53 protein-coding genes and 1 pseudogene (1 of these 54 running past the window's edge) are annotated in these 57671 nt (G+C 61.0%); 15 read left to right on the top strand and 39 right to left on the bottom strand.

Going from position 1 to position 57671, the window contains the following annotated elements; genetic code table 11:
* On the bottom strand, positions 1-121 hold the beginning of the coding sequence (locus tag C5J24_RS21075; protein ID WP_105420690.1) for a diguanylate cyclase domain-containing protein. The gene continues 1445 nt to the left of window position 1, outside the view; 121 of the gene's 1566 nt are visible here — the first part of the coding sequence; it begins with the start codon at positions 119-121; its stop codon lies off the left edge, out of view.
* 458 nt (positions 122-579) lie between these two features.
* Here C5J24_RS21075 and C5J24_RS21070 point away from each other — a divergent pair, with 458 nt between their 5' ends.
* Positions 580-1392 carry a hypothetical protein gene (locus C5J24_RS21070; RefSeq protein WP_172724087.1) on the top strand — a complete coding sequence of 271 codons (813 nt, stop codon included), beginning with the start codon at positions 580-582 and terminating at the stop codon, positions 1390-1392.
* An 86-nt stretch (positions 1393-1478) separates the two neighbouring features.
* On the opposite strand, the gene C5J24_RS21065 is transcribed toward C5J24_RS21070, so the two are convergent.
* The 12 genes from C5J24_RS21065 to C5J24_RS21010 form a co-directional block, all read right to left on the bottom strand.
* Positions 1479-1886, bottom strand: coding sequence for a PH domain-containing protein (locus C5J24_RS21065; protein WP_172724086.1), 408 nt, complete (start codon positions 1884-1886; stop codon positions 1479-1481).
* A 137-nt stretch (positions 1887-2023) separates the two neighbouring features.
* Positions 2024-2431, bottom strand: a complete 408-nt coding sequence (locus tag C5J24_RS21060; RefSeq protein ID WP_105420684.1) for a hypothetical protein — start codon at positions 2429-2431, stop codon at positions 2024-2026.
* 134 nt (positions 2432-2565) lie between these two features.
* Positions 2566-3576 (bottom strand): amidohydrolase family protein, encoded by a 1011-nt coding sequence (locus tag C5J24_RS21055; protein WP_105420682.1) that lies wholly within the window; start codon positions 3574-3576, stop codon positions 2566-2568.
* A 22-nt stretch (positions 3577-3598) separates the two neighbouring features.
* Positions 3599-4378 (bottom strand): ABC transporter permease, encoded by a 780-nt coding sequence (locus tag C5J24_RS21050; protein ID WP_105420680.1) that lies wholly within the window; start codon positions 4376-4378, stop codon positions 3599-3601.
* Positions 4375-5190 (bottom strand): ABC transporter permease, encoded by an 816-nt coding sequence (locus C5J24_RS21045; RefSeq protein WP_105420678.1) that lies wholly within the window; start codon positions 5188-5190, stop codon positions 4375-4377. The genes C5J24_RS21050 and C5J24_RS21045 overlap by 4 nt, the downstream gene beginning before the upstream one ends.
* A complete protein-coding gene (locus tag C5J24_RS21040; protein ID WP_105420676.1) occupies positions 5187-5981 on the bottom strand; it encodes an ABC transporter ATP-binding protein in 795 nt (264 codons plus the stop codon). Before C5J24_RS21040 ends, C5J24_RS21045 begins: the two co-directional genes overlap by 4 nt.
* A 63-nt stretch (positions 5982-6044) precedes the next feature.
* Positions 6045-7028, bottom strand: a complete 984-nt coding sequence (locus C5J24_RS21035; RefSeq protein ID WP_105404000.1) for an ABC transporter substrate-binding protein — start codon at positions 7026-7028, stop codon at positions 6045-6047.
* Positions 7029-7091: 63 nt separating this feature from the next.
* Complete coding sequence (locus C5J24_RS21030; RefSeq protein ID WP_105420674.1) at positions 7092-8378, bottom strand: MmgE/PrpD family protein; 1287 nt, start codon at positions 8376-8378, stop codon at positions 7092-7094.
* The gene (locus C5J24_RS21025; RefSeq protein ID WP_105420672.1) at positions 8378-9433 is read right to left on the bottom strand and encodes an aminopeptidase P family N-terminal domain-containing protein; all 1056 of its coding nucleotides are present in this window, start codon (positions 9431-9433) and stop codon (positions 8378-8380) included. The genes C5J24_RS21030 and C5J24_RS21025 overlap by 1 nt, the downstream gene beginning before the upstream one ends.
* On the bottom strand, positions 9430-10542 hold the full coding sequence (locus C5J24_RS21020) for a Xaa-Pro peptidase family protein (protein ID WP_172724085.1): 1113 nt from the start codon (positions 10540-10542) through the stop codon (positions 9430-9432). Before C5J24_RS21020 ends, C5J24_RS21025 begins: the two co-directional genes overlap by 4 nt.
* A gap of 10 nt (positions 10543-10552) precedes the next feature.
* The gene (locus tag C5J24_RS21015) at positions 10553-12262 is read right to left on the bottom strand and encodes a hydantoinase B/oxoprolinase family protein (protein WP_105420668.1); all 1710 of its coding nucleotides are present in this window, start codon (positions 12260-12262) and stop codon (positions 10553-10555) included.
* Between the two features lie 4 nt (positions 12263-12266).
* Positions 12267-14330 (bottom strand): hydantoinase/oxoprolinase family protein, encoded by a 2064-nt coding sequence (locus C5J24_RS21010; protein WP_172724084.1) that lies wholly within the window; start codon positions 14328-14330, stop codon positions 12267-12269.
* A gap of 234 nt (positions 14331-14564) precedes the next feature.
* Here C5J24_RS21010 and C5J24_RS21005 point away from each other — a divergent pair, with 234 nt between their 5' ends.
* The gene (locus tag C5J24_RS21005; protein WP_105420663.1) at positions 14565-15473 is read left to right on the top strand and encodes a LysR family transcriptional regulator; all 909 of its coding nucleotides are present in this window, start codon (positions 14565-14567) and stop codon (positions 15471-15473) included.
* 492 nt (positions 15474-15965) lie between these two features.
* On the opposite strand, the gene C5J24_RS21000 is transcribed toward C5J24_RS21005, so the two are convergent.
* Positions 15966-16883, bottom strand: a complete 918-nt coding sequence (locus tag C5J24_RS21000; protein ID WP_105420661.1) for a hydrogen peroxide-inducible genes activator — start codon at positions 16881-16883, stop codon at positions 15966-15968.
* Between the two features lie 209 nt (positions 16884-17092).
* Between C5J24_RS21000 and katG the strand changes: the two genes are divergently transcribed.
* Entirely contained in the window at positions 17093-19276 is a 2184-nt protein-coding gene (katG, locus tag C5J24_RS20995; RefSeq protein ID WP_172724083.1) for a catalase/peroxidase HPI, read from the top strand.
* A gap of 65 nt (positions 19277-19341) precedes the next feature.
* On the opposite strand, the gene C5J24_RS20990 is transcribed toward katG, so the two are convergent.
* The 6 genes from C5J24_RS20990 to cyoA form a co-directional block, all read right to left on the bottom strand.
* On the bottom strand, positions 19342-19797 hold the full coding sequence (locus C5J24_RS20990) for a hypothetical protein (RefSeq protein ID WP_105420659.1): 456 nt from the start codon (positions 19795-19797) through the stop codon (positions 19342-19344).
* Between the two features lie 125 nt (positions 19798-19922).
* A complete protein-coding gene (locus tag C5J24_RS20985; protein ID WP_105404009.1) occupies positions 19923-20672 on the bottom strand; it encodes an SURF1 family protein in 750 nt (249 codons plus the stop codon).
* A gap of 33 nt (positions 20673-20705) precedes the next feature.
* Entirely contained in the window at positions 20706-21122 is a 417-nt protein-coding gene (cyoD, locus tag C5J24_RS20980; RefSeq protein ID WP_105420657.1) for a cytochrome o ubiquinol oxidase subunit IV, read from the bottom strand.
* The gene (cyoC, locus tag C5J24_RS20975; protein WP_105420655.1) at positions 21119-21751 is read right to left on the bottom strand and encodes a cytochrome o ubiquinol oxidase subunit III; all 633 of its coding nucleotides are present in this window, start codon (positions 21749-21751) and stop codon (positions 21119-21121) included. The genes cyoD and cyoC overlap by 4 nt, the downstream gene beginning before the upstream one ends.
* A 4-nt stretch (positions 21752-21755) precedes the next feature.
* Positions 21756-23759, bottom strand: a complete 2004-nt coding sequence (gene cyoB, locus C5J24_RS20970) for a cytochrome o ubiquinol oxidase subunit I (protein ID WP_105420653.1) — start codon at positions 23757-23759, stop codon at positions 21756-21758.
* A 20-nt stretch (positions 23760-23779) separates the two neighbouring features.
* Positions 23780-25009: a ubiquinol oxidase subunit II gene (gene cyoA, locus C5J24_RS20965; protein WP_105420652.1), complete on the bottom strand. Its 1230-nt coding sequence runs from the start codon at positions 25007-25009 to the stop codon at positions 23780-23782.
* 330 nt (positions 25010-25339) lie between these two features.
* On the opposite strand from cyoA, the gene C5J24_RS20960 reads away from it, so the two are divergent.
* Positions 25340-26698 carry an MFS transporter gene (locus C5J24_RS20960; protein ID WP_046666046.1) on the top strand — a complete coding sequence of 453 codons (1359 nt, stop codon included), beginning with the start codon at positions 25340-25342 and terminating at the stop codon, positions 26696-26698.
* Positions 26699-26770: 72 nt separating this feature from the next.
* Here C5J24_RS20960 and C5J24_RS20955 read toward each other — a convergent pair whose 3' ends face one another.
* The 7 genes from C5J24_RS20955 to C5J24_RS20925 form a co-directional block, all read right to left on the bottom strand.
* Positions 26771-27682 carry a dihydrodipicolinate synthase family protein gene (locus tag C5J24_RS20955; RefSeq protein ID WP_105420650.1) on the bottom strand — a complete coding sequence of 304 codons (912 nt, stop codon included), beginning with the start codon at positions 27680-27682 and terminating at the stop codon, positions 26771-26773.
* Between the two features lie 55 nt (positions 27683-27737).
* Complete coding sequence (locus tag C5J24_RS20950; RefSeq protein WP_105420648.1) at positions 27738-28880, bottom strand: Xaa-Pro peptidase family protein; 1143 nt, start codon at positions 28878-28880, stop codon at positions 27738-27740.
* A gap of 103 nt (positions 28881-28983) precedes the next feature.
* Positions 28984-30234, bottom strand: a complete 1251-nt coding sequence (locus tag C5J24_RS20945) for an FAD-binding oxidoreductase (protein ID WP_105420646.1) — start codon at positions 30232-30234, stop codon at positions 28984-28986.
* A gap of 36 nt (positions 30235-30270) precedes the next feature.
* Positions 30271-30987, bottom strand: coding sequence for a GntR family transcriptional regulator (locus C5J24_RS20940; RefSeq protein ID WP_105420644.1), 717 nt, complete (start codon positions 30985-30987; stop codon positions 30271-30273).
* 91 nt (positions 30988-31078) lie between these two features.
* The gene (locus C5J24_RS20935) at positions 31079-31984 is read right to left on the bottom strand and encodes a DMT family transporter (RefSeq protein WP_105420642.1); all 906 of its coding nucleotides are present in this window, start codon (positions 31982-31984) and stop codon (positions 31079-31081) included.
* A gap of 78 nt (positions 31985-32062) precedes the next feature.
* Positions 32063-33337, bottom strand: coding sequence for an FAD-dependent oxidoreductase (locus C5J24_RS20930; RefSeq protein ID WP_105420640.1), 1275 nt, complete (start codon positions 33335-33337; stop codon positions 32063-32065).
* Between the two features lie 269 nt (positions 33338-33606).
* Positions 33607-33819 carry a hypothetical protein gene (locus C5J24_RS20925; RefSeq protein ID WP_105420638.1) on the bottom strand — a complete coding sequence of 71 codons (213 nt, stop codon included), beginning with the start codon at positions 33817-33819 and terminating at the stop codon, positions 33607-33609.
* Positions 33820-34214: 395 nt separating this feature from the next.
* Here C5J24_RS20925 and paoA point away from each other — a divergent pair, with 395 nt between their 5' ends.
* Genes paoA through paoC form a run of 3 tightly spaced genes read left to right on the top strand, consistent with a single transcriptional unit; the run spans position 34215 to position 38002 of the window.
* The gene (gene paoA, locus C5J24_RS20920) at positions 34215-34853 is read left to right on the top strand and encodes an aldehyde dehydrogenase iron-sulfur subunit PaoA (protein ID WP_371674738.1); all 639 of its coding nucleotides are present in this window, start codon (positions 34215-34217) and stop codon (positions 34851-34853) included.
* Positions 34850-35800 (top strand): xanthine dehydrogenase family protein subunit M, encoded by a 951-nt coding sequence (locus tag C5J24_RS20915; RefSeq protein ID WP_105420636.1) that lies wholly within the window; start codon positions 34850-34852, stop codon positions 35798-35800. Before paoA ends, C5J24_RS20915 begins: the two co-directional genes overlap by 4 nt.
* 3 nt (positions 35801-35803) lie before the next feature.
* Positions 35804-38002 carry an aldehyde oxidoreductase molybdenum-binding subunit PaoC gene (gene paoC / locus C5J24_RS20910; protein WP_105420634.1) on the top strand — a complete coding sequence of 733 codons (2199 nt, stop codon included), beginning with the start codon at positions 35804-35806 and terminating at the stop codon, positions 38000-38002.
* A 296-nt stretch (positions 38003-38298) separates the two neighbouring features.
* Here the strand turns inward: paoC and C5J24_RS20905 are convergent, their stop codons facing one another.
* From C5J24_RS20905 to C5J24_RS20885, 5 genes are all read right to left on the bottom strand, one after another.
* Positions 38299-38718: a cyclophilin-like fold protein gene (locus C5J24_RS20905; protein ID WP_245437477.1), complete on the bottom strand. Its 420-nt coding sequence runs from the start codon at positions 38716-38718 to the stop codon at positions 38299-38301.
* Entirely contained in the window at positions 38715-39401 is a 687-nt protein-coding gene (locus C5J24_RS20900; protein ID WP_172724082.1) for a hypothetical protein, read from the bottom strand. The genes C5J24_RS20905 and C5J24_RS20900 overlap by 4 nt, the downstream gene beginning before the upstream one ends.
* Before the next feature lie 30 nt (positions 39402-39431).
* Positions 39432-39905, bottom strand: a complete 474-nt coding sequence (locus C5J24_RS20895; RefSeq protein WP_245437476.1) for a hypothetical protein — start codon at positions 39903-39905, stop codon at positions 39432-39434.
* Between the two features lie 216 nt (positions 39906-40121).
* On the bottom strand, positions 40122-41231 hold the full coding sequence (locus C5J24_RS20890) for an alpha/beta hydrolase (protein ID WP_105420630.1): 1110 nt from the start codon (positions 41229-41231) through the stop codon (positions 40122-40124).
* A gap of 61 nt (positions 41232-41292) precedes the next feature.
* Entirely contained in the window at positions 41293-42525 is a 1233-nt protein-coding gene (locus tag C5J24_RS20885) for an MFS transporter (protein ID WP_245437475.1), read from the bottom strand.
* Between the two features lie 97 nt (positions 42526-42622).
* Here C5J24_RS20885 and C5J24_RS20880 point away from each other — a divergent pair, with 97 nt between their 5' ends.
* From C5J24_RS20880 to C5J24_RS20865, 4 genes are all read left to right on the top strand, one after another.
* A complete protein-coding gene (locus C5J24_RS20880) occupies positions 42623-43510 on the top strand; it encodes a LysR family transcriptional regulator (protein ID WP_105420626.1) in 888 nt (295 codons plus the stop codon).
* 360 nt (positions 43511-43870) lie between these two features.
* Entirely contained in the window at positions 43871-44593 is a 723-nt protein-coding gene (locus tag C5J24_RS20875) for an AraC family transcriptional regulator (RefSeq protein WP_172724081.1), read from the top strand.
* A 137-nt stretch (positions 44594-44730) separates the two neighbouring features.
* On the top strand, positions 44731-45360 hold the full coding sequence (locus C5J24_RS20870) for a hypothetical protein (protein WP_105420622.1): 630 nt from the start codon (positions 44731-44733) through the stop codon (positions 45358-45360).
* Positions 45361-45398: 38 nt separating this feature from the next.
* Positions 45399-46175, top strand: coding sequence for an L-iditol 2-dehydrogenase (locus C5J24_RS20865; protein WP_105420620.1), 777 nt, complete (start codon positions 45399-45401; stop codon positions 46173-46175).
* A 424-nt stretch (positions 46176-46599) separates the two neighbouring features.
* Here C5J24_RS20865 and C5J24_RS20860 read toward each other — a convergent pair whose 3' ends face one another.
* Complete coding sequence (locus C5J24_RS20860) at positions 46600-47505, bottom strand: LysR family transcriptional regulator (protein WP_105420618.1); 906 nt, start codon at positions 47503-47505, stop codon at positions 46600-46602.
* 340 nt (positions 47506-47845) lie between these two features.
* Between C5J24_RS20860 and C5J24_RS20855 the strand changes: the two genes are divergently transcribed.
* Positions 47846-48841 carry a zinc-binding alcohol dehydrogenase family protein gene (locus C5J24_RS20855; protein ID WP_105420616.1) on the top strand — a complete coding sequence of 332 codons (996 nt, stop codon included), beginning with the start codon at positions 47846-47848 and terminating at the stop codon, positions 48839-48841.
* A 53-nt stretch (positions 48842-48894) separates the two neighbouring features.
* Positions 48895-49332, top strand: a complete 438-nt coding sequence (locus C5J24_RS20850) for an ester cyclase (RefSeq protein ID WP_105420614.1) — start codon at positions 48895-48897, stop codon at positions 49330-49332.
* Positions 49333-49519: 187 nt separating this feature from the next.
* Here C5J24_RS20850 and C5J24_RS20845 read toward each other — a convergent pair whose 3' ends face one another.
* The 5 genes from C5J24_RS20845 to C5J24_RS20825 form a co-directional block, all read right to left on the bottom strand.
* Entirely contained in the window at positions 49520-51157 is a 1638-nt protein-coding gene (locus tag C5J24_RS20845) for an FGGY-family carbohydrate kinase (RefSeq protein WP_105420612.1), read from the bottom strand.
* Positions 51158-51209: 52 nt separating this feature from the next.
* Positions 51210-51938, bottom strand: a complete 729-nt coding sequence (locus C5J24_RS20840) for an SDR family oxidoreductase (RefSeq protein WP_105420610.1) — start codon at positions 51936-51938, stop codon at positions 51210-51212.
* A gap of 21 nt (positions 51939-51959) precedes the next feature.
* Positions 51960-53210, bottom strand: a complete 1251-nt coding sequence (locus tag C5J24_RS20835) for a sugar ABC transporter permease (protein ID WP_172724080.1) — start codon at positions 53208-53210, stop codon at positions 51960-51962.
* A complete protein-coding gene (locus C5J24_RS20830) occupies positions 53207-54025 on the bottom strand; it encodes an ATP-binding cassette domain-containing protein (protein WP_105405460.1) in 819 nt (272 codons plus the stop codon). The genes C5J24_RS20835 and C5J24_RS20830 overlap by 4 nt, the downstream gene beginning before the upstream one ends.
* Positions 54026-54098: 73 nt before the next feature.
* Positions 54099-55145, bottom strand: a complete 1047-nt coding sequence (locus tag C5J24_RS20825) for a sugar ABC transporter substrate-binding protein (protein ID WP_105420608.1) — start codon at positions 55143-55145, stop codon at positions 54099-54101.
* A 282-nt stretch (positions 55146-55427) separates the two neighbouring features.
* On the opposite strand from C5J24_RS20825, the gene C5J24_RS20820 reads away from it, so the two are divergent.
* The gene (locus C5J24_RS20820) at positions 55428-56474 is read left to right on the top strand and encodes a LacI family DNA-binding transcriptional regulator (protein ID WP_105405459.1); all 1047 of its coding nucleotides are present in this window, start codon (positions 55428-55430) and stop codon (positions 56472-56474) included.
* A gap of 175 nt (positions 56475-56649) precedes the next feature.
* Positions 56650-56871: pseudogene (locus C5J24_RS20815) on the top strand (tyrosine-type recombinase/integrase); the annotation flags it as partial.
* Positions 56872-57069: 198 nt separating this feature from the next.
* Here C5J24_RS20815 and C5J24_RS20810 read toward each other — a convergent pair.
* A partial coding sequence (locus C5J24_RS20810) for an aldo/keto reductase (RefSeq protein ID WP_172724079.1) occupies positions 57070-57671 on the bottom strand: 602 nt, incomplete at its 5' end.

Raw genomic sequence — 57671 nt, 5'->3', positions numbered from 1 at the left:
CTCTGGCATGGTCGAGGATGGTGAACAGTGCAAAGCCCGAAAAGAGCGCGACAACAATCGCCAGGATAACAAGCGTCGGATTATGATCGGTGCTGATGCAATCGAGTATGCGAATGAACATTTGGAGCTCCGCTACCGGCTAAAATCGACTTGCTGAGCGGGAGCCATGTCTCACTCGAGATAAAAGGCTCACGATCAGGGATTATGGCTGTGCAGCGCAAACACTGTCGATCCAACGATCGGCGCGGCCCTTAATATTGCTTTAAACTTATAGAGAGGTTTCTATCCATCTGGGCGTAAGAGGCTGAAAAAATGGAAGCACTCCTGCTCCAAGCGGACAAGTATATTCTGTGGAGAAAGCCGGCCGCCTGCTGGTGTTGAGGTCCGTGTCGCGTGGCTCCTTTTCCGTTTGCGGCAATCCAGTTTCACCGGCGTCCGGGGCGCTCCCACAGCCTGATTGATCGGCACTGGGCGTTGTTGTTCTGCCGCGGGGGCAGGGGTCGTCGGACTGTGCATAGACAGGGCCGGAAAGCTGGAGTATGCGGGCGCAGGAGCCTTGTGAGCCGAGAGAAAAAGACCGTGACAGACCTCAATCAAGTCTTGCCTGACCGGAAAATACGGATTCGCAAGACGGGGGTATGGCCGGGTGTGTTTTCCTATCTCGGGGGGGTGATCATCCTGGCGGTGGCGGGGTTCATCGGGGTGTGGCAGGCGCCGGGCGTGGTCAATGACTGGCTGGTGGCGAGCGATCCTGTGGCGGTGCCCGACGCGACGATCACCGATGGGGAATGCCGTGCGCGGCGAGTGGTGTTCGTCGAGTGCTCAGCCCATATTACCTATGAAATCAAGGGCGAGACCCTGGAACACGATATCGAATTGATGTTCGTGGATTTCAACATCGGCGACTACGAAGTCGACGTGGTGCGTTCGGCATCGCAGCCCAACCGAGCGGCGCTGTCGCTGGGGCTGGACATGCTGTGGAACCGCACGCTCGTGGACAGTGCACTCGTGCTGGGGATCGCGGCAGGAGGGATCGCCCTCCTCGCCGGGGGCGTCAAAAGCGATCGCAGTCGCCGTTTAGCGCGGCGGGAATCGAAGCTGGATCTTCGGGAAGTTAAAGTGGCCCAAATCAGCCCTGTCTTGGGCGGCAAGTATGTTCAGTTCCAATATGGCATCGACCGCAAGGGCAAACCGCTGCTGGCGCTGTCGCGCTTTGGTGTGAAGGAAGAACCCTATTGGATCGACGGGCAGCGCGGGATGGCGCTGGCGGCTCTACCGGAAGGGGCGAGCGTGCCCGTACTGCTCGACGCGGAGCTCAAGCGGCTCGACGCCTCGCCGCCGGAGATTGAGACGATTGCGGTACGGTTGAAGCGAATGATGGCGGGGGCTTGAGGAGGCAGTTTTCTCCGTGCGCATCACGTCCGGTTCGAGATGTCGAGCCGATGCCCAAAGGTTACCCTCGGCCAGATCCGCTGGCACTACGGGTGAGATGCATCCTGATTCGCGACGCTCCTGCCCATCGAGACCGATGCGCGAAGAAGCTCGATGAATTCTTCCGCTTTGACACTCATAATTTTCGTCTTCCCATCCGTGTGATGAATCTCGATAATTTCCGACGCAATGCCCTTCTTTGAGTCGATGCTGTGGATCCGAGCAAAGGGTATGCTCCACTCCGCCGGTTTGCCGGTTTTGATCAGGCCTTTCCTCGCGAAATGAACGTCGCTTGATCGGATGGAGAATTCGCCGCCGACCCATTCACCACCATTCCGATGCAGCATCCACGCAGAAGCCGGCAGCAGGATCCACCTCCAGAATGGGATTTTGTAGTCGGCCGGCAATGGGGTCAACCATGCCGCAGGGATCGTATATGTCTTTGGTCCGGTCAACGCATCGTCCTCATCCAGGCACTGAGGTTGGCGAATAGCCAATTTAGCCAGGGCGGCCAAGTGAAAAGCGAGGGGATCCGGAGGCTCCCGCTCTGGGCGCGAGTGCCCGCCAACCGGGAATGTCTTGGTGCCAGTGGTTACTCGGTGGCTGAGACAAGGCCCAGCGCCAAGGCATATAGCGGAACAATCCAGAGCAAGGTGGCAAAAAAACCGGAGAACCAGAACCGCCTTGGTATATCATCGTCCGCCAGTCGCCGCATCCGCCGTGGTGGCGTGCGGGCCTCCGACCTCCTCCACAACAGGCCGGTGAAAAACAACCAGCTTGCAATCCCGCCAATCAATGTCACGGCGCAGAACAACACTATACCTACACCGATCGCCAATGATGCGAGGAGCCCGCTGAATTCGTAGTTCAGGAAAGCGATGACGGCGACGGCGACCGCCAGGCCGATTGCCAAAAAGGCCCAGTGGCCCCGAACGTTGACAATGGCTTCTCTGGCTTCAGATGGCACGGCGCGTATCGCAGCCGAAATGTTGGCGTTCAACTCATCCTCCCGATGGCGTCACCGTCCGCCGTTTGCGCGGATCGCAACATTCCAATCTGGATGAGTGGCAAAAGGTTCCGGATGAAGGCCAGGTCTCCGTCGTGGGTCGTCTCAACGTCCCCTGTCAAGCGCATCTACGCAGCCGCAGCCTTGGAGGTTTTGAGGCCGAGAATCCGCACCGCGTTATCATGGAAGATCTTCTGCTGGGTGGCGGCGCTCATCTCGATCTCATCGAGAAGTTTTAGGCAGACGGCCGGATCCCAGCAGGGATAGTCGGTGCCGTACATGACGTTGTCGGCGCCGAAATATTCGATCGCGAACTTCTGGCCGGCGGAATGCGGCGAAACCGTATCAGTGAACATCTGATGCAGATAATGGCTGACCGGCTTGGTCAGGCCCGCGGTCTTTGAATTCTTGTCCATGCGACCGGATTGGTATGGCAGTGCCCCGCCGGTATGCGACATGACGATCTTGAGGCCCGGATGACGCTCCATCGTGCCGGAAAGGATGAGCCGCGACGCGGCTGCGCTCACTTCCACCACGCGGCCGAGGCTCAGGTGCAGGGCATCATTATAGCCCTGCATGACATCGGCGAAAACCGCATCGGTCGGATGCAGGAACATCGGCAGGCCAAGCTCCGCAACTCGCTCGTAGAAAGGCTCCAGCCGGACATCGTCGATCATGCCTTCTTTGCCGACGCTGCCGGGCAGATTGACCCCCATCAGGCCGAGCCGGTTGACCGCATCGTCGAGCACTTCGATCGCAACCCGCGTATCGACCATGGGAATTGCGGCCGAGGCCCAGACACGGCCGGGATAACGCCGCTGCGCCCAGGCCATTTCCTCGTTCCAGGCGAGCGCCGCGTCGCGGCCTTCCTCGACCGACAGCTCCGAGAAGTAGATCGACAGCGGACCGATGGAGCAGACCACCGAAATGTCATGGCCGAGACTGTCCATATAGGCGAGCTGCTCGTCGAGATCGAACCACTCCTTCCAGCTCGCCACCGTGCCGCGGCGTCCATCGGCGCCGTGATAGGTATAGCCACCACGCGCGTTCACGACAGCCTTCGGGAAGCCTTCACGCTTCAGAAGCGGTTCGAAAATCGACCGCGGCCACCAGTGGAAATGGGAATCGATGATCTTCATGAGCCTTGTCCTTGGATGTTCTTCAGCGGTTGCTATCGACGCGCCAGGAATCGGTCTTGCTTTCCAGGAATGACAGGATCTGGGTGAGCAGCACGCCGAGCACCACGACGATGACGATCGACACCATCATCTTGGTGGTCTGCATCAACTGGCCGTAATAGGTAATCGCGTAACCGAGACCGGCATTGGCGCCGAAGAGTTCGGCAACCACGACACCCGTCAGCGCTCGGCCGACGCCGAGGCGAAGGCCGGCCATCATCACCGGTACGGATCCCGGCAGAGCGACGCGCAGGAAGATATCGAGCGGCCTAGCCCCGAAGGAGCGCGCAGCGCGGGCCAGATCACGATCGGTATTCTTGATGCCCGACAGCGTGTTGGCATAAATCGGCGTCAGGGCGAAAAGGAAGGCGATCGCAATGATGGTCGGCGTGCCATAGCCGAGCCCGGCGACGAACAGCGGATAGAAGGCGACAGTCGGCGCCGAATACTTGAACCAGATAAACGGTTCCAGCGCCGATTCCACATCCGCAAACCAGCCGGCCAGCATGCCGAGGATAATACCGACCACGGCAGCAAGGCCAAGCGACCAGACGAAACAATAAAGCGTCGCCGCCACATTGGTGGCGACCGAACCGTCTTCGAACTGAACCATGAACTCCGCGGCGACCTGGCTCGGCGTCGAGATGAAGAACGGATTGATGAAGCCCGTGTCGACGGCGTTCTGCCAGAAAACCACGATGCCGATCATCGACAGGGTGCCGAGCACGAGCGCCTGGCGGCGATAGAAAAGTTCGGCGATCATTTCGACCTCCAGTCGCGGACCTTGTTCTCAACCGATCGGACGATGACGGTCAACGTGTAGCCGAAAGCGCTGACGATCAGAGCGTAAACAAGCAGGCGGTCGATACGCATGGCGGAGCCATAAAGATTGAGCTGGTAGCCAATGCCTGCCTGTGAGACGAAGAGCTCGCCGACGATGACGCCGAGCACGGCGCGGCCGACGGCGAGCCTCAGGCCCGTGAGCAGCGCCGGCAGTGACCCGGGTACGAGGACGCGAGCAAAGATATCGAACCTGGTCGCACCGAACGAACGCGCCATGCGGAGAAACTTCGGGTCCGCCTCGCTCATGCCGGCCATGGTGTTGAGGACGATCGGGAAGACAGCGCCCAGAAAAACGACGGCGATCTTCGGGGCCATGTCGATGCCGAGCCAGATCACCATGATCGGCAGCAGCACCAGCGTCGGGGCGATATAAAGCGCCATCAGCGGCGGGTCGATCAGGTAGCGGGCGATCTTCGACGTGCCGAGCAGCACGCCGAGCGGAATGGAAACCACGATCGCCAGTGCGAAACCGGCCACGAATTCGGTCAGGCTGATGCGGGCGTGATAGAGGAAATTGTCATTCCCGAAGATATCGATTGCTGCGAGGAAAACCTCAGTCGGACGGCTGGTGAAACGGCCATTCACCCAGCCGATGCCGGGAGCGATCTGCCACAGGACCAGAAATGCAAGGACGGCAAGCGTCCCGATCACCGCCGAGCGGGACGGACGCAGGAAGGAAAGGGACAGCTGTCGGGTCTCCGCCGGTTCTGCGGTCATCTCTGCCGATCTCATGCGACCTCCTGCACCAGCTGCATGCTGGACATGTCTTCCGCCAGATGGGCGCGCAGCCGCTTGCGCAATTCGTGAAAAGCGTCGCTGTCGAGGATTGCCTCATTGCGCGGGCGCGGCAGATCGACCGTGATCACTTCCTTGATATGACCCGGATTGCGGCCCATGACGACGATCTTGTCGGCAAGGAATATCGCTTCGTCGATATCGTGCGTAACGAACAAAGCCGTCTTCTTGGAGCGCTCCCAGATGCGCAACAGTTCGGTACCCATGATCTCGCGGGTCTGAGCGTCGAGCGCCCCGAACGGCTCATCCATGAGCAGGACTTCGGGATCCACGGCAAGCGCGCGGGCGATATTGACGCGCTGGCGCATGCCGCCGGAAAGCTGGTGGGGATGATAGTCGGAGAAGCGGCCGAGGCCGACGAGGCGGATCATCTGCATGGCCCGCTCGTTGAGGTCGCCGCCGCTCCAACGCTGCATTTCGAGCCCGAACTTGACGTTGCCACGCACCGAACGCCAGGGAAGCAGAGAGGCTTCCTGAAACACCACCGCGCGGTCGGGCCCGGGTCCGTCAACCCGCTTGCCATCGATCTCAATCGACCCACGCGTCAGGTCGACAAGCCCTGCGACCGCCATCAGCAGCGTGCTCTTGCCGCAACCGCTGGAGCCGACGATGGTGACGAACTCGCCCTTTTCGACCGACAGGTCGACACTGTCGACGGCAGAGAACACCTCGTTGCTCTTCGGTTTGCGATAGTCGATTCCGAGATCGCGGATTTCAATCTGCGCCACTGCTTTCTCCTCCTGGAGCGGGCCTCCGCCCGCTCTCGTTATATTGTCATGCAGATGGAAGGCTCACTTCGGCTTCCACTCGTTGTAGGTATCGTGGAACGTGCCGATCCAATACTTGTCGACCGGCATAGGCTGCTTATAGGTGCCGTTCATGATGCCGACGTCCCAGAAGGCCTTCATGCCCGCATCGCTCGCCAGACGGCCGTCTTCGAAGATCTCGTCGATGAAGTCATCATAACCGCGGTTGAGATAGGTCTCCTCGAGGCCGAGCTTGGCGGCCAGAAGCTTGACCGATTCTTCCTTGTGGGCCTTGGACCACCGGACAGCCTTGGCAAAGCCGCGCAGCACGGCCTTGATGGCATTCGGATCGTTCTTGATGAAATCCTCACGCGCATAGAAGCAGTGGAACGGGAAATCTGGCGCAATCGACTTCTGTTGCAGGATCAGGTTGAAGCCACGATCGGCCGCCATGAACTTTTCCGGCGTCGCGAAGATGTTGACTTCGAGCTGGCCGGCTTCCATCGCTGCGAGACGCGGCACGGAGCCGCCGCCCTGGACGATCTGCACTTCGCTCTTCGGATCGATGCCCTTGGTCTTCAGCGCATAACGCGTCAGGAAGTCGGTCGACGAACCGAAGGTCGAGACACCGAAACGCTTGCCCTTGGCTTCTTCGAGCGTCTTGATCGACGGTACCGAATACCAGTCGAAGACGGCCATGTTGAAGCCGCCGTAGAAGATCTTCACGCCCTGGCCGGTTTCGACCCCGACAAGCGCTTCCGAGAACGCGCCAACGCCGATATCCACGGCGCCGGCGACCATGCCGCGCACCAGATCCGTGCCGCCCTTGAAGGCGACGATCTTCACGTTGATACCTTCCTCCTTGAAGAAGCCCTGTGCATCGGCAACATAGATCGGCAACAGGGTCGAGGTATTGAGCGGCAGGCCGATCGTGATGTCCTTCTTCTCGATCGACTGCGCACTCGCCGCCTGCCAGGACAGCGCGGCAAAAGCCGCCGCTGTCGCCATGGTTTTCAGAAATTTCAACATTCTCTCCTCCTTGTGATGCCGACACTCCCTGCGGCATCTGCTTTCGTGAATTCCAGTGTCCCTTCAGGCCGCCTCGCTCCTCCCGAAAGAGGCATCCGTAAACGTCAGCAGGAGGCTGCTGGCCTCCTGAACCGAAGCCGTGCCGGCATCGGCAAGCGCGGCTTGCAGCCGCTGCAATCGCTGCGCTGCCGTAGCGGGAAGGCTTCCGATCTTGCGGTCGAGCATTACCTGCGCGTCCTCACCGGAAGTCTGCGGCCAAACGGCCTCGCGTGTCTGTCCCTTTGCCGATACGACAACCCGCGCTGGCCAACCTTCGCCGGCGAGCGTGTCATCGGCCGTGATCGTTACTCTCTTGGCAAAGGCCATGACATCCGCGCTGAAGGGACGGGTGCGGTCGGCATCCATCAGCCGCGCCGGTTCGAAGGCGGCGATGCCGAGCTGAAGGCCGAGATGGGCGATGGTCGATAAACGTTCTTCGGCAACAAGCGGCCGGCTGACGACGGGGGCCGCGACCGGTGGCAGAAAAACTTCGATGCTGTCGATGGCATTGGGATCGATACCCTTCTCCAGCAGATGACGGAAAGCCTGGATCGCATTGATGCCCTGGCGGGCGGAGACGAAGGGCTTCATCCCGAGCCCTGTGATCGCCAGCGGATCGACATGGCTAGGCTCCAGGGCAACCGCCGCCGCCGCTTGTCCTTTCATCCAGCTTGGAGACAACAGTTCGAGATCGCCCTTGATGCCGGCCTTCGCGGCAAGCGCTGCACGAATGCCCTTCAGTGTGGCTTCGCCGATCACCAGCCAGCGGGCCGACGGCATGCCGGAAGGGCGACCGTTGCGTCCCGAACTGCCGGCCATGGACAGCACCAGCGCCTGGGCAATCTGCTCATCGGAAAGGCCAAGCGCGATCGCCGCGCTGACCGCCGCCACGGCAGGCGCCGCAAACAGACCCGGCCAGGTTTCCGGCAAGGCCGAAACGCCGCCGACAGCTTCCGACAGCGCCAAACCGATGGCATGACCAGCGGCGACCGCCCTGACATAGGCCTGATAGTCCTGCGCAAAAATCAGTGCCGCCGGCACGGCCATCGCACCGGGCGTCGCGCAGGAAGGCACGTGGATCGCGTCCCATTCGGTAAAACGAATAACCGCCGACGCGCCGGCAGCAGAGGAAATAGCGTTGCCCGCGCCGGTCTCGCGATAGAAGGCGAGGAGTGAAGAACCTTCGGTCGCACCGGCACCGGCCGCCAGACATGCCAGCGCGTCGACGGTATGGAGGTTGACGAGATCGCGGAGTTTCCGTTCTCCGTCATCGATCATCTTGAGAATGGAAACGAGATCGCGTGCGTTCATTACTCAGCCGCCTCCCGCATTGAACCGCCACCAAGCCCCACCGGACGCGACGCGACGATCGTCTCGCCATCGAGGGTGAAGGCCGTCGTCAGGATGCCGTAGGGGACCGGCGCGGCAAGCAGCGTTTGCGCATCGGCCACGACCTTCAGCGGCCGGGTGCCGTGGGGCGCTTCGAGATGCCAACCGATCAGCTTGGCGCCATCCGGCAGATAGAAAGCCGAAATCGAGCCGTCGGCGGCAAGGGCGGGAGAAGCCCTGTCCAGGTCCGCGCTCACGGAGGAGAGGCGCGCGGCGATTTCGGAAACGGCTGAGAAGGTTTCGATCCGGCGAACCCAGACGCCGTTATAGGCGATCGACAGGCGCACCGCGAAGGTGCGGCCAAGCTCTTGCTTGCCGGTGCGGATGAAACGGCGATCCTTGGAAAGATCCGGCGCCACCGCGACGTAGCATTCCTCGGCGCTCGCAAGCCGGACCGCCCGCTCGACGGGACCAGTGAAATCGCCCACATATTTGCCGTTGATATCGCCCGCCTTGAACGCCTCGCGGGCAATCTTGTCGGTGTGGCGCACGAGATCGAGCTCGGCGCGATCCGCCTGGCCGCGAACCGTGGTGAAAAGCTCCGTCGCATCGGAGAGTTCGACCGGCAGAACGGACAGAATTTCGTCCACCACGCCGCCCGGCATGCGGTCGAGTTCGACCACGCCGAGACGCCTGGCGCCGACCTTGGCGAGCCGCTCGCCGGCGAGCTTGCCCGGGAACGGCGAATGGGCGACTTCGAAAGTCGGGGCCACGGATTTGACCCACTCGCCGACGCGCTTCGACAGCGCCGTCAGGAAGATCGGAAGGCCGTCGCGCAGGACCAGCACAAGGCCATCCGACCAGTAGGGCGTGAAGCCGGAAACCCAGGTGACGCCGGCCGAGCGCACATGGTTGGTATAGATCAGCACACCGTCGAGACCGGCAGCGGCGATCGCCTGCTGCAGGCGCACCTGCCGGGCCTTTACGTCCGCGCGGGAGAGTTCGTCCTCGCGCCACTGGATCAGGCCATGTCTCATGCCGCTACCCTCCGGGCGCCAACCGAGAAGAGCTCGCGCGGCATCTTCGTCAGGATTTCCGGCCCATCGGCGCGGACGATCAGCGAGTCGCCGTGCACGAAGTAACCGATCTCGGGATTATAGGTGTTCGGATGCACGATCAGCGACATGCCTTCTTCGATCACCGTGTTCACATCTTCGAGAATATGCGGCTTGGTATCGGGGAAGAGGCCAAGGCCATGGCCGCGCACGCGGGTATATTCGCTGGTCACATACTCACCGAGGCCGTGCGCACGAAAAATGTCGTTCTCGGCACGGGCGATATCGGCTGCCGTGACGCCGGGCTTCACGACTGCGAGGCCGGCTTCCAAGGCGTCGTTATAGATGCCGAAAACCTTGCGCTGAGCTTCATTCGGCTCGCCGATGACGAGTGTGCGGCAGATCTGGACGTAATAGCCGTTGACGCAAGGGGTGAGCTCGGTCGTCACCAGATCGCCGGGCTTCAGGATCTTGCCGATCGGCGGCGCCATGCCGCGCACTTCCGGGCCGCCGACGCCGATGATCATGAAATTGTCGTCGACGCCTTCGTTGCGAAAGAAGGACTCGATCTCGGCAATCAGCTCATAGTCCTTCTTGCCGACGGCGGCGGCATTGCGGAACACGGCGTAGCCTTCATCCGCCAGCCGTGCAGCGCTGCGCACGGCATTCAGCTCATCAGCAGATTTCACCATCAGCAGGCGATCGACCAGAGCCGTCGCGTCTTCGAAGCGCAGGTCGCCGCGCTGGGCAGCAAGTCCATAGGGCAAGTGACGCTTTGGGCCGGCCGCGATGCGGCTGTTGCCGAGGCGGGCGATGACGCCGGACACCGTGCCGATCAGGTCTTCCGCAACAACGGTCTTCACCTCGGGGCATTCGACCGCAGCGCGTTCGCCCTCCAACTCGTCATCGAGATAGAGGGTCACATTGCCATCGCGGGTGACGACCGCCAGGCCCTCGCCTTCGAGAATGCCGAAATCGGCGGCATAACGCAGGTAGTCGTTCTGCCAGGCATTGCCGTAAAGCACGAGGCCGTCGAGCCCCGCTTCCAGCATCGCCTCGATCAACCGTTTCTTGCGGATTTCGCCGATCATCGCCATGTCCTCAACCGTTCACTGCGAGGCGCCGCGGCATCTGCGGTTCGGCATAGCCGTAGTCGCGGACCGCCGCTTCTCTGGAGACCAGACCGTTGGCGATATCCTCGTCCAGATCGGTGCGTGAGCGCTTTCTGGGGTCGCCGTAACCGCCGCCGCCAGCGGTGAGGAAAGTAATCCGGTCGCCCGGTGTGAAGTGCACGTCGGTCGCCTTGTTGACCCGCAGCTGCGTGCCGTCGGCGCGATCGACGATCGCCACGCTGACTTCGCCGGTATGGCCGCCATGCAGGCCCCAGGGTGGGGTGACGGTGCGGTCGAAATTGATATTGCCGCGGCAGGCGCGCAGGCAGCGATAGGTGAGCTCGATGCCAAGGCCGCCACGATGTTCGCCGGCGCCACCGGAGTCCGGACGTAGCGCATGCCGTTCAACGATGAATGGATACTTGATCTCCTGCAGCTCGACCGGCGTATTGCGCACGTCGCCCTGGCAGACCGAGACGGCAGCGGATTCGCCGTCCTCATGCGGACGACCACCCCAGCCGCCACCAAAGATGTTCATCAGCAGGAAGCGCGAGCCGTCGTCGTAGAATCCGAAGAAGGAACAACCACCCATGTCGCCCTTGTGGGCGGCTGGGATCAGTTCCGGCACCGCCGGCGCCAGCGCCTTGAGGATCGTGTCGATGACGGTCGGCAGCGCGATGCTCCACTGGCCGAGCGCGGCCGGCGGACGGGCCGAGAGGATCGTGCCGTCCGGCAGGTCGACGTTGAGAGCGCGGAAGCAGCCTTCGTTGACGTCGAGTTCCGGCGAGGTGAGCGCCTTGAAGGCGACGCGGGCCGCTGCGATGCCGCCCGAACGGCCGGAATTCAAGGGGCCGTTCACCTGAGGGTGCATGCCATGGAAGTCGACGGTGATGGTCGAGCCCGACACGATCACCTTGACGGCGATCCTGAGCGGCGTCGCGAGATCGCGGCCATCATTGTCGAGGAAGCTTTCGGCCGAATAGGTGCCGTCCGGAATACGTTCGATCACCTGGCGGGCCGCCTTGTCGGTCTGGTCCCAGATGGTCTCGACACAACTTTCCACCACACCGCGGCCATAACGGGCGACCAGTTCGGCATAACGCTTGGCGCCGATCTGGCAGGACGCGACCTGGGCACGCAGATCGCCGAGGCTGGCATCCGGATAACGGATATTGTCCTGGATGATCTGGTAGAGCGTGTCGTTGAGCTCACCCGCCTTGTAGATCTTCAGGGACCGCATCTGCAGGCCTTCGGAGTAGATGTCGGTCGTCGCGTTGGAGCCGAAACCCTGGCGGCTGCCGCCGATATCCACCCAGTGAGCACGATTGGCCGCAAAGCCGATCAGCTCGCCGTCATGGAAGCAGGGCGCGTAGACGACGACGTTGTTCAGATGCTGGCCGCAAATATGACCGTGGTTCATGACGAGGACGTCGCCCTCTTCGAAACCCTTCAGCCCGTATTTCTTGATGCCGTCCTCGACGGCGATGCCGAGGTCGGCGAGGAAGATCGGCAGGCCGCCGCGGTTTTGCGAGATCATCCGGCCGGTCGTGTCGATCAGGCCGCAGCAATAGTCGCGGACTTCGTAGATCATCATGTTGTAGGCGGATTTGCAGAGCGCCTCGGCCATCTCGTCGGCATAGGCGACGATGGCATTGCGGACGACTTCAACGGTGATCGGATCGTTCTTGATCGGAGTCATGTTCTTATTCCTCGCTCTGCTTGGCGAGCGTCACCAGCAGATGGCCTGCCTCATGGACGACGACTTCGTCGCCTGGATGGACCAGGATGGTTGAATTCGGTTCTTCGATGACGGCAGGGCCGGTGAGCTTGAAGCCGGCCGGTAGCGCCGGTCGCCAGTAGATCGCCGTCTTCAGCGGCCTTGCCGGATCGTCGAACACCACATCACGGCTGCCGACCTCGGATTCCGCTTCCGGCTCCCACGGGCGGGACAGCCATTCCTCGGCGACATTGTCGGTGCGGGCGGCGGTCAGGACCAGGCGCAGGCTGACGATTTCCAGCGCCTCGGTCGGCGCCGACTGGCTGTAGCGGCGGTCGTGCTCGGCATCGAAGCGGCGGCGGACCTCGCTGGTGTCGCCGGAGAGCATGCCGGTATTCTCGATCGGGATCGAGATGGCGTGTTCCTGGCCGACATAACGCAGATCGGCGAAGAAGCGGTGATCCGCCTCGTTTTCGGCGATGCCGTCACGCTTCATCTGCTCGCGGCCGCTGGCAACGAGCTCCGCATAGACCTTCTCGACGCCTGCTTCCGAAAGTTCGCCGACGCGGCCGATGAAGGTCTGCACGAAATCCTGCCGCCAGGAGGCCATCAGCATGCCGAGCGCGGAGAAGGTGCCGGGAAGTTTCGGGATGATCACCAGCGGAATGTAGATTTCGCGGGCAATGGCGATCGCATGCAGAGGACCGGCGCCGCCGAAGGCGATCATTGCCGTGTCGCGCGGGTCGATACCCTTGTTGATCGAGACGGCACGCACCGACAGCGACATCGAGCTATCGGCGATCTTCGCCACGCCGAGCGCTGCCTCGACCGGATTGAGCTTCAGTGTTTTGCCGACCTTGCTCAGCATCGCCTGTTCGGAGGCCGCCTTGTCGAGCGGCATGCCGCCGTTGAGGAACCGTTGCGGATTGATGCGGCCAAGGATCAGGTCGGCGTCGGTGACGACGGGCAAGTCCGCTCCCTTGCCATAGCAGGCAGGGCCCGGATCGGCGCCGACGCTCTGGGGTCCCACATGCAGACCACCCGCATTGTCGACCCAGGCGATCGAACCGCCGCCGGCACCGACTTCGACGATGTTGACGACCGGCAGCTGCATCGGCTGGCCATCGGCCTCTTCGCCGATCACGTAACCGGTTTCGATAGCCGGCGCTCCATCGGTGATCAGGCTCGACTTGGCGGTCGTGCCGCCCATGTCGAAACCGATGCAACGCTTGAGGCCGAGCAGCTTGGCGAGACGACCTGCGCCGATCATGCCGGCTACCGGGCCGGACTCCATCATCGAGACCGGCTGTTCCTGTGCCTGGCCGATCGACATGACGCCGCCGTTCGATCGCATGATATGGATCTTGCCGCCGAAGGCGCCGGAACGGAGATAAGTTTCGAGGCGCTTCAGGTAACCTTCGACGCGGGGACCGACAAAGGCGTTGAGCGCAGTCGTCGAGGAACGCTCGTATTCGCGATATTCCCGCAGAATCTCGTGCGACAGCGTCACGAAGATATTCGGCAGCGTCTTGCGCAGCATCTCACCGACGCGGCGCTCATGAGCCGGATTGGCCCAGGAATGCAGCAGGCAGATGGCAACGGATTCGACGCTCGCGGCTTCGATCTCGGCGATGACCGCGGCGACGGTCTTTTCGTCGAGCGCTTCCAGCACTTCGCCGGAAGCAAGGATGCGTTCCGGAATTTCGAAGGTCAGACTGCGCGGCACCAGCGGCTGCGGACGCTTGAAGAACAGGTTGAAGGCCTGGATGCGGTTCGAACGACCGATCGCGTAGACGTCGCGGAAACCGCTCGTGGTGATCAGCGCGGTGCGGGCGCCCTTGCGCTCCAGCACTGTGTTGATGGCGATCGTCGAGCCGTGAAGAATCTCGTTCAGTTCGTTGGGGTCGCAGTTCGCAAGCTCGAGGCTGCGGGCGATGCCCTGGGTCGGATCGGCCGGCACGGTCGACGTCTTCGACGTCACGATCTTGCCGTCGACATAACCGACGAGATCGGTAAACGTGCCGCCAATATCAATTCCGACAATATTCATGCGTCCTCCTGTCCGCATGGAACCCATGCGGAATGCTTTAATCTTTGCGGATTGGGCCGAGACCTCGGCCAGCGGTGGCAGGAACACTCCGGCTGACGCTTAAAGGGTCAGGCTCCCAATGAGATTGTTCATGTCATTCCTCATCCTCGAACAGCATTTGATCCATTCGAACACTAACTAGCAACGGGTTTGGGGGCTTTAGGTTTGATAGCCTATAGGCTATAGGTTATCACCATGTTCAATATCACGCTCCGGCGCATGGAAGTCCTGGTTGCAGTGGTCGAGGAGGGAAGCTTCGCCGCCGCCGCCGACCGTTTCGGCATCGCCCAGCCATCGGTCAGCGCCCATATCATGGCGATCGAGAAGGAAATCGGCGGTCAGATTTTCGTGCGGCGCCGGGGTCGCAAGCCGCTGCTCACCGAGATCGGTCAAAGCGTGCTGCAACATGCGCGCGAGTTCCTGGCCGAGGCCGACGACATGCGCGCAGATGTCGTGAAAATCCGAGGTGAGACCGGTCAGCAGGTGGTTCTATCTTGCCAGCGAAGCCTCGCCAATTTTGTACTGCGAAAAGATCTGACGGACTTTGCGATAGCGCGGCCGGATATCCAACTCGTCCTGAGGATCGGCAAACAGGAGGATGTTTTTTCCGAGGTTCGCGATGGCGTGGCCGATGTCGGCTGCTTTCTGGGCAATGAAGACCTTCGAGGTGTGCGGGCTGAAACGATCGGCCGGGAGAAGCTGGTTCTCATTGCCTCGCCGAACCACCCCCTGGCCCACCGCAAGAGCATCAAGCCGCAGGACGTGGCACGTTATGACTTCGTTGGTCCGCCGCCCTCTTCGCTGTTTGGACGGGGTGTCTCGAAGCTTCTGGCGAATGCCGGTATCAACCACGTAAAGGTCGCGGCACAGGCGACCGAGTACCAGTTCCTGCGCGAGTTCGTTGCTGCTGGTGTGGGCATTGCCTGTTCGCTGGAACGAAGCGTGGCGGCTGATCTCCAGCGCGGCGAGCTGGTCAAGATCGATTTCGCCGGAGATGAATTGGGTTTCGATGTACGGCAGATAGCCTCAATTCGCCGCCCTTTGTCCAAGCCTGCCAGCGACTTGATGGATTTTCTCCGCTCCAGGCACCAGATCTCAGGTTAACCGGACAGGTTTTGTGAGATCTGCCGGATTGCCAGATTGACATCGCCTTGACGCATTTGCTCCGAGATTCCGCCTCGCGGAGGGCGGATACATAAGCTTGCTCGCCTTCCATGGAACGGCGATCCCGCAGGGCGTTCATGTCGTTCAAGAAGTTGGTGCGGCTGCCGCTTGCAAAAGATCGCGCGACAGTGGCGCTATATCGGTTTCACAATTCTAGTATAGCCCTGTTGTGCCGTTCTTGGAGGAGGCCATGCTTCTCAGGGCGAAGACTGAGGCGGCAGGCGGATTGGGACAGTTACCGCAAAAAGCATAGCGATTTCAGGGAAGGAAAATTTGTCCCACAGATCGATAAACTATTGAGAAAGCCCACTCTCCAGTCACCTCCTCTGGGCACCATTCCGGTTTGAACCTACCAAGATCAAATACTTAACGCCTTTCCACACAAATGCGCGCGGCCCGCCGGCTCCCTCCGCGAGCCGTTTCGCTGGGACCTCAAGGCCGCATGGCATGCTGTCTGCGCATGGTGTCGGCCGAACCGCGCACCACCTCGGAAATCTGCAGGAGCTGGGTGACCAGGGGCGTCGAATTGCGCCAGATCATTCCGATGGTGCGCGACGGCCGCGGTGTCTGGAAGCGGGAGATCGAAACCTGCGCGGAGCGCGTTTCCACCGGCACAGCCATTTCAGGGATCAGCGTGATGCCGATACCGGCGCTGACCATCTGCACGAGCGTAGACAAGGAGCTGCCCTCCATGACCTCCCGCAGGCGCGTCGTGCCTATTTTGCAGAACGACAGGGCCTGATCGCGAAAACAGTGGCCTTCCTCCAGCAGAAGTAGGCGCATTTCGCGTAACGCCTCGCGTTCGGGCACCGGCTTGCCCTCGTCTTCCGGTCGCCGGACCAGGACGAACTCCTCGTCGAACAATTTGAGCTCGGTCAGGAACGGCTCCGATACGGGCAGGGCGACGATTGCCAGATCCAGTTCGCCCTGTGCCAGCTCCTGGACCAGCTTTGCCGTCTGCGTCTCGCGCACCTGTATTTCAATGCCGTCGAAAGTCCTGTTCAGGTCGTTGATGATCGCCGGCAGGAGATAGGGCGCGATCGTCGGGATGATACCGATGCGTAAGCGCGCCAGGAACGGATCGCGTGACGCACGGGCGAGCTCCGCCAGTTCATCCACCGCCCGCAGGATGCCGCGAACCCGCAGCGCGAAGGTCTGGCCGAAGGCGGTCAGTTTCACCTCGCGCGCGTTCCGCTCGAAGAGATCGCCGCCCACTTCCTGTTCGAGTTCCTTGATCTGCATCGACAAGGCCGGCTGGGAAATGGCGCAGGCATCAGCCGCGCGGCGGAAGCGGCCATCCCGTGCCAGGGCCTCGAAATAGCGGAGTTGTTTGAGAGTAAGGTTTTTCATAACCCTAGCTTATCGCCGCGATCAGTAAATCCAACTTAAATTTATGAGAGGCTTCCGGTAAGAAGGGAGACGAGGGAGGGCGCGCGCTTGGCTTGCTCCGGTTAAACAGGCGGAACGACAGTCGGAAATAGCGCGGCCGGACCCAGGCGGTTCGGGAAAAATTGCCCTCTTTTGCACGGCAGATAATTAGAGTAATCAAGGAGATAGTCATGGATGCGAAATCTAGCGAAAACGCCGGCAAATGTCCGGTCGCCCATACGCCTCGCGGCAGATCGAACCGCGAATGGTGGCCAAACCAGCTGAACGTCCAGATCCTTCATGGGCACTCAGTGCGCTCCGACCCTATGGGCGAGGCGTTCAATTATGCCGAAGAGTTCAAGACGCTCGATCTCGAGGGCCTGAAGAAAGACCTTCATGCCTTGATGACCGATAGCCAGGAGTGGTGGCCGGCCGACTTCGGTCACTACGGCGGCCTGTTCATCCGCATGGCCTGGCACAGCGCCGGCACCTACCGCATCACCGACGGCCGCGGCGGTGCAGGCCAGGGGCAGCAGCGTTTCGCGCCGCTCAACAGCTGGCCGGACAACGTCAACCTCGACAAGGCCCGCCGCCTGCTCTGGCCGATCAAGCAGAAATACGGCAACAAGATCTCCTGGGCGGATCTGATGATCCTCACCGGCAACGTCGCGCTCGAATCGATGGGCTTCAAGACCTTCGGTTTCGCCGGCGGCCGCGCCGACGTCTGGGAGCCGGAAGAGCTCTACTGGGGTCCGGAAGGAACCTGGCTCGGGGATGAGCGCTACAGCGGCGAACGCCAGCTCGCAGAACCGCTTGGCGCCGTGCAGATGGGTCTGATCTACGTCAACCCGGAAGGCCCGAACGGTACCCCGGATCCGCTGGCATCCGCCCGCGACATCCGTGAAACCTTCGCCCGCATGGCGATGAACGACGAAGAGACCGTGGCACTGATCGCCGGCGGCCACACGTTCGGCAAGACCCATGGTGCTGGCGATCCGTCGTTTGTCGGTATTGACCCGGAGGGCGGCGAACTCGAAGCTCAGGGCCTCGGCTGGTCGAGCAAGTTCAACACCGGTGTCGGTCGCGATGCCATCGGCAGCGGCCTGGAAGTGACCTGGACCCAGACTCCGACCCAGTGGAGCAACTACTTTTTCGAAAACCTGTTCGGCTTCGAATGGGAACTGACCACCAGCCCGGCCGGCGCCAAGCAGTGGGTGGCGAAGAACGCTGATGCTTCCATTCCGGACGCCTTCGATCCATCGAAGAAGCAGCTGCCGACGATGCTGACCAGCGACCTGGCACTGCGCTTCGACCCGATCTACGAGAAGATCTCGCGCCGGTTCCTGGAAAACCCAGCCGAATTCGCCGATGCCTTCGCTCGCGCCTGGTTCAAGCTGACCCATCGCGACATGGGGCCGAAGGTCCGTTATCTCGGTCCGGAAGTTCCGGCCGAAGACCTGATCTGGCAGGACGTGATCCCGGCCGTCGACCACCCGCTCGTCGACGACAAGGACGTCGCCGAGCTGAAGGCGAAGGTTCTGGCGACCGGCCTCTCGGTGCAGGAACTGGTTTCCACCGCCTGGGCTTCCGCCTCGACCTTCCGCGGTTCCGACAAGCGCGGCGGTGCCAACGGCGCGCGGATCCGGCTTGCTCCGCAGAAGCATTGGGAAGCCAACCAGCCGGCGCAGCTCGCCAAGGTCTTGGGCGTTCTCGAAGGCATCCAGAAGGACTTCAACGCTGCCCAGGCAGGGGCTAAGAAAATCTCGCTCGCCGACCTGATCGTGCTTGCCGGCGCCGCCGGCGTCGAAAAGGCTGCCAAGGCCGGTGGCCAGGACATCACCGTGCCCTTCACGCCGGGCCGCATGGATGCCTCCGAGGCACAGACTGACGCTGCTTCCTTTGCCGCGCTGGAACCCCGTGCCGATGCCTTCCGCAACTATGTCAACAGCGGCAAGACGCAGTTCATGAAGGCTGAAGAGGCCTTGCTGGACCGCGCCCAGCTTCTGACGTTGACGGCACCGGAAATGACCGTTCTTCTCGGCGGCCTGCGCGTGCTGAAGGCCGGCCAGCCTGAATACGGCGTCTTCACGTCCCAACCGGAAACGTTGACGAACGATTTCTTCGTCAACCTGCTCGACATGGGCACCGAATGGTCGCCCGTTGCCGGCAAGGATGGCGTTTACGAAGGTCACGACCGCAAGACCAAGGCGCCCAAGTGGACCGGCACCCGCGTCGACCTGATCTTCGGCTCGCATTCGCAGCTTCGTGCGATCGCGGAAGTCTATGCCCAGTCCGACGCCAAGGCGAAATTCGTCAAGGACTTCGTGGCGGCCTGGACCAAGGTCATGAACGCCGACCGCTTCGATCTCGTCTGATCGATGAACGCTCGCCCGGACGTGGCTCAGCTACGTCCGGGCACTTTTTTTAAACGCCGGGCTTTTCAGGTCGGCACGAAGGCCGAGGCGATCGCCAGCACGAATCCGAGGATCGTGGCGCAGACCGACAGCGCTTCGCGGGTCTTTTCGGAGCTGACGCCCCATCCCTCGCTGGTGAGATATCGTGCGATCAGGCCCAGCGAAAGCAGGCCGACGCAGCCGAGGAAGGCGAAGAAATAAATTCCATACTCCATGTTGGAGATCTTCTTGGTCAGCACCTCTGTGATCCCCACCAATGTCGAGAGGGACAGAAGCAGGCTGCCGATGATCAGGTATTCGGCATGTGGCGATCGGGCTGTCGAATAGAGCGACAGGATCGTGAACAGGAACGCGACCAGGACGATGGCGATGTAATTGCCGCTGACATGCCCGGTCGCGGAAATCGACATGAAGATCGACGTCAGGATGAACAGCGCTGCCGCCAGGATGATCTTGTATTTCGAGTCGAAGAACTGGCGCATAATATGATCCGCTCTAAACTGGCCGCCTGCGGCGCTGGCAAATGCCGTTTCTCGGACTATGGGAAATTCGGCGCGCGATGAACAGGTTGCCGCCCCTGCTATTCAGTGGAAATCCACGCCCGAGTTCAGGCCGGCCGTTTTCGCTGGATGGCGTAGGCGCCGCCGGCGCTCATCACTGCCAGAAGATACCAGGTCACAGCATAGACGAGGTGGCTGTTGCGGAAGCGGATCACCGTCAGTCCTCCGACGGGAAGGCCGCCCGGGATCGGCGTCGCGTCGGCATCGATGAAATAGGGCGCCACCTTTTCGAGGCCTTTTGTTGCCGCGATCGCGGCCACGTCGCGCGAGTACCAGCGGCCGCCGGCGGGATCGTTGGAGCGCAGGAAGGCGCCCTCCGGCTCGCTGATGCGGATGAGGCCGGTGATCTTCACCGGGCCCGCGAGCTGCCCATCCGGCCGCGAACCTGGATCGCGGCGGTTGGCGGGCACGAAGCCGCGATTGATGAGGACGATGGTCCCGTCCTTCTGTTCCAGGGGTGTCAGAATCCAGTATCCGGGACCGAGGTCGGTGACCGCCTGGACCAGCGTTTCCGCGTCATGGCGGAAAATGCCTGTCGCCGTGACGCGCCGATATTCGTCGTTTTCCGCGTTGATCGCAGGCCAGGCTGGCGATGAGGGGGCAGGCGCCGGGGTTGCCGTGACCCGGGCGTCGACGCGAGCGATCAGATCGAGTTTCCAGAAGAGCCGCTGCACTTGCCAGGTGCCGAGCCCGATCAAAATCAGCGTCAGGAAGAACATTGCGCCTGCGAAGACGAGCCGGGAGCGTGCCGGTTCCGCATCCGCCGTTTCTCCGGTCAAAGGATGATCGAGAGCCATGCGTCTATCCCTTCCCAGCTTGCCCCCGAAGGGTCACGGCATGTTCTTCATCATCTCCGGCGACATCGGCATCATGTTGGCGTTGAGATGGTGCATGACCCAGAGCGACCCGGCAAGCGTGATGCCGACCAGAACCAGGGTAAACAGCAGCGCCATCATCGTCCATCCGCCTTCCGATCGCGGGTTCATGTGCAGGAAATAGACCATGTGCACGACGATCTGGATCACACCCAGCCCCATGACGAGGAAGGCGGTGAACAGCTTGCTGTCGATGGCACCGCTCATCACCAGCCAGAACGGAATGGCCGTCAGGATCACCGACAGGCTAAAGCCGATCAGGTAGCTTCTCAGCGTGCCGTGGCCGGCCTGGTGGCCGTTGCTATGGCCATGATGGGCCTGGGAAGCACTTTCGTGAGCCGGAGCGTGCGGGGTTTGGCCGTGCGAACTCATCCGAGGACTCCCATGAGATAAACGAAGGAGAAGACGCCGATCCAGACGACGTCGAGGAAGTGCCAGAACATCGAAAGGCACATCAGGCGGCGCTTGTTTGCCTCGATCAGTCCGTGTCTGCCAACCTGCACCATCAGCGTGATCAGCCAGATGATGCCGAAGGTGACATGCAGGCCGTGGGTGCCGACCAGCGTGAAGAAGGAGGAAAGGAAGGCCGAACGGGTGGGGCCTGCGCCCTCGTGGATCAGGTGGTTGAACTCGTAAAGCTCGAGGCTGAGGAAGGCAGCGCCGAACACGCCGGTCACCCCGAGCCAGAACAGGGTCTCGATCTTTGCGCCGCGTTCCATCTGCAGCATCGCAAACCCATAGGTGATCGACGAGAACAGCAGCATAGCGGTGTTGAGCGCCACGATCGGCAGGTCGAACAGGTCGGCGGGCGAGGGGCCGGCCGCATAATTGCGGCCGAGTACGCCATGGGTGGCGAAAAGCACCGCGAAGATCAGGCAGTCGCTCATCAGGTAGAGCCAGAAGCCCAGCATCGTGCTGCCTTCCGGATGGTGATCTTCCGTGAGGTAGAATTGCGGCTTACCGTTGTCCGTGCCGTGGGTTTGCGCTTGCGTCTGGCTCATGATCTCAGGTCCGTTCCGCGAGCAGCTTCGAGCGCGCGTCCTCTGTTGCGGTCACGGTTTCGGCGGGAATGTGGAAATCCCGGTTATAGTTGAAGGTATGGCCGATCGCCGTGGCGACCATCGCGATGAAGGAGATGGCCGCCAGCCACCAGATGTACCAGATCATCGCGAAGGCAAAGACGATGCTGATGCCAGCCAGGATAATCCCGGTGCCGGTGTTCTTCGGCATGTGGATCGGCTTGAAACCGCCGAGCGGGCGTTCGTAGCCGCGAAGTTTCATGTCGTACCAGCTGTCATGATCATGCACGACGGGCGTGAAGGCGAAGTTGTAGTCCGGCGGCGGCGAGGAAGTCGACCATTCCAGCGTGCGCCCGTCCCACGGATCGCCAGAGGTCTCGCGCAGCTGGTCGCGGCGCATGAATGAGACGACGAGCTGGATGATGAAGGCTCCGATGCCGCAGGCAATGATCCCGGCACCGATGGCGGCGATGACGAACCATATCTGCAGGGAAGGATCCTCGAACTGATTGACGCGGCGGGTGACGCCCATCAGGCCGAGCACGTAGAGCGGCATGAAGGCGACGAAGAAGCCGATCTGCCAGCACCAGAAGCTGATGAGGCCCCAGAACTTGTCGAGCTTGTAGCCGAAGGCCTTCGGCCACCAGTAGACGACGCCCGCCATGAGTCCGAACAGCACGCCGCCGATGATGACGTTGTGGAAGTGGGCGATCAGGAAGAGCGAGTTGTGCAGCACGAAGTCGGCCGGCGGGATGGCCAGCATGACGCCGGTCATGCCGCCGATGACGAAGGTCACCATGAAGCCGATCGTCCAGTACATCGGCAGCTCGTAGCGGATGCGGCCGCGATACATGGTGAAGAGCCAGTTGAACATCTTCGCGCCGGTGGGGATCGAGATGATCATCGTCGTGATGCCGAAGAAGGCGTTCACGCTCGCGCCCGCGCCCATCGTGAAGAAGTGGTGGAGCCACACGATGTAGGAGAGGATCATGATCACGCAAGTGGCATAGACCATCGAAGCATAACCGAACAGCCGCTTGCCGCTGAAGGTGGCGACGACTTCGGAAAAGATGCCGAAGGCCGGCAGCACGAGGATGTAGACTTCCGGATGGCCCCAGATCCAGATGAGGTTGATGTACATCATCGGATTGCCGCCGAGGTCGTTGGTGAAGAAGTTCGTTCCGACATAGCGGTCGAGCGACAGCAGCGCGAGCGTGGCGGTCAGGATTGGGAAAGTTGCAACGATCAGCACGTTGGTGCAGAGCGATGTCCAGGTGAAGATCGGCATCTTCATGAAGGTCATGCCCGGCGCGCGCATCTTCACGATCGTAGCGATCAGGTTGATGCCGGATAGCGTCGTGCCGATGCCGGCCACCTGCAGACCCCAGATGTAATAATCGACACCGACGCCCGGACTGTAGTCGGCACCCGAGAGCGGCGGATAGGCGAGCCAGCCGGTGCGGGCGAATTCGCCGACGAAGAGCGACATCATGATGATCACGGCGCCGGCCGTGGTCATCCAGAAGGAGAAGTTGTTGAGGAAGGGAAAGGAGACGTCGCGCGCGCCGATCTGCAGCGGCACCACGTAGTTCATGAAACCGGTCACGAAAGGCATTGCCACGAAGAAGATCATGATCACGCCATGGGCAGTGAAGATCTGGTCGTAGTGATGCGGGTTGAGGTAGCCCTCGCTTCCGTTGAAGGCGATCGCCTGCTGGATGCGCATCATGATCGCATCGGCAAAACCGCGCAGCAGCATGATGATGGCGAGCACGATATACATGATGCCGATCTTCTTGTGATCGACGCTCGTGAACCACTCGGTCCAGAGATAGCCCCAGAGCTTGTATTTGGTGATCAGCGCCAGCATGGCGATGCCGCCGATTGCGACCGCTATGAAGGTCACGATCAGGATCGGTTCGTGATAGGGAATGGCTTCCAGGGAAAGCCGTCCGAAGAGGAATTGGGTAAGCGTGGTGTTGCCGAACATGGGTTTCTACCGGATCTCGTTCAGGGCTTTGCCGGGGCGTCGTTGTTGAGCTGCGCCGGTGCCGCGCCGCCCTGCGGAGTTTCGGTGGTGCTTCCGGAAGCGCCGCCCTGCATGTCGTGCATGCCTGGTGCGTGGGTGCCTTGGTGCATCGACGGCCCTCCGGATTGTCCCTGGGGCTGCTGGCTGTTGACGCCTTCCGCCGGTTCCGGGCTGCGGGCCGGATTGCCGGTGGCGGGGAAAGTGGCGGCAGGGGCCGCCGTGCCGTGCGCCGCTTCGCCCGCATGGCGGTTGTCATGCTCCAGTCTGGCACGGTTTTCGTGGCTCTCGATTCCGCCGCCGCCGGCCATGTCGATATGCATCATCTCGTCCATGCACATTTTGCCGGGCGTCGCGCACATATTGAGCACGGCGCGATAGAGCCCGTCCTCGACGGATGCGTAATAACGCACCGGCTCCCTGGCGCTCGGCTTCTCGAGCTTCAGATAGGCGTCGCGGTTGAGCGCCGTGCCGTTCTGCTTCACGCGGGCCACCCACTGGTCGAAGCCTGCCTGGTCGACGCCGTGGAACTTGAAGCGCATGTGAGAAAAACCGTCGCCGCTGTAGTTCGAGGAGAGGCCTTCGTATTCGCCGGGCTTGTTGATGACGGCATGCAGCTTGGTCTCCATGCCAGGCATGGCATAGATCATTCCGGCCAGCGCCGGCACATAGAAGGAATTCATCACCGACGAGGCGGTGATCCTGAAGTTGATCGGCACGTCCACCGGGGCCGCCATCTCGTTGACGGTGGCGATGCCGTAGTCCGGATAGAAAAACAGCCATTTCCAGTCGAGCGCCACGACCTCGACCGTGATCGGCTTCGTCTCCGCCGGGACGGCACGCTGGGCGTCCAGCCGGTCGAGCGGCCGGTAAGGGTCGAGCTTATGGGTGCTGATCCAGGTGACGGCACCGAGCGCGATGATGATGGCGAGCGGTGCGGACCAGATGATGACTTCGAGCCCCGTCGAATGGTGCCATTCGGGATCGTAGGGCGCACTGGTGTTGGAGCCGCGATAGCGCCAGGCGAAAAACAGAGTGAGGAAGATCACCGGCACGATGATGATCAGCATCAGTACCGTGGCGACGATGATCAGGTTGGCCTGCTGCTTGGCGATATCGCCGGAAGGCGACATGACGACCAGATTGCATCCGGAAAGGCCTACAAGGACCAAAAGAGCGAACAACCGTGCTACGATTTTCAACTGAGGGGTCATCTCGGGCTCAAATTTGCGTTTTGTCTAGTTCGGAATAGGCTTGTTCCGGTACAGGCTGAAATGAGGTGGTTCGTCGCAGTGCAGCAATCTGTCGCAGTGCAGCAAAAGACCGCATGGCCTTTGGCACCGTTTTGCGGCACCACCGGCACACTCGGCATTTGCCTCCGCCAACCGGAAATCTAGGACAACCTACCGGGCTGACCAGAGGGTGTGATGAGAAGACGGTGCGGCTCGCCGCAATTGTCAGGTTTTTTTAGCCTTGTTCCTTGATCTCGGCAGCATGTTGATCAACATTTCGGGGGCGAGGCGAACTATCGCCAGGAGGAATTCATGACCACGGTCGTCAATCCCGCGTCAACAGGCCCGACATCGTCCGGTCTCGAAAGGGACGCCCGCCGCATTCATGACGACGGGCCGATCTCGCCGGGCAGCATCGCGCTTGGTGTGATCATCGGCCGCATGTCGGAATTCTTCGACTTCTTCGTTTATGGGCTCGGCTCCGTCCTCGTTTTCCCGAAGCTGATCTTCCCCTTTGCGCCGACCCCGGTCGCCGCAACCCTGATGTCGTTCGCGATCTTCCCGCTCGCCTTCATGGCGCGACCCGTCGGGTCGTTCGTCTTCATGTGGATCGACCGCAATTATGGACGCGGCACCAAGCTGACGATCGCGCTGTTCCTGCTCGGCGGATCGACGGCCTCGATCGCCTTCCTGCCGGGTTACGATACGATCGGTTATTGGGCGGTGGCATTGCTGGCGCTGTTCCGCATGGGGCAGGGGTTTGCGCTCGGCGGCGCCTGGGACGGGCTTGCCTCGCTCCTGAACCTCAATGCGCCGCCCAACCGGCGCGGCTGGTATGCGATGATCCCGCAGCTCGGCGCACCGATCGGTTTTGCGCTGGCGAGCATCCTGTTCGGTTATTTCGTCGCCAACCTCTCGGAAGCGGATTTCATTGCCTGGGGGTGGCGTTATCCGTTCTTCGTGGCGTTTGCGATCAATGTCGTGGCACTGTTCGCCCGCCTGCGCATCGTCGCCAGCAAGGAATTCGGCTCGGCGCTCGAAGCCAACGAGCTGCAGGCCAGGCCGATCTTCGAAATGCTGAGCAAGCACGCCCATGACGTCGTGCTCGGCGCGTTCGTGCCGCTTGCCAGTTTCGCCATGTTCCATCTGGTGACGATCTTCCCGTTGAGCTGGGTAACGCTCTATGGCGGGCAGTCGGCAGCGGAATTCCTGTTCGTGCAGGTGCTCGGCGCCGCCGTCGGCATCGTCGGCATCATTCTCTCGGGCCTGATCGCCGACCGTATCGGCCGCCGCAACCAGCTGATGATCGGCGCGGTGATCATCGCGATCTTCTCGTTCTCGGCGCCGTTCCTGCTCGATGCCGGCGGCAAGGGGCAGGATGCCTTCATCATCATCGGTTTCGGCATCCTCGGCCTCTCGTTCGGCCAGGCCTCCGGTGCCGTGTCCTCGCGCTTCGGACAATATTACCGCTATACAGGCGCGGCGCTCACCTCCGACCTCGCCTGGCTGGTCGGCGCCGGCTTCGCGCCGCTGGTGGCGCTCGGCCTTGCCAGCAGTTTCGGCATCATCTTCATCGGCGGATATCTGATCTCCGGCGCGATCTGCACGATCGCGGCGCTCAGCCTCAGCCGGGTTCTGGACCAGAGCGGAGAGCCTGGCGGGCAGCGGTAACGGCTCCCGCTAGTTTCCTTCTCCCCCAGCGGGGAGAAGGTGATCCGAAGCATCGGATGAGGGGGCTCCTACTCAAGCGGCCTTCTTGGCAAGCGTCGGTCGCGTCGCGGCGGCCTTTTCCACCATCGCCGTCACTTCAGCACGGCGCGCACCTGTCAGCGGCATGCGCGGCATGCGGACGCGCTCGGAGCCGCGGCCCATGATCTGCTCGGCGAGCTTGATCGACTGGACGAGGTCGTGCTCGGCATCGAGGTGCAGCAAAGGCATGAACCAGCGATAGATGGCGCGGGCTTCAACCCAGTCGCCGCGATTGGCTGCGGCCACCAGGGCGACGGATTCCTGCGGGAAGGCGCTGGTGAGGCCGGAGACCCAGCCCTTGGCGCCGAGCATCAGGCCTTCGAGCGCTACGTCGTCGAGGCCGGCGAAGATGTCGAAGCGGTCACCGAAGGCATTGATCAGGTCGGTGAAGCGGCGCGGATCCGGCGCGCTTTCCTTGACGGCCTTGATGTTCGGCACGTCTTCGAGCTGACGCAGCACGTCGGCGCCGATGTTGACGCGATAGGCCGGGGGGTTGTTGTAGAGCATGATCGGCAGCGAGGTGGCTGCTGCGACCGTCTTGAAATGGGCGACCAGCTCTTCCGGCTTCGGCACATAGACCATCGCCGGCAGCAGCATCAGGCCGTCGGCGCCGAGCCTTTCGGCATCGCGGGCATAGGCGACGGCGCGGCGGGTATCGAACTCGGACACGCCGGTCACGACCGGCACGCGGCCGTTCACCACTTCGACGGCGGCCTTGAGAATGGTGCGCTTTTCTTCCGGGTCGAGCGAGTTGTTCTCGCCGCAGGTGCCCATGACGATGAGGCCGTTGACGCCGTCGTTGACGAGCGCGTCCTGCACGCCCTGGGTGGCCTTGAGGTCGATCGAGAAGTCTTCGTTGAATTGTGTCGTTACTGCGGGGAAAACGCCGCTCCAGCCTGTGGTCATGAAATGCACTCCTCTGGTTGATGGGTCATATTATGCGCGATTGCGCCGATATCTGTCACGCGAAGGGCTCAGTCGGGCCTTTGCTCGGCTCCGTAAACCATTGCGGCCCGGTTTCGGTCATGTGGATATGGTCTTCGAGGCGGATCCCGAAACGGTCCGGGAAAACGATCATCGGTTCGTTCGAGAAACACATGCCCGGTTCGAGCACGGTCGCATTGCCGCGCACGATATAGGGTTCTTCGTGGATTTCGAGCCCAAGCCCGTGGCCGGCGCGATGCGGCAGGCCTGGAAGAATATAGTCGGGGCCGAGGCCGTGCTTCGCGAGAACCCCGCGGGCCGCATCGTCGAGGCTGCCGCAGGTGGCGCCGAGGCGGGCGGCTTCGAAAACGGCCTGTTCCGCTTCGCGCTCGATCGACCAGGCCTTGGCGAATTCGGGAGTCGGCTCTTCCATCACATAAGTGCGGGTGAGATCCGAATGATAACCGTCGAGCCGGCAGCCGGTATCGACCAGGACCACGTCGCCGGGCGCATAGAACTGGTCGCCGTCTGCGCCGTGGGGAAGCGAGGTCGCGACCCCGAAGGAGACGATGCAGAAGCTCGAACCACCTGTTGCCCCGAGCGCGCGATGCTGTTCGTCGATATGGCGCACCACGTCCGAAGCAAGCACGCCTGGGTTTATGAAGGCATGCGCGCGGCGATGCACTTCCAGCGTCAGGTTCATCGCATGCTGGATAAGGTCGATCTCGGCCATCGACTTCCGGAGCCTGAGATCGCGGATCAGGCGGCCGCCATCGACAAGTCGCTCGGTGCCAAAAACGGTGGCGAGCTGGTGGTAGACGAACAGCGGCAGCGCGTCGTCGAGCGCAAGCTTCACATTGGCAGGCAGAAGCGAGGCGACCAGTGCGGCGCTCGCCTCATCCTCCTGCCAGACGACGATGTCGCCCGCCAGATGGGGCAGGCTTTCAACGCGGCTCTGTTCGAAGCCCGGCACGATGTAGGTGATCGACTTGGGTGTCACCAGCGCGCCGAGCAGGCGTTCGCTCTGGTGCCAGACGAGGCCGGTGAAATAACGCAGGCTTTCGCTGGCGCCGAGCAGGATGCCGCCCAGCCCCTTTTCGTCCAGCGACGCCTGGAGCCGGACAAGGCGCTGCCGCCGCTCGTCGTCGGTGATCTTCGGGACGGGATGCGACCAGGCCATGTCCGGTTCCTTTCGATTTCGCTGACGTTATATCCTGCTGTAGTCAGTTTGTCGACAGAGATATTCGGCACGTGTAGCCGACCGGCGTTCCGCGTCGCCGAAGTCAGCGAAATCGGCTGATGCTGTAGGGTTCGATATCGAGGGCAGGCTTTCGGCGTGCGGCGATATCTGCGACCAGCCGGCCGGTCGCAGCTGACTGCGTGAGCCCGAGATGCCCGTGGCCGAAGGCGTAGATAATCGCCGGCGTCGCGGTCGAAGCACTGATCACCGGCAGGCAGTCCGGCATGGAGGGACGAAAACCCATCCACTGGCGGCCGCCCTCGGTCCTCAGCTCAGGCAGGAAGCTTTTTGCCTTTTTCAGCATCGCCTCCGAGCGTTTATAGTTCGGTGCCAGCTTCAGCCCGCCGAGCTCGACAGCGCCGCCGACGCGGATGCCGGAGGAAAGCGGCGTCACCACGAAGCCATGGTCGTTGAAATAAAGCTGGCGATGCAGCGGGAAGGCGCTCTGCGGCAGTGTCGTGTTGTAGCCCCGCTCGGTTTCGAGCGGGGCATGGTCGCCGAGGCCGGTCACGATCTTCTTCGACCAGGCGCCGCCGGCCAGTACGACGGTCTTCGCGTCGAAGACGGCGCCATCCGCCAGAACGACCCTGGCGCCATCGTTTATCGGCTCGATGCGGACGGCCTCACCGATCCTGAGCGACGCGCCCCGGGACATGGCGTTGCTGAAGAGGGCCTGGGTAAATTCCAGCGGGTCGGAAACCTGGAGGCCGGAGGGCGTGAAGATGCCGTGCCGGAACTGCGGCGCAAGGCCCGGCTGCAGGGAGTCGATCTCGCCGCGGCCTACCCTCTGGAATTCGAAACCCGCGTCGCGTTTCGCCTGCCAGTCGGCAGATGCGGCATTGAGGCTTGCCTCGCTGTCGTAGAGGTCGAGCGTGCCGGTCTGCCTGATCATCGCCCGCAGGCCGGCGCGTTCGACGGTTTGCAGCATTTCGCTGCGCGCCATCGGCATCATCCTGGCATGGACGCCGACGGTCCGCTCATAGGCCGGGCGGGCGCTGGCCCGCCAGAGTCGCCACAGCCACGGCACCATGTTGAGCGCATAGGACGGCGGCAGGCTGAGACGGCCGAGCGGATCGAGCAGCCATTTCGGCGCTTTCCACATCATGCCGGGTGCGGCGATCGGGATGATTTCCGGAAAGGCGAGAATGCCGGCATTGCCGCTGCTTGCACCCCGGGCAACCTCGCCGCGCTCGATGATCAGCACCGAACGTCCGTCGTCCAGCAGGTACTGCGCCGACATCGTGCCGATAATGCCCGAGCCGATGACGACGGCGTCGACCGAAGAGGAATTCATGATTTCTGTCCTGTGAAGCGAATGCGGAAGGTGGGGTCAGGATGCGGCAAGATCGATCGGTTGGCCGAGATCGCGGGCGATATAATCCTGGATCTGCCGGACGATCTGTTCCGCATGCTTGATGGCGAGCCTGTCGGAACGCTCGACGTCGCGCGCTTCGATTGCGGCGATCATCTCCTCGTGTTCGTCGACATACTGGCGCGGCAGCCGATCATCGAAGGTACGATAATAAAGGCGCAGGATGCGGCGCCCCTCGTCGAGCAGCCGGGCGAAGAAGGTGGTGTAATAGGCATTGCCGGCGAGTTCGGCGATCGCCACGTGGAATTCCCGGTTCGCCTCGATCATCGCGAAGGCGTCGTGGGCTGCAACCGCTGCAGCGAACTCCGCCTGCCGCTTGCGGATCTCGCCCATCGCCTGCGGCGTCGCGCGCATGGCGGCACCGCGGGTGGTGACGCGGTACATCAGCGTCAGCGCATCGAAATAGGGAGGCAGCGAGGCGAAATCGATCGTCGCGACGATCGTATTGCGGTTCGGCAGGGTCGTGACGAGGCCATCGGCGGAAAGCCGCAGCAGCGCTTCGCGGATCGGCGTGCGCGACATGCCGAAACGCTCGGACAGCCGGACTTCGTCGAGCGGGCTGCCCGGGGCCAAGGTCATGGCGAGGATTTCCCGGCGCAGGATCGTATAGACGCTCTGAGTCCCGGAGCCACGGGTGCGGGGGATATCGGTTTCTGCAGGTTCGTTCTTCGCCATCGTTCCCCGTATCTGCCTTGCAAGCCAATGCCGCAGAACAATTGCACATATTGTCGACAGGAAACAGCCCGCGCGACATTCGGCCGGGTTTTCAAGAGGCTTCGGCGGATGTGCGGCTGTGGCCGTAGATATTGACGACAATGATTCCGGCAACGATGCACACGAGTGCGATGATGTGATGCGCGTCGATGCGCTCTTTGAGCAGCAGGATGCCGGCAAGTGCCGCGAGCAGCGGGGTCAGGAAGGTGAAGACCGACAGTTTCGTCGCCGAATAGCGGGCGATCAGTGCGAACCAGGCGAGAAACGAGAGTGCTGCGACAACCACTGTCTGGTAAGCGAGCGAAGACCAGGCGAGGAGGGAGTGCGGAACAGGAAGCGCACCTTCGAAGACGATGGCGGCGGCAGTCAGCAGCACACCGGACACTGCGAGCTGGTAAAGCAGTGTCTGAGAGGCTGGTGCCTGAGCCAGGCCGCTGCGGCGGATCGCAAGCGTTGTCAGCCCCCACAGGATGCCGGCCGCCAGCGCGCAGGCGTCTCCGAGAAACTTGCTGCTATCGACCGATACCGAAGCCTGCAGTACCAGGCCAGTGCCTGCGAAGGCTATGACGATGCCGATCCAGCCCGCGAGCGACAGCCGTTCGCCCGGCATCAGGAAATGCGCGCCGACCGCCACCACGAACGGCGCCGTATAGAGAAGCAGTGCCGCCCGCGCCGCATCGGTGTACCCGAGCGATAGATAAAGCAGTCCGAATTCCACCGAAAACAGCGCGCCGACCAGAAGGCCGGGCCAGAAAAGGCCGGGCGTCCACTTCAGCCCCGCATGCCGGAACCAGCCCGCGATCACGATCGTGGCGCCGATCGAACGTATCGCCGACTGCCAGAACGGCGGCACTTCCGGAATGATCGCCTTGATGGCGATCTGCTGCAGAGCCCAGAGGCTGCAGAGCACGACCATAGCCGTCACGGCGAACGTATCGAGGGACTGTTTTCTTATCATCGGTGGATCATGTCGAGCGGTGCCGGCGAATGCCAACGAAAAAGCGTGAGCGATGGATGAGAAATGCTGATCGAAGCGTCAGCCGCCCTGCAATACGCTAATGACCCGCGCCGCCGCCAGCCTGCCTGCAACGATCGCGCCTTCGACATAACCCGGATAGGACGGGGAGAGCTCCGACGACGCGAAATGGACCGGCGAAACGCCTTCGTTGATGTTCTCTTCGGCATGACGGGCGTCGAGATCGATGATGACGTCGCTATAGGCGCCGCCGCTCCAGGGATCGTCGACCCAGTCCCGGACATGGATGTCGTGCGGATTGCCGCCTTCGGAGCCGAAGGCTGCGCATAGCTGCTCGCGGATGAAAGTGGTGAGCTCCTCGCGCGACCGCCCGTGCCATTGCTGCGCTTCCGGGCCGCCGACGAAGACGATGAGGCCGGCATAATCGTCGTGGCTGGCGTCGCAGGCATAGAGGCCCTGGGGTTCGTGCCACATGACGGCGCCGGAAAGCCCCCGCTCGCGCCAGAAGGGCTTGCCGTAGCTGACCTGCAGCTTGATCGAAAGGCCGGGCGCCCAGGCGGAAAGCGCCTTCTGCAGCCGGTCGGGGAGAGCAGGCGAAAACGGAAGTCGGCGGACCATCACCGGCGGCAGCGCCAGGATGACGCGTTTCGCCGAGAACCGTTGAGCACCGGCGATGACGGTGGCGCCAATGTTGGAATATTCGATGCCTGTCACGGCCGTGCCGAGGCGCAGCCGATTGCCGAGCCTGGCCGCCAGCTGGTCGGCCAGCGCATGCAACGTGCTGGGCAGGAACATTTCCATTTCGGAATAGGTATTGGTGATGCGCCGGTCGTTGGAGGCGAGCCAGGTGAAGGCGACCTCCTCCGGCGCACGGCACCAGAGGCCCTTGATCAGCCGCAGGAAGCTTTTCTTCACATCGGCTGGCACGTCTTCCTGCAGGGCCACCCAATCGGCGACCGTCAGTTTCGCGAGATCCCGATCGTCCGGATCGGTGGCGATCATCCGGTCGCGGAGCGCATCGACCCCCTGCCAGCGCGCGAAACCCTGCTGCGGCGGGACCGGCGGCCGGTAGATGGGCTCCCCATCATAGTGGGTCATGACCGGCGTCTTGCCGTGTTCCTCGATGAGGGCCATCAGCTTGGCCATGTCGCGGCAGAAAAACTGCCCGCCGGTATCGACGCGGGTACCGTCCGGCAGGGTCTCCGACTCGACCTTGCCGCCGACCCTGTCGCGCGCCTCGAGCAGCAGCACATCGAGCCCTGCCTCGACAAGCTCCAGCGCGGCGCTCAGGCCCGTGAACCCCGCGCCGACGACGATGGCATCCCGCTCAGGCATTCTTTTCTCCGACTATCTTCCTGCCTTTGCCATTACCGCAAGCGCTTCGGGACGTCTACGAAGCTGTAGGCGGGCGATCGGAATCCGTGCCCCTCCCGGGAACCTATGCCTGACTACGGTCTTCGCATCACGGACGCCAACCGCAAAAAGTGAGGCGGGCCTGCGCGGGTTATCCGAGCCGAGGCCAGGCGACGGGGAAATTGGGGGTGAGCGGGTGAAGGCTTTGACCGAGCGGCGGGCAGTCTGGGCCCGGATCGTTCGGGTGACGATCAGGAGCTTACCAACGATGAACGCCCCGCCGCCCCCATGCGGCGCTGGTGGATCGTTTGCGCGCCGCTCACGCGCAACCGGAAATCCAGCATGGGTTTGCTGACCCCATAGATGCCCTGAGCCTGATGGTACAATCCATCGAGCACGATCTTGTTGGCGGCTTCGTTCGTGATCAGCAGGACGCCAGCAAGAAAGTTTGCTTCCGCCTCCATTCCCCCGTCGCGCGAGCGGTTAACCAGGTTTTACCTACGGGTTGATGGCCATGGCAACCGCACCCGGATATCCCGCTTGGGCCTGGCGAGGCAAACATCACTTCGCGCGTCGAGCGCCAGAGCCGCTACACCGTGCCGATAACCTTCGCTGGTCGCAGTTTTACCTTCGAGGTCAATCTGCATTATACCGACGTGTGGCGCGTGGACTGCGAATGGAAGAGTACAAGATACGTTTTCTCTCTCAGCTAGATCCATGGATGGGACCGATCATTGATGTTCAGCATCGATAGGTCCATGCGAGAATCAGGTACTAATCACCTGTTTTCGCCGCACTAGCTTCAGATTGCGCTGCCGGTCGTAGCGCCTCATGTCCATTTGTGGAACTGGAGCTGGCTATGCAAAACCCAACCCAACTTGAAATCTCCCGCCGGAACTTACTTATCTCGTCTGCCGCAACTGTCGCGGCGACCAGCGCCGTGCCGCTCGCAGCGGCGGCGCAATCTTCGGGAAGTAAGATGAACCTCAGCACCTCTGTCGCATTTTCTGTCAACGGCGAGCAGCGCGAATTGATCGTCGATAACAGGACCACGCTGCTCGACGCCTTGCGCGAACATCTCCATCTGACCGGAACGAAGAAAGGCTGCGACCACGGGCAATGTGGTGCCTGCACCGTCATGGTGGACGGTCGTCGCGTCAATTCCTGTCTGACGCTTGCCGTCATGCACGAGGGAGACGAGATCGCCACCATCGAAGGTCTGGGCGAACCGGGTAGGCTCCACCCGATGCAGGCGGCTTTCGTGAAGCACGACGGTTTCCAATGCGGTTACTGTACACCTGGGCAGATCTGTTCCTCGGTGGCCGTCCTTGAGGAGATCAAGGCGAATATTCCGAGCCATGTGACGGCCGACCTTACCGCGCCGGCTTCGGTTAACGTAACGGAGATTCGCGAGCGCATGAGCGGCAACATCTGTCGATGCGGCGCCTATTCCAACATCGTGGATGCGATCACGGAAGTCGCGGGGACAAAAGCATGAGAGCCTTCACCTACGAACGCGCATCGTCGATCGAGGCCGCGGCCAAGGCGGCCGCATCCAGCCCGACCGCCAAGTTCATTGCCGGCGGTACCAACCTGCTCGATCTGATGAAGCTCGAGATCGAAGTGCCGACCCATCTGATCGACGTTAACGGCCTTGGCCTCGACACGATCGAAAGGACGCAGGAGGGCGGTCTGCGTATCGGCGCTCTGGTGCGCAACACCGATCTTGCCGCGAATGATATCGTTCGCCGCGACTACGGGCTGCTTTCCCGCGCCCTGCTGGCAGGTGCCTCGGGTCAGCTCCGCAACAAGGCGACCACTGCGGGTAATCTCCTGCAACGCACCCGCTGTCCGTATTTCTACGATACCAACCAGCCCTGCAACAAGCGGCAGCCTGGCAGCGGCTGTTCGGCTATCGGCGGTTTCAGCCGCCAGCTGGGAATTGTCGGGGTCAGCGATGCGTGTATCGCGACACACCCGAGCGATATGGCGGTCGCCATGCGCGCTCTCGATGCGGTCGTGGAAACCGTGAAACCGGGCGGGCGACGTCATGCGATCCCGATCGCGGAGTTTCATCGCCTGCCGGGCGACACGCCGCATCTCGAAACCGTCCTGGAGCAAGGTGAGCTCATAACCGCCGTCGTTCTGCCGGCGCCGATCGGCGGACGTCACATCTACCGCAAGGTTCGCGACCGTGCATCCTATGCCTTTGCTCTTGTTTCCATCGGTGCGGTTATTCAACCCGACGGTACCGGGCGTGTCGCAGTCGGCGGGGTGGCCCACAAGCCATGGCGGCTTGAAGCGGCAGACGCCGAGCTTGCGAAGGGAGCCAAGGCGACCTCCGCGGCGCTTCTCGCAGATGCGCGGCCGACGGAGCAGAACCGGTTTAAGATAGATCTGGTCGAGCGCACGCTCGGTGCCGTGATCGCAGAAGCGAGGGGTTGAGCCATGAAGTTCGACACACCAGCAACGACTAACCCGATCGACCAGCTTAAAGTGGTCGGGCAGCCCATCCACCGTATAGACGGTCAATTGAAGACCACGGGCCGAGCGAAATACGCCTACGAGTGGCATGACACCAACATTCCTTACGCTTATGGCTATCCGGTCGGGGCATCGATTGCCAAGGGCCGGATCAGATCGATGGACGTCGCAGCAGCTCAACAAGCGTCAGGCGTCCTCGCTGTTGTCACCACGCTCAGCGTCGGCGACCGCAAGAAGGGGAAATTCAACACCGCGAAGCTGTTTGGCGGTGACGAGGTGCAGCATTACCATCAGGCGATCGCCGTCGTGGTCGCCGAGACTTTCGAACAGGCCCGTGCCGCAGCGGCATTGGTCAAGGTCGACTACGCCGTGGAGGCTGGTGCCTTTGACCTGAAGGAGGCGATGAAAACCGCCGAGAAGCCGGATGAATCACAGCAGCCAGACACCGCAGTCGGCAATTTCGACGGCGCTTTTGCAAGCGCCGCGGTTACATTGGACGAGACGTACACAACGCCGGACCAATCCCACGCGATGATGGAGCCGCATGCATCGATCGCGGCATGGAATGGTGATGAGGTGACGGTATGGACCTCCAGCCAGATGATCGACTGGTGGCGAAGCGACCTTGCAACAACGCTTGATATCGACAAGGAAAAGATCCATCTGATGTCGCCGTTTATCGGCGGTGGGTTTGGCGGCAAGCTCTTCTTGCGGGCGGATGCCGTCTTGGCGGTTTTGGGAGCCCGCGCGGCGAAAAGGCCGGTCAAGGTTGCTTTGCCGCGTCCGTTCATGATGAACAACACCACGCACCGGCCGGCGACGATCCAGCGGATCAGGATCGGGGCAGAGCGTGACGGAAAGATCACGGCGATTGCGCACGAAAGCTGGTCGGGTGACCAGCCCGGGGGCCAGCTCGAAACCGCGGTCGCGCAGACCCGTCTGCTTTATGCCGGGGCGAACCGGATGACGGCGATGCGGCTTGCGACACTGCATCTTCCCGAAGGCAACGCGATGCGCGCGCCCGGGGAGGCTCCAGGGTTGATGGCGCTGGAGATCGCGATCGACGAGATGGCCGAGAAGCTTGGCATGGATCCAGTGCAGTTCAGGATCCTCAACGATACGCAAGTGGATCCCGAAAAGCCGGAGCGTCCGTTCTCTCACCGCGACCTTGTCGGTTGCCTGAAGCTTGGCGCCGAACGCTTCGGTTGGAACAGTCGAGGCCGGCCAGGCGCTCGCCGCGACGGGAACTGGTTGATTGGCCACGGTGTCGCGGCCGCGTTCCGCAACAACCTCGTCCTGCCGTCTGGAGCGCGTGTACGACTGGATCGCGAGGGCGTCGTCACGGTCGAAACGGATATGACGGATATCGGTACCGGCAGCTATACGATCATCGCCCAGACGGCGGCCGAAATGTTGGGCCTACCCCTCGACAAGGTAGCAGTGCATCTCGGGGATTCGCGTTTCCCAGTGTCTGCCGGTTCCGGTGGGCAGTTTGGGGCGAACTCTTCGACATCAGGCGTCTATGCCGCCTGCGTGAAGTTGAGGGAAGCCATTGCGGCGAAGCTTGGCTTCAACTCCGCTGATGTCGTGTTCCAAAACGGCGAGGTGCGCTCTGGCAACCGCTCCGTTCCACTTGCGCAAGCAGCAGGCGAGGAGGGGCTTGTCGGTGAAGACACGATGACGTGGGGCGATCTGACCGAGACGCATCAGCAATCGACCTTCGGCGCCCACTTCGTCGAGGTCGGTGTCGATGTCGCGACTGGCGAAAGCCGTATCCGCCGCATGCTTGCCGTCTGCGCCGCAGGTCGGATACTCAATCCGATCACCGCACGCAGCCAGGTGATCGGTGCCATGACAATGGGAGCGGGCGGGGCGCTGTCGGAGGAACTGGCGGTCGATACGCGTCGTGGCTTCTTCGTCAATCACGACCTGGCAGGCTATGAGGTGCCGGTGCATGCGGACATCCCGCATCAGGAAGTGATATTCATGGATGAAACTGACCCGATGTCGTCGCCTATGAAGGCGAAAGGTGTCGGCGAACTCGGTCTCTGCGGTGTGGCCGCAGCTATTGCCAATGCTATCTACAACGCATCGGGTGTCCGAGTACGTCACTATCCGATCACCCTCGATAAGCTGATCGACGGTCTTCCTGAAATCGCCTGAGTGGGAGAGGCGGCGGCTTTATCGAGCCGCCGCCAGAGATTTGGCTCGAGCAGGTGACGGACGAACAATACGGCAAGCAGTTTTCCCCGTGATGGACGGGGTAGCGAGTGGGTATTTCTTATTGTCAGCAAGGGCTGGCGCTGAAGCGAAACGGAAAGCGTCGTAGCAGCAGGATGCTGCTTCATGATCAGGTCCTCCGATAGGCTGACCATCGAACACCTGTTTCCTTCGTCGCGTTCTCCGGCGAGGCTGCTGAGGAGCTGCCGGGTGCCGTAACAGAATATTTTGCGAACAGCTCAGTGAGCTTTTTCGACTTTGACGGTGAGTCTGCCGGGTCGGTCAAAGATCGAGACGTCGCCTTGGATCTGACCCAAAATCACGATGCCGGGCTGCGGTACACGCCCCTCACGGTAGTAGATGACGAAATCGCTCGAACTCCAAAGACCGAGTGTGCCGGCGGAGAAGTCTCGCTGACGGGGAGCGGCTGTCAGGGCGGTGGGCAGGTCGCCTGTCTTTTCCTGACGAAGATGATCGTCCATCTCGATCATCAGCGGCAGCATCGCGGCAAGCGCTCGAGCGGCCGCGTTGTCAGCCAGTTCGGCGGTGACGTTGCCCCAATCAGATGAAATCACAATGCGGTCCTGCGCCAAGGCGGATCCTCCCCGGTTAAGCGTTAGAACAGCTGCGAGAAAAGTCGCACCCATGATCTGTTTCATGTCTCACCCTTCGTTGCCGGAATACGCGTCTTGTTGACTGCTCTCAGACAGAGCATCGCGTAGTGTGAAATCACAACCACGCCTGCCATCACACCCGTCCAGTGCGCGAAAAAAGGCGCCACGGAGCTGCTGAAATCCCAGAATTCCAGACTGTAGCCGAACATCAGCTTGGTCGACACGCCGAGAGCCGCAAAGCTCCAGGCGCCAAAGCACAGGAGCAGCACAGCGATCAGCCGTAAACTAGCGTTTCCGATCCGAGACGGAGAGACTCTGAAAACGGTTCCCGCCACTGTCATCACGCGCGCCCAATGGGTGCCGGCATGAATTGCAACGATTATCGCGACCCAATAGGCCGAGAACCAGTGAAGCTCTATGACGCTCACATTGTTGGTGAACTGCGCGAAGCTCAGCACCGAGCGTGAGATCAGCACGCTGGTCACCACCAGTACCGCCATGGTGATCCCAAGCCAGGCATGTATCACCACGACCATCCAGCGACGAACATCGTAACGACCGCTACGGAGCTTCAAGAACCAGCGCCTGTTCATGGTCAGGTGCCATCCAAGAAGCCCGAAAATGGCCATTCCAAAGATCTCATGCGGACCATTGTCGAGCCACCAGTAGGCGAGAGCCAGCATAAGCAGCGCCGCCATGCTTGCGGGAAGAACGAGGCGATCGGTCATCAATCGAAGCATTCCAGTACCTCGTCGGCGTCAAAGCGGATCACGGTCGGAAATGGCGCCGCTCAGCGTGAACATGAATTGTTCGGACTGACGCGAACGATGGCAGGAGTAGCAACGGGCGACATTTTCGTCGGCCTTGACGGTCCGATCCGGCCAGAACCACTGGTATTCCCATTGATCCGCGCCGGCTCCGATCTTCTGTGCCACGAGATAGCGCGTCAGAACGTCGCTTTGATAATCGACGAGAACCATATGGCTGCCGGTCGGAACAGGTTGCCCGGTTCTGAGCGCCGAGAGAGCGGCAGGGCTCGTCAACATATGCTCGCGGGTGATCCCCCGTCGAACCGTCGTATAATGCTCGAGCTGTTCGAGAGGCGGAAACGTAACCGAGTTGGATGCCGCAAGCGCTGAGGTCGGCGATAGCTCGGTCTCGACGAGGAAATAGCCTGTCAGGATAACCGCGAGGGGTGCAACTACTAAGCCGGACCAGCGAAAGATTTTCATGGGCTTTACCCTTTAATTAGATCGTGAAAGGGCATCACGCCCGTCTGCTCGGTCCGCCGCCTATAAGAGCGGCCGATCTGGGTTTGCCGCTGCACAGAGTGCTAAACTTGGGATTGGAGTCTTCCCGCGCGTCTCGACCGAATGTCGAACAGACATCACTCGAGACGAGGTGAGGATAGGGCCAAGAAGCCTCAGTTGACTTCCTGGCTCCTGGTTTTAGGCGAGGTGCTGGTCGAAGAAGCCCTTCAGCTTGTCGAAGGGGATGAGATCGACGCGGTCATAAAGATCGACATGGCCGGCACCCTTGATCCAGACAAGTTCCTTCGGCTCCGAAGCCCGGTTGTAGGCGTCTTGGCTGAATTCCTTCGAATGGGCCTGGTCGCCAGAGATGAACAGCATCGGGCGGGGCGAGATCGTCTCGATGTCGTTGAAAGGATAGAAGTTCATGAACTTGACGCTGCTGCTCAGAGTCGGCTTCGTCGTCGTCTGTCGGGCCACTCCAGCAGGCGTGAACTCGCCACGCGGCGTCCGGTAGAAGTCGTAGAACTCGCGCTGGACGGGATCGGTGTCGGCCGTCAGTTCAAGCGTCGTGCCGCCGATATATTGGATGTCAGCGCCGTCCGACTCGGCCCAGCGCTGTTCGGCGGCCATCGCGATAAACTGCTTGCGCTGTTCGACCGTCTGCGACTTGTTGAGTGCGTCGCGGAAGGCTGCACCCATGTCGTACATGCTGACGGTGGCGACTGCCTTGATGCGCGGGTCGATCTTGGCGGCGCTGACAACAAAGCTGCCGCTACCGCAGACCCCTATCGCGCCGATATTCTGTCGGTCCACGAACGCGTGCGAACCGAGGAAGTCGACGCCGGCGCTGAACGCTTCGGCATAGGCTTCGGGAGATACGAGGTTGCGCGACTGTCCTTCGCTCTCGCCCCAGAACGGAAGGTCGATCGACATCGCGACAAAACCCTGCTCGGCCATTCTGGTGGCAAAGAGGTTTGCGCTTTGCTCCTTCACCGCTCCCATGGGGTGGCCGACGATAATTGCCGGATTTTTCACCGCCTGGTTGATGTCCTTGGGAAGAAACAGGTTACCCGCGACATGGGTCTGATACTGGGTCTTGAACCCGACCTTCTGCAGGGTCACGCGATCACCGGTATAAAAGTTGGATGCGCCTTTGGACATGTCTTGGGCCTTTGCGAAAGTGGTGTCGAAGATGGACATGGCGCCGAGAGCCGCTGCGCCAGCGCCTGCCATCTTGAGCAGGTGGCGGCGGTCGATCCCGGTGTTCGAGGTCTGTGCGTCGTCCTGGTTTGTTGCGACGGTCATCTGCAAGTCTCCTTGAGTGGTACTGCGATGGAAAGTGATCCCGATGGTACGCTATTGATGTTCAGCGGTGTGACGAACGCCATGCTGCCGCGGCGAGAAGGGATGAGCCGGCCAACAGGGATGAGGCGAACAGGAAGGTTGTCCACCAGCCGATGGCGTCGAACAGGACGCCGCCTGTTGAAGCTCCAAGCGTAATGGCGAGCTGGATGGTTGCGACCTGAAGCCCACCTCCAGCCTCCGCGTCGTCAGGCATGGTGCGGCTCAACCACGTGCCCCAGCCAACCGGTGCGGCCGTGCCGAACAGACCCCAGCCGATCAGAAGGATGGCGGTGAAGGCGGCAGATGAACCGAGTGCGATCAGCCCCAGTGCAATCACGGCCATGATCAGTGGGATAGCGACAAGAATGCTGAACAGGCGCTTCTGCAGGAGATGGCCGACAAAGTACGTTCCGGCGACTCCCGCCAGACCCATCAACAGGAGCAGCAGGGAAAGCGTGGATATCGACACGGCTGTCACTGTCTCCAGAAATGGCCGCAGATAGGTGAACAAGGCGAACTGCCCCATGAACAGGAGCGTGATCGATCCCATGCCGAGCGCGACTTGAGGGCGAAGAAGAAGCCGGAAGACATTGGTCGACCTTTCGTTGCGACGCGGTGGTAGAGACGGCAGGCTGGCCCACTGCCAGACGAGCGCCAGAAGGGCGAGCGGAACGACCGCAAAGAAGGCGCCTCGCCACCCGATGTAGCTGCCGAGCAGACTTCCCAGCGGCGCGGAGATTGTCGCGGCAACGGCATTGCCCCCGTTCAGCATAGCCAGTCCCTTGGGTACAGAGTCTTCGGGAACCAGCCGCATGACGATCGACGTCGACATCGACCAGAAGCCACCGATGGCGATACCCAGCATTGCGCGCCCGATCATCAGCACGAGATAGTTCGGAGCAAAGGCGACGATCGTCCCGGAGAGCATCAGGATCAACGAGAATGATGCGAGGACCAGCCGCCGATCCAGTCGCCGCGTCAGACCGGCCACGAAGACACTCGTGAGGACAGCGAAAATACCGGAGACCGAGATCGCCTGGCCGGCGCGGCCTTCCGTGACGCCAAGTTCGGTGGCGATCGGCGACAGGAGGCTGACCGGCATGAACTCCGATGCGATCAGGACAGCAACGCACAAGGCCATCGAGACAACTGCGCCCCAGGCGGGGTTCGGGATAGCCGAATTGGCGGTTGTAAACGGGTCCAGTTTCCTGTCGTCATCCTGAAAGTCGGATCGTGTGAGAGCTTGCTGTGTCATGGCGGCAACATACGCCGGCCTCAGTTCGATGATTAGCCATTGCAATTCGCTTGGACTTATCGGCTAATGATATCAATCTTCATGTTATGAGGCGGCCATGAAGCGGGAAGATCTCAACGACATGCTTTGGTTTCTGGCAGTTGCGGAAGAGCGAAGCTTTACGAAGGCGGCTGCGAAGCTTGGCACATCGCAGTCGACGATCAGTCATACGATCAAGAAGCTCGAAGCGCGATTGGGACTGCGCCTCCTGACCCGGACCACCCGCAGCGTCGTCCCGACGGAAGCGGGTGAGCGGCTCATCCGTTCGCTTGCACCTCGAATTGAAGAACTCGAAACCGAGATCGACGAACTGATGGAAATCAGGGACAAGCCGTCGGGATCTGTACGGATAACCCTATCGGACCATGCATTGCAAAGCGTCGTCTGGCCGAAACTGCGGCCGGTACTGCGGGACTATCCCGACATCAAGGTCGAGCTGAACAGCGATAACGGTTTCAGGAACATCGTCGAAGAGAAGTTCGACGCAGGCGTACGACTCGGCGAGAGCGTGGACAAGGACATGATTGCCGTCCGAATAGGGCCTGATTGGCGCCTGATCGCCGTCGGGTCTCCTAAGTATTTCGCGGCCCGTTCGGTTCCTGAAACACCGCAGGATCTGGTCGGGCATGACTGTATCAACCATAGGCAGTCGCAGTTGGGCGGATTGTACGGTTGGGAGTTTGAGAAGGATGGTCGGGAGCTTCGGGTGCGCGTTGCCGGACAACTGACGTTCAACACCTCCTATGCAATGATCGACGCTGCCGTCGAGGGCTACGGCATCGCCTATGTGCCTGAGAACCTCGTTGAGCAGGAACTCGCTTCCGGACAATTGCTGCAGATTCTCGATGACTGGACGCCGCCGTTTCCCGGATACTACCTCTACTACCCGAGCAGGCGACAGAATTCGCCGGCGTTCAAAGTAGTTGTTGAAGCACTCCGCGGCTGAGGCCATTCCGAACGATGATTTCTGTTCAAGGCTTGATGTCCGACGGAAGCAACGAAAACACCGCCTGCTCGCCCGATGAATGGATTGCAGGCAGAAATGCTGCAGCCCAACTGCACGACTGGAAACACCGGCGGTCGTGTCTGGTGCCGGTCACGACGCAGAGGTTCATCTAATTCTTCAAGGAGAAGTCTCACAATGATGCGTAGGCAGGAGCGCCCTCCCGTTTATGAGCCAATCGTTCCGCCACCAACCGAGTGTTTCGTCTGGCGAACGGATGACTATCCCCTTTCCTGGAGCGTGTGGAACGCCCATCCCGAGTGCGAGATACACCTAGTCAAGAATGCTGGAGGCACTTGCCACGTGGGCGACCATATAGGCGCGTTCACGGATGGCGATCTTTTCATCATCGGACGCGGCCTTCCCCACAACTGGGTGACGCCGCTCGCGGAGGGCGAGAAGGTGGAGAGCCGGGACGTGATCCTTCAGTTCGACGAGGACAGGATCATGGAAGCGGCAGGCTCGTTTCCGGAGTTGACGAAACTGAAACAGTTCCTGTTACTTGCCTGTCGCGGATTGGCCTTCACGGGAGAAACAAGAAGCAGGGGGGCGGAGATCGTCGAAGCTATCGGAAGCAAGTGCGGGTTGGAGCGGCTGTCACTGTTCTTCGCTCTTCTGCATATTCTTTCGACGAGCGACGAGCGGCAGTTGCTGTCGTCGGAGAATTTCGCACCCCAGATCGATGTCTCCACCAACCACGTCCTCCGCGACATCCTCACGTGGATGTCCGTGAACTACAGAAACGACGTTCGCCTTCATCAGCCTGCTGAAATGGCCGGCATGACAGAAACCTCCTTCTCGAGGTTCTTCAAGAAGAACACCGGGACCACGTTCAGCAGATACCTCAGCGAACTGCGCATGGCCAAGGCTTGTGAGCTTCTCGATAGGAGCGAACTGGCGGTGACGGAAATCGCTGCCGAGGTCGGTTACTGGAACCTGTCGAATTTCAACAAGACCTTTCGGGAGCTTCGAGGAATGCCTCCGCGCCGCTACCGCCAGTTCAGGCGATCTCGGGAACCGACGTGATATTGCCTCAAGTGATCGCGGGAGTCCCTGATCGCGAAATGAAAACGGATATAAAAGCGTCATTTTCGCGCATCCGAGACGCTAGTTCGCCCCATCGCCTCACGATATGACTTCAGCAGTCTTCGGGGAGGTCTATCGTGCTCAGCAAAATAGCATTGTCATCCGACACTCGGAATAGCGCGTTTTCAGGTTTTGTGCAGACGCATTGCGCGGTCTTGGAGGTTCCTGATGACGGAGCCTACAAGTTCTTTGTTCGCGGACGGGCGGGTGCCGTCCCCGTGGCGCGCCACTCGCCTGACAAAACCGTTTCATTGAAGGCCGCCTGGCAGGACCTCGAACGTACTGTCAACTCTACCTGTGCGGGAGTGGTCTTCCGATCGCAGGAGGACCCGGGTGCCCTTACCGACCTCATCGGCGACGCATTCAAGGGCGAACCTTTGCCGGGCGCAATCGTGGTTAGCGGTCGCGCCAAAGGGTTTCTACGGCGTCTCACCGAAATCGCTGCAGTGCAGATGTTCCCCTTTACCATACGTTTAAAGAGCGGCTTAACCCTCCCTTTCGAATGGCCTCCGATCCTTGTTATCAGCGATTTCCGGGACCCCGATCTGCCGGCAAATCTTAGCGTCTGTCATAGGCTGAGAGACCACGGGCTTCCTGTAGAAATGTCCGTGCAGGAAGATGCAGGCAATCTCGATGGCCGCACCGCAGACCTCATAGAGGGCTTTTTTCAACGGTATCTCCTCGAGCATTTCCCCAAAATGCTCTGACCTATTCAGATAACCGGAATAGACCTCGGAGGTTTTAGATGCCAGGAAAATTGGAGGGCAAGACAGCCATCATCACGGGAGCCGCGCGAGGCATCGGCCTTGCCTTTGCCAAAGCATACATCGCCGAAGGTGCGGGCGTGGCAATCTGCGATATCGACATCGCCCGCGCGGAAACCGTTGCCATGGAACTTGGCAATAGCGCCATAGCGGTGAAGGTCGACGTCACGAACAAGCAGAGCATTGACGAGGCTGTCGCCAAGGTGGCGGGTGCATTCGGGAGCATCGACATCCTGATCAACAACGCGGCGCTCTTCACGGCGGCCCCGATCGTGGAAATCACTGAGGCCGACTACCGGAGAGTCTTCGACGTGAACGTCTATGGTTCGCTGTTCATGCTGCAGGCCGTCGCGAAGCAGATGATATCACAAGGCAAGGGCGGCAAGATCATCAACATGGCATCCCAGGCGGGCCGCCGAGGAGAGCCGCTTGTGGCGGTCTACTGCGCCACAAAAGCGGCAATCATCAGCCTCACTCAATCGGCTGCATTGAACCTCATCGAAAACAAGATCAACGTCAACGCCATCGCCCCAGGCGTCGTTGACGGTGAGCACTGGGACGGCGTCGATGCCTTCTTCGCTAAATACGAAAACAAAGCTCCTGGGCAAAAGAAAAAGGAAGTCGCCGCTGCCGTTCCTTTCGGACGCATGGGTAGGGCGGAAGACCTCACCGGAATGGCAGTATTTTTGGCCTCCTCGGATGCCAACTACGTTGTCGGGCAATGTTACAATGTCGATGGCGGGCAGTGGATGAGCTGAGGTCTCGCCGGCTCGGTCTCCTAGGTTGGAACTCCGACGGACCTGTCGGCGGTTCGAACCTGTTCAAGAGCAAAATATTTGCAAGCCTCCGTGCGCTCAGGCCCGAGACCTACACCTGGGACCATTACGCGGGATCGGAAATTATTTCCGCATACTGCCAACGGAGCCTTCGTTCACGGCGACGCGAATGGCAGCAATGCGCCCCCCTTTTCGGCCATTCAAGCCGACCTTGCTATCTCCTGAAAGCTGCCGATCCGCTTCGGTTATTGAAATGTCTAGGGTAACGTGGCTAGCCGAACGTCTGCTTTGGATAAGCATATCACGAAACCTGATCAGCCCTCAGCATGACGAAAGTTCTTCGAAGGCACTCGACGCGACTGCATCTCACCATCTTCAGATGTTTCACTGCCTCGCTCGTGGGTAATCACTTGGAAATCGGAAAATCGCTGCGGCTTAGCGCCGCGGCGACTGCATCAATCACAGCGGCAACGCGCTTGGGCAGCAGCCTTCGGGACGGGTAGATCGCGTGGATCGGCATGGAGTCAGTCCCGAAATCCATCAGCAACTGGACTAGGCTACCATCCTGAAGGTCGGATCGCACCAAATCGACAGGCAGGCAGGCGATGCCACCACCCTGCTGTGCAATGGTCCGTTGTGCTTCATCGTTGTCCAACTGCAGCGCACCCGAGATCCTGGCGGCAATGGCCTCGCCCTTGGCATCGATGAAGTGCCAGATATCGGGCGGGTTAAAATTGCTGTTTACGATACAGCCTCCCTTGGCCAGGTCCATCGGTGTCGCTGGTTCCTCATGCGCTGCCAGCCACGACGGTGATGCGCAGCAGATAAAGCGGTACGTGCCGATGCGCTTGCTCACCAGCGTGGACGACGGAAGATCGCCCACGCGGATCGCCAGATCGTAGCCTTCGGCCACAAGATCCACCCGCCGGTTCGACAGCGACAACTCCACCGACAGAGCCGGGTGCGCTTTGGCAAATTCGGCGATCGCTGGACCTAGTGTAGTGACGCCAAGGGTCGTAGGAGCAGAGATCCGTAGCGAGCCCTTGAGCGAGGCAGCAGGGCTGGATAGTTCGTCGAGAACTGCGAGCTCGTCGAGGATGCGGATCGACTGCTCTAGGAATTGGGTTCCAAGGACAGTCAGCTTTTGGGCGCGGGTCGTCCGCTCCAGCAGACGAGCGCCGTGGCGAGCTTCAAGGTTCTGTATACGGCGGCCAACCATCGTTGCCGAAACGCCGAGTTGCTGCGCCGCGGCGGCGAATGAGCCTAGGCGTGCGGTCGCGACCAATGCTTCCAGTTCCGGCAGATTATGCATTCCCAATCCTGGTGCACGATTGAAGCAACCTATAGCTCGATACTTAATAAAAATGCACGGTGTATTATGTCGAACTCTCAAGAGGTGGCACAAATGCATAAGGGACTAATGGATGCAGCCGCGGTATTCACCGCTTTCACGACGGTCGCGAGCGCACAGGTGGTCGCCTCGAAGAGGGATACAGAGGGCGGGCTGCTGGGCAAGTGGGTGGCCGGCTTATGAGCCGGTTGATTGCGGCACTGAAACTCTCAGGCTGTGATGAGTGCGCTAATCTGCGCCCTCGCTGCTCACATTGCGCCCTCGCTGGTCTTGGCCTGCCTGAACTCAAGCAGGTGATTTGATGTTGATGATGCAAGCAGCGGTGATGCGGGGTCCCGGCGGCCCCGAAGTCCTGAACATTGAGACCATCCCGGTCCCAATTCCCAAGAACGGCCAGGTTCTGATCAAAATCATTGCCTTTGGCCTCAATCGATCGGAGCTATTCACCCGTCAGGGACATTCGCCGGGCGTTCACTTCCCGCGCGTCTTGGGCATCGAGGCTGTCGGTATCGTCGAGCACGCGCCTGGTGGTCAATTTGCCCCTGGTGATACCGTCGCCACCGTGATGGGTGGCATGGGTCGGCAATTCGATGGCGCTTATGCCGAATTTGCCTGCGTGCCGGCCAGCCAGGTGCGCAAGTTTTCGTCGGATCTGCCATGGAAGGTCCTCGGTGCCGTACCCGAAATGTTTCAGACGGCCTGGGGTTCGCTATTCCGCGCTCTCGACCTCCAGCCGGGTGAGCGACTGCTCATTCGTGGCGGATCGACCTCGGTCGGCCTTGCTGCTGCTGGCTTGGCCTGCAATCACGGCGCGTATGTCCTGAGCACGACGCGTCAGGCAACACGGACCAGCCTTCTAATTGAGCACGGAGCCAACGAGGGAATAGTGGATGATGGCCATCTGAGTGCCAGCATCGCAAAAGTCGACAAGGTCCTCGAACTGGTGGGCACGACCACTCTTGCCGACTCCCTCCTATGCACTCGGCCCGGAGGCGTGGTCTGCATGGCAGGGATGGTTGGTGATAAGTGGTCGTTCGATAGCTTCGCGCCCATGGATGCAATCCCCAACTACGTGCGCCTGACTACCTATTCAGGCGGTGTCTCCGAGTTCATGCAAATGCCCCTCGACAGCATTTTGACTGATATTGCATTAGGAAAGCTGAAAGTGCCGATAGGCCGCACGGCCCAGCTCAGCGAAATTGCTGTGGCGCATCGGTGGATGGAGCAAAACCAGGCGGAGGGAAAGATTGTCGTCTTAACCTCAGCGAACTTGTCGAGCTTCGGACGAAGCGCCTGAAGTGCCGTGGGCCGCGGCTGACCGCACGCCAACGATTTCTAACGGAGATTATCATGTCTGCCATTGCCAACACATTCATGCGGCGCTTTGTCGAATTCATCAATACGGCCGACGAGACGCTCGGAAGTGAGCTGATCGCTAACAGCGCGATCTTCCATGTCCCGAACCGGAGTGAGCCCATGCAGGGCCTCGGCGGCTATCTCGCCATCATCGGTATAATGCGCAGCGGTTTTCCCGACATCCAGTGGACGCTGGAAGAGACGATTGCTGAAGAGGACAATCTTGGCGCCGGCAATACTCGGATCGCAGTGCGTTTCACCATGCGGGGAACGCACCATGGCGATTTTTTCGGGGTTCCCGCCACCGGGAAGTCGATCAGCGTTCAGGCTGTAAACTTTTACCGCATTTCCGACGGCAAGATCGTGGAGGAGCGCGGTCAGCCAGAGCTCTTAAGTCTTATGCAACAGATCGGAGCGGTGCCCGTACCGTAGGCGTCACTCCAACCGGTGGCGGCACCTACACAGTTGGATCGCCCGCAGCGCTCATCATGACGCTCGTCCGAATGGAGTCGGCTCGCCTTGGCGGCCTACTTTCGATCCCAATGAATCCAAGGCAGTAGACCGCCGCAAGCTATTTAATAGGTCCTGAGCCTAGTAGCTTGGGCAACTTCGAGCAAAATCAACTATCTTTCAACCCTCTAGCCAGCGTCTGCAATTCCGCAAAGGCCACGTAGCGTTTGGCATGGATCTCCGCCAGTTCGCCCACCGCCGGCCTATAAACGTGCGCGGGACTGCACAACCGTTTCATCGCCGAGACTACGTCCGGAAGGGCGCCGCTTGCGACCGCTCCAAGGATAGCCGAACCCAAGAGAACCGGCTCTTCCGATAGGGTCCCGATCACCGGTGCGCCACAGGCGTCGGCAAGTATCTGTCGGACCAGTTCATGCTGCCCCGCACCACCGCTGATGACGACGTTTTCGATATGTGCACCGGCTTGAGCCTGGGCCTCGATGATCTGTCGCAGACCGTAACCGATGCCACAGAGCCCTGCCACATACAGCGCGACGAGACTGCCAAAATCGCGCTCCATGCCAAGGCCTGCGATCACCGCTCGGGCATGGGGATCGGCAAAAGGCGCGCGATTGCCAAGAAATTCTGGAACGACATGCAGGCCGGTGGCCAGACGCACGGCCTCCGAAGCGGTGCCGGCTTTTTCAGCGGCTGCATCAGCGATCAGGACCGGCAGCGGCATACGTTGCTGCTCTGCTATCCCATTCGCTTCCGCCGCGGCAGGATGAAAGGCCAGCAATTGATCGATCGCGGCACCGGCGGCACTTTGTCCCCCTTCATTGAGCCACATGCCAGGCATCATGGCTGAATAATACGGTCCCCAAACGCCCGGCACGAAGACGGGCTCGACGGTGGATGTCATGGTACAGGACGAGGTTCCGAAGACATAGGCGAGATTGGCTGCCGGACGGCCACCGATACCAACGGTGCCGATCCCGCCAGCATGAGCGTCGATCATACCGGCGGCGACCGCAGTTCCTGGCTGCAATCCCATGGCCTTCGCGGCTTGCGCCGTCAGCCCCTGCCCCAGCGGCGTCCCTGGCTCGAAGATGCGCGTGCCGATCCGGGCGAAACCTTCGTCGGCAAGCGGCCCAAGACCGATCTCTTGGAAATAGGTCGGGTCCCATCTTTGCTCGTGGGCAAGATAGGTCCATTTGCAGGTCACGGTGCAGGTGGAGCGCGCAAGGTCGCCGGTTGCCTTCCAGGTGAGGAAATCTGCGAGGTCGAAAAACTGCCACGCCGCGTCGAACGTTTCCGGACGATTCTCCTTCAGCCAAAGGATCTTCGGTGTCTGCATCTCGGGGGAAATCCGTCCGCCCACATATCGCAGGACATCGTGCCCCATATCGTTGATCCGTTCCGCCTGGGCGACGGCACGGTGGTCCATCCAGACGATAATGTCGCGGTTGGGATCCACTGATGCGCCAATAGCAAGAGGGAGCCCGCCTTCGCCGAGCACGACCAGCGAACATGTTGCATCAAAACCAAGACCAATGATCGCCGCCGTATCCACCCCGACAGTAGTGACCACCTCGCGCACAACAGTACAGACGGCGTCCCAGATTTCGGTACTCGACTGCTCGGCAATGGTGCCGGCCTCCCGGAAGAGGGAGATATCGCGCTTGGCCACCGCCAGCAGCCGGCCCGAAAGATCAAAGAGCCCGGCACGCGCGCTTCCAGTGCCGACATCGACGCCGATGAGATAGCGTGAGGCGGCGGGCGCTGTGGTGTTCGCTGCGTCGATCATGGTGTTGGCTCTTGCAGATCTTGGGATATCGGGAAGTTGCCGTCGGCGCCAATCAGAGATCAACGCTGTTGGGCAGGATGACGAGGTCGCGGATGGTGACGTTGCGAGGGCGAGACAGCATGAAGAGGACGGCATCGGCCACTTCCTTCGGCTGCATCAGACTGCCATTCGCCAACGCTTCCTCCATCTTGGCCTTCGGCCAGTCATCGAGCAGAGCGGTGACCACGGGACCGGGCAGAATTGCGCCAACGCGCACCCCATCCTTTGCGACCTGTCGGCGGGTCGAATGGACAAAAGCCTGAACAGCGAATTTCGATGCGGTGTAGATCGGCTCCCACACAACCGGCACCACACCGGCAATAGAACTCGTGAACAGGATATCGCCTGACTTTTGCGCGATCATATGTGGCAGCACCGCGTGAACCGAGCGGAAAGCGGCATTGATATTGAGGTTGAGCATCCGGTCCCAGGCATCCGGATCGCCTTCCGCGACCGGACCGCCGATATAGCCACCGGCATTGGCATGGAAGATGTCGAGACCGCCGGCAACCTCGAGAATGCGCGGCAGAATGCCGGACAACTCCTTGCCGTCGAGCAGATCGACCACCAGCGGCTTGGCGCGGTCTCCGAGTTCCGAGCACAGCGCTTCGAGCTTGTCCTTTGCCCGGTCGATCAGTACCACGGTTGCGCCTTCCCTCAAGAGGGTGCGGGCACATTCCAGACCAATGCCCGATGCGGCGCCGGTGATTGCGGCAACTTTGCCCTTCATCAGTTCAGCCATGAGATTTCCTCCAGTTTATTGTTAGGCACGGCCATGGCTGACACGCGAACGGCGCGCAAGCGAGTCGACGATGACGGCAATCGCCAGTACCGCGCCGGTGATCATGTAGCGCAGGGACGAATTGAGATTGAGCAGGGTAAGGCCATTGGAGATCGCCTGGATGACAATGATGCCGAGCAGCGCCGAATAAGCGCTGCCACGGCCGCCAAACAGGCTTGTCCCGCCGATGACGGCTGCCGCGATCGCATTCAGGTTGACATCGCCGGTGCCGGCCTGCTGGCTGGATGATGCCAGGCGAGACGCCGAGAGGATGCCGCCGAGGGCGCCCAAGGTCGAGCACAGCATGAACGCGCTCAGGTAGATGCGACGGACATTGATACCCGAGCGGCGGGCCGCTTCACGGTTTCCGCCGACGGCGAACATAGACCGCCCCCACTGCGTCTTCGTCAGTGCATAGTTCAAGATGACGGCCAGCGCCACGAACAGGCCGAACATCCACGGCACACCGCGGCCGAGGTTCAAATAATAAACGGCGAATTCCAGAGCGACCGTCAGCACGGCCACCTTGATCAGGAGATTGCTCAATGGCTGCGAGGAAAGGTTGACCGATTGCCTGCGCTTGCGAATGGCGAAGCCGGCAATGACCATGATGAGACCCGGCGCCAATGCCAGAATGTGCGACATCCAATCCGGCATCACCAGGATCTGACCGAAGCGCACCAGGGGCGAGGCATAGGGAAGGTTGATGCTCCCGGTCGGGCCAAGGATATAAAGCTGCAAACCAAGAAGTGCGAGCAGTCCCGCAAGCGTGGCAACGAAACTCGGCATGCCCAATCGGTTGTACATCAGGGCGTAGAGCGCGCCGACAAGCGCGCCAGTCGCGAGCGCCGCGAAGATCGCGACGATGACAGGCAGACCCGAATTGACCCAGAGCACACCGATAATAGCCGATGACAGGCCGCTCATCGAGCCGACGGACAGGTCGATCTCGCCCAACAGCAGGACGCAGACGATGCCGAGCGAGATGATACCGACGGTCGCGCAGTCGAACAGCAGGTTCACGAGATTATTCGGTGCCAGGAAGATCGGGTTGAGGATGCTGAAGACCGTTGAGATGACGACCAGCCCCACCGCCACCGGCAGCATGCCCAGATCACCGGATCGCACGCGATCAACGAAACTCCTGAGCATGCCGCTCAGGCCATCGTCATGCTTGACCCTGATGTCGCTGCGGTCAAGCGCCTGATCCTTGTTTGACATATTCTGGCTCATGCGGCGCTCCCGCTGGTTTCGGTATGGCCCGTCTTGCGGTCCAGACGGCGCGACACGGAGTTTTCCGTGGCTCCGGTGATGGATGCGACGAGTTCCTGATTGGATGCGTCGGGGCTGAAGATGCCGTTGTTGCGCCCCAGGCGCAGGACGACGATGCGGTCGGCGACCGCACGCACATCTTCCATGTTGTGGCTGATGATAATGACGCCCAACCCGCGATCGCGGACGCGTTCGATGAGGTTCAGCACCTCCGCCGTCTGCGCCACGCCGAGAGCCGCGGTAGGTTCGTCGAGCATGATGATTTTCGGGTCGAGAAGCAGGGATCGTGCGATGGCAACTGTCTGGCGCTGGCCGCCCGACAGCGAAGCAATCGGCTCTCGCACCGATGGAATGCGCGCCGCCAGCTCCTTCAGAAGCGTCCAAGCGCGGACTTCCATGGCAATCTCATCGAGATTCCACGGCGACAGTTCGTGACCCAGGAAAAGATTGGCGACGACGTCGAGATTTTCGCAAAGGGCTAGATCCTGGAACACTGTAGCAATGCCGAGTTCCAGCGCACGGCTTGGACTGTCGAGCGATACTTCCTGTCCGCAGAACTCGATTTTACCGGACGATGGCTGGTGGACTCCGGCCAGAACCTTGATCAGGGTTGACTTTCCCGCGCCATTGTCTCCGACGAGAGCAACGACTTCGCCGGCACGCACTTCCAGATCGATATCGGTCAGCGCCGACACCGCGCCAAAGTTCTTCGAGATATTGCTGAGCCGGAGAATGAGACTGCCCTTCTCCGGGTCCGCCCTGTGTTCTTGCACCATGGCTTGACGCTCTTTTTAGGTTCGGGGGCATGTCCGGCCGGGCATCGGCGCGGCCGGACATCTCGATAGAAGGTTACTTGGTAATACCGAGCTTCTTGCAGCCTTCGGCATATTCACCTGTGCAGACTTCTTTGGCAGTCTGGATCTTCTTGTCGAAGATTTCCGCCTTGATGTTGTCCGCAGTCACGACGGCGGGCACGAAGAGTTCGGACGGCGTGTCGTAAAGCGAGGTCTTCGCCTGCGGCTTCTCGCCCTTCAGAAGCTGTACCGCCACCTTGGCGGCAGCGGCGGCCACGATTTCCGACGGTTTGGAAATCGTGTTGTACTGGTCGCCGGAGATAATCAGTTGCAAGGCCGCGATCGTCGCGTCGTTGCCGGTGACGGGCGGAACAGGGTTTACGCCTGCAGCCTTGAAGGCAGCGATCGCGCCGCCGCCCGTGCCGTCATTGGCGGCGACAACGCCCTTGATAGCTGCACCAAAGCGGGTGATCTGGCCGGCAGCCCATTCCTGGGCCTTTGGCGGCGCCCATTCGGGCGTGTCGAACTCCGCCAGTGTCTTGTAGCCGGAATCCTTCAGGCCCTGATGGATACCGTCACGGATAAGACCTGCCGCCGCGTCGGTGGGAGAGCCGTTGATTTGCAGCACGCCGGCGCCTTCTGCAACGCCGCGTGCCTTGAGATGCTGGACCAGCGACCGGGCGATGGCATGGCCGATGCCTTGATTGTCGAACGACACGTAGAAATCCGCCGGCTTGGCGGGGATCGGACGGTCATAGGCGATCACCTTGACGTCCTGGGACTGCGCGATCTCGACGAGCGCGGCAGCGGCGGCCGAGTCGACCGGGTCGAGCACGATAACCTTGGCGCCCTGAGCGATGACCGAATTGAACTGCTGCTGCTGGAGCGCCGTGTCGGCATTGGCATTCTGGTAGATGACCTTGCATTTCGGGCAGAGCTTTTCCATCTCCGCCTTGAAGCCCGGATAGTCATGGTTCTCGTAGCGCGTCGACGCCTGGTCCGGCATCAGGAATGCGACGGTAGCCGCCTCCTGCGCATAGGCCGAACCGGCAAACATGGCGGCGGTAGCGGCCGACACCATCATCATTGAACGGAATTTCATAGTTTCCTCCTTTTGAATGAATAAACACGTGTTGAGGTACGCGCTCCGGTTTCATGCCCAAGCCTCTCCTCCAGCCTTGCCGCAACAGGCGGCAAAGCATGGAGATCACTGCCCCCGCCGAACGGATCGGCGCGGTCATGATCGTGGATTATCCCGGATGCCTCCCTGATCGACCCTCCACAGCCAACCAAATTCATCGATTGCGCAACCTTGCTCAATCGATGAAGCAGAATTGCCACCTTCCTTCAATAATGTCAAGCTGTGATCGAAGTGGAGATATGAGTGAATCAGGACAGGCCGACAAAAAAGATTACGATCTATGACCTGGCCGAGCTTGCGGGAACGTCGGCCAGCGCTGTCAGCGCCGTGTTGAACGGGAACTGGAAAAAGCGCAGGATCAGCAGTCAATTGGCAGAGAAGATCACCCGGCTGGCGGAGGAGCAGGGTTATGCCATCAACATGCAGGCCAGCCTGCTTCGACGGGAGAAGTCGAAGATCATCGGCATGATCGTGCCCAAATATGACAACCGCTATTTCGGATCGATCGTCGAGACCTTCGAAACCATGGCACGCGAGCGGGGTCTTTTCCCGATCATCACCTGCACACGCCGCGACCCTGAACTGGAGGTCGAAGCGGCCCGGACCATGCTTTCCTATCAGGTCGAATGGCTGGTTTCGACCGGCGCAACGGATCCCGACCGCATCAGTGATCTCTGCGGAGCCGCGGGCGTCGGAAGCCTCAACCTCGATCTGCCCGGCACCAAAGCGCCTTCCGTCATCTCCGACAATTTTACCGGCGCCCGAGAATTGACGCGGCGCATTCTCGTCAACAGCGAACGTAAGCTGGGCGCAGCTCGCCCGCTTCTCTTCATCGGCGGCCGCGGTAGCGATCACAACACCGCGGAGCGCGTGCGCGGCTTTCGCGCGGCCCATGCCGATATCGGTGTACCGATCGACGAAAGCCATATCCTGACCTGCGGATACGCACCGGAAAAAGCCGAGACGTCCCTTCAAGCGCTGGCCAGGGCGGAGGGTGAGCTGCCGAGCGGCATGTTCGTAAATTCCACAATTTCGCTCGAAGGTGTCATGCGGTGGATCAAGCGCTCCGGCCACTATGCAAATCACACGCCTGTCATGGGCTGCTTCGACTGGGATCCCTTCGCGGCACTGCTCGGCGACCACATCGAGATGGTGCGGCAGGACGTCCAGGGCATGCTGACCGCCGTATTCGAGGTCATCGACCACGGAGCCAAGGGCGCCTCGCTGATCGAGATCCCGCCTATCTTTGTCGATAGCGACGATACGCTCGTCAATGATCCAACGGCGTGACGCAACTTACGGAAAAGCGAGCATGTTGTGGGAGCAGTGCTCGCCATCGAGGATGATCAATGCGGCTGGCGGCGTGCTTGGCAATCCGGTCGTCCCCGTCACCGCGCTGCGAACAATGAATGGTCGCGACGAAGAAGCCGACTACAAGCTGCTTCGCGATCGGACGACGGCGACAGCACATGTGGTTGACGAATGGGTGACCGCCATTGGTCTGAGGCGGGAGGATTATGGAACACACTCGCTTCGACGCACGAAGGCCGCAATGATTTACAAGACTACGGGCAATCTTCGTGCGATCCAGATCCTGCTTGGACACACCAAGATAGAGAACACGGTCAGGTACCTCGGAGTCGACATAGAGGATGCGCTGGAACTGGCGGAGCATACAGAGATCTGAGAATGTGCGACCCCGCGCCGAGCGGGGCCGTGCCTCGGCAGAAAACAGCTATGCGCGCCATTTCTGGTCATTGAGCAGGCGGCGGACCGAGCCCGAAAGCGGCCTCTGGCACAAGTAGGCCTATCCGCCCATTGCGCCAGAGGCGGACGCGAGATCGCCCTGTCATATTGCCCAGAACTGCAGTCCGAGGACTTAGACTTACATCTCTTGTTCCCAGAAGCCGCGGGTGTTCACGTTAGCGGCGTCGGCAAGAGCTTCCAGCTCGGCGATGTCATCGCTGGTGAGCGTGATGCTGCTGGCGCGGACCAGACCATCGATATAGTGGGGCTTGGTGATGCCGATGATCGGCGTCGTACCCTTGGCGATGGCCCACGCTGTCGCGACATCGGGCGTTGCTGCATCCTGGCTCTGGCCGATCGAGGCGAGCTTGTCCGTCAGGGCCTTCAACTGAGGTAGCATGCCGTTGTAAATCTTCGCCCGGCTGCTGCCCTCCGGTAGCGGGTTCTCGGTATGGTACTTGCCGGTCAAGGTGCCCTGTTCGAGCACCATATAGGCGAAGAAGCGGATCCCTTTGCTGCGGCAGTGATCCAGGATGCCAGCGTGCTCAGAGCCGCGGTAGAGAAGGCTATAGTGGTTCTGGACGGCTTCGACCCGGAACCCGGCTTCGCCCAGGATCTGGTCGGCAAGCTTGATTTCGCTGAGGTTGTGGTTCGAGACGCCGACATGTCTGACCTTCCCGCTTTTCAGCAACGGGATCAGGTGCGGAGTCCACCGCGGCACATCGGCTGGATTGTGAATCC

The sequence above is a fragment of the Neorhizobium sp. T25_27 genome (assembly GCF_002968565.1).
Lineage (GTDB): Bacteria > Pseudomonadota > Alphaproteobacteria > Rhizobiales > Rhizobiaceae > Neorhizobium > Neorhizobium tomejilense.
Note: the sequence above shows the minus strand (reverse complement) of the source record. Positions and strands in the feature narration are given on the sequence as shown.

Bases quoted from the DNA above. Each gene is read 5' to 3' on its own strand.
- C5J24_RS21055 (WP_105420682.1), bottom strand. From the start codon at position 3,576: ATGAAGATCATCGATTCCCATTTCCACTGGTGGCCGCGGTCGATTTTC.
- C5J24_RS21050 (WP_105420680.1), bottom strand. From the start codon at position 4,378: ATGATCGCCGAACTTTTCTATCGCCGCCAGGCGCTCGTGCTCGGCACC.
- C5J24_RS21045 (WP_105420678.1), bottom strand. From the start codon at position 5,190: ATGAGATCGGCAGAGATGACCGCAGAACCGGCGGAGACCCGACAGCTG.
- C5J24_RS21035 (WP_105404000.1), bottom strand. From the start codon at position 7,028: ATGTTGAAATTTCTGAAAACCATGGCGACAGCGGCGGCTTTTGCCGCG.
- C5J24_RS21030 (WP_105420674.1), bottom strand. From the start codon at position 8,378: ATGAACGCACGCGATCTCGTTTCCATTCTCAAGATGATCGATGACGGA.
- C5J24_RS21025 (WP_105420672.1), bottom strand. From the start codon at position 9,433: ATGAGACATGGCCTGATCCAGTGGCGCGAGGACGAACTCTCCCGCGCG.
- C5J24_RS21020 (WP_172724085.1), bottom strand. From the start codon at position 10,542: ATGATCGGCGAAATCCGCAAGAAACGGTTGATCGAGGCGATGCTGGAA.
- C5J24_RS21015 (WP_105420668.1), bottom strand. From the start codon at position 12,262: ATGACTCCGATCAAGAACGATCCGATCACCGTTGAAGTCGTCCGCAAT.
- C5J24_RS21010 (WP_172724084.1), bottom strand. From the start codon at position 14,330: ATGAATATTGTCGGAATTGATATTGGCGGCACGTTTACCGATCTCGTC.
- C5J24_RS21005 (WP_105420663.1), top strand. From the start codon at position 14,565: ATGTTCAATATCACGCTCCGGCGCATGGAAGTCCTGGTTGCAGTGGTC.
- C5J24_RS21000 (WP_105420661.1), bottom strand. From the start codon at position 16,883: ATGAAAAACCTTACTCTCAAACAACTCCGCTATTTCGAGGCCCTGGCA.
- katG (WP_172724083.1), top strand. From the start codon at position 17,093: ATGGATGCGAAATCTAGCGAAAACGCCGGCAAATGTCCGGTCGCCCAT.
- C5J24_RS20990 (WP_105420659.1), bottom strand. From the start codon at position 19,797: ATGCGCCAGTTCTTCGACTCGAAATACAAGATCATCCTGGCGGCAGCG.
- C5J24_RS20985 (WP_105404009.1), bottom strand. From the start codon at position 20,672: ATGGCTCTCGATCATCCTTTGACCGGAGAAACGGCGGATGCGGAACCG.
- cyoD (WP_105420657.1), bottom strand. From the start codon at position 21,122: ATGAGTTCGCACGGCCAAACCCCGCACGCTCCGGCTCACGAAAGTGCT.
- cyoC (WP_105420655.1), bottom strand. From the start codon at position 21,751: ATGAGCCAGACGCAAGCGCAAACCCACGGCACGGACAACGGTAAGCCG.
- cyoB (WP_105420653.1), bottom strand. From the start codon at position 23,759: ATGTTCGGCAACACCACGCTTACCCAATTCCTCTTCGGACGGCTTTCC.
- cyoA (WP_105420652.1), bottom strand. From the start codon at position 25,009: ATGACCCCTCAGTTGAAAATCGTAGCACGGTTGTTCGCTCTTTTGGTC.
- C5J24_RS20960 (WP_046666046.1), top strand. From the start codon at position 25,340: ATGACCACGGTCGTCAATCCCGCGTCAACAGGCCCGACATCGTCCGGT.
- C5J24_RS20955 (WP_105420650.1), bottom strand. From the start codon at position 27,682: ATGACCACAGGCTGGAGCGGCGTTTTCCCCGCAGTAACGACACAATTC.
- C5J24_RS20950 (WP_105420648.1), bottom strand. From the start codon at position 28,880: ATGGCCTGGTCGCATCCCGTCCCGAAGATCACCGACGACGAGCGGCGG.
- C5J24_RS20945 (WP_105420646.1), bottom strand. From the start codon at position 30,234: ATGAATTCCTCTTCGGTCGACGCCGTCGTCATCGGCTCGGGCATTATC.
- C5J24_RS20940 (WP_105420644.1), bottom strand. From the start codon at position 30,987: ATGGCGAAGAACGAACCTGCAGAAACCGATATCCCCCGCACCCGTGGC.
- C5J24_RS20935 (WP_105420642.1), bottom strand. From the start codon at position 31,984: ATGATAAGAAAACAGTCCCTCGATACGTTCGCCGTGACGGCTATGGTC.
- C5J24_RS20930 (WP_105420640.1), bottom strand. From the start codon at position 33,337: ATGCCTGAGCGGGATGCCATCGTCGTCGGCGCGGGGTTCACGGGCCTG.
- C5J24_RS20925 (WP_105420638.1), bottom strand. From the start codon at position 33,819: ATGGAGGCGGAAGCAAACTTTCTTGCTGGCGTCCTGCTGATCACGAAC.
- paoA (WP_371674738.1), top strand. From the start codon at position 34,215: ATGCAAAACCCAACCCAACTTGAAATCTCCCGCCGGAACTTACTTATC.
- C5J24_RS20915 (WP_105420636.1), top strand. From the start codon at position 34,850: ATGAGAGCCTTCACCTACGAACGCGCATCGTCGATCGAGGCCGCGGCC.
- paoC (WP_105420634.1), top strand. From the start codon at position 35,804: ATGAAGTTCGACACACCAGCAACGACTAACCCGATCGACCAGCTTAAA.
- C5J24_RS20905 (WP_245437477.1), bottom strand. From the start codon at position 38,718: ATGAAACAGATCATGGGTGCGACTTTTCTCGCAGCTGTTCTAACGCTT.
- C5J24_RS20900 (WP_172724082.1), bottom strand. From the start codon at position 39,401: ATGACCGATCGCCTCGTTCTTCCCGCAAGCATGGCGGCGCTGCTTATG.
- C5J24_RS20895 (WP_245437476.1), bottom strand. From the start codon at position 39,905: ATGAAAATCTTTCGCTGGTCCGGCTTAGTAGTTGCACCCCTCGCGGTT.
- C5J24_RS20890 (WP_105420630.1), bottom strand. From the start codon at position 41,231: ATGACCGTCGCAACAAACCAGGACGACGCACAGACCTCGAACACCGGG.
- C5J24_RS20885 (WP_245437475.1), bottom strand. From the start codon at position 42,525: ATGACACAGCAAGCTCTCACACGATCCGACTTTCAGGATGACGACAGG.
- C5J24_RS20880 (WP_105420626.1), top strand. From the start codon at position 42,623: ATGAAGCGGGAAGATCTCAACGACATGCTTTGGTTTCTGGCAGTTGCG.
- C5J24_RS20865 (WP_105420620.1), top strand. From the start codon at position 45,399: ATGCCAGGAAAATTGGAGGGCAAGACAGCCATCATCACGGGAGCCGCG.
- C5J24_RS20860 (WP_105420618.1), bottom strand. From the start codon at position 47,505: ATGCATAATCTGCCGGAACTGGAAGCATTGGTCGCGACCGCACGCCTA.
- C5J24_RS20855 (WP_105420616.1), top strand. From the start codon at position 47,846: ATGTTGATGATGCAAGCAGCGGTGATGCGGGGTCCCGGCGGCCCCGAA.
- C5J24_RS20850 (WP_105420614.1), top strand. From the start codon at position 48,895: ATGTCTGCCATTGCCAACACATTCATGCGGCGCTTTGTCGAATTCATC.
- C5J24_RS20845 (WP_105420612.1), bottom strand. From the start codon at position 51,157: ATGATCGACGCAGCGAACACCACAGCGCCCGCCGCCTCACGCTATCTC.
- C5J24_RS20840 (WP_105420610.1), bottom strand. From the start codon at position 51,938: ATGGCTGAACTGATGAAGGGCAAAGTTGCCGCAATCACCGGCGCCGCA.
- C5J24_RS20835 (WP_172724080.1), bottom strand. From the start codon at position 53,210: ATGAGCCAGAATATGTCAAACAAGGATCAGGCGCTTGACCGCAGCGAC.
- C5J24_RS20830 (WP_105405460.1), bottom strand. From the start codon at position 54,025: ATGGTGCAAGAACACAGGGCGGACCCGGAGAAGGGCAGTCTCATTCTC.
- C5J24_RS20825 (WP_105420608.1), bottom strand. From the start codon at position 55,145: ATGAAATTCCGTTCAATGATGATGGTGTCGGCCGCTACCGCCGCCATG.